Origin of the sequence: Streptomyces sp. NPDC001714 (assembly GCF_042892755.1) — a bacterium.
Classification (GTDB): Bacteria; Actinomycetota; Actinomycetes; order Streptomycetales; family Streptomycetaceae; genus Streptomyces.
Genome location: NZ_JBIAUL010000035.1, coordinates 1 through 56,380, shown reverse-complemented (window position 1 = coordinate 56,380; position 56,380 = coordinate 1). Strand labels below are relative to the sequence as shown.

Annotated in this window: 56 protein-coding genes and 5 pseudogenes; 30 read left to right on the top strand and 31 right to left on the bottom strand. The window is 68.8% G+C overall.

From position 1 onward, the window contains the following. Positions 1–393 precede the first annotated feature (393 nt). Together ACFY0P_RS48285 and ACFY0P_RS48280 are read left to right on the top strand one after the other, a co-directional pair. A pseudogene (locus ACFY0P_RS48285) lies at positions 394–747 on the top strand (transposase); the annotation flags it as partial. Between the two features lie 100 nt (positions 748–847). Next, entirely contained in the window at positions 848–976 is a 129-nt protein-coding gene (locus tag ACFY0P_RS48280; protein ID WP_388928888.1) for a hypothetical protein, read from the top strand. A 159-nt stretch (positions 977–1,135) separates the two neighbouring features. On the opposite strand, the pseudogene ACFY0P_RS48275 reads toward ACFY0P_RS48280, so the two are convergent. The 3 genes and pseudogenes from ACFY0P_RS48275 to ACFY0P_RS48265 form a co-directional block, all read right to left on the bottom strand. Then, positions 1,136–1,348: pseudogene (locus tag ACFY0P_RS48275) on the bottom strand (NAD(P)-dependent oxidoreductase); the annotation flags it as partial. Between the two features lie 39 nt (positions 1,349–1,387). Continuing rightward, complete coding sequence (locus ACFY0P_RS48270; protein WP_388928868.1) at positions 1,388–2,533, bottom strand: PP2C family protein-serine/threonine phosphatase; 1,146 nt, start codon at positions 2,531–2,533, stop codon at positions 1,388–1,390. Between the two features lie 181 nt (positions 2,534–2,714). Continuing rightward, positions 2,715–3,689, bottom strand: coding sequence for a GlxA family transcriptional regulator (locus tag ACFY0P_RS48265; protein ID WP_388928867.1), 975 nt, complete (start codon positions 3,687–3,689; stop codon positions 2,715–2,717). A gap of 137 nt (positions 3,690–3,826) precedes the next feature. On the opposite strand from ACFY0P_RS48265, the gene ACFY0P_RS48260 reads away from it, so the two are divergent. The 6 genes from ACFY0P_RS48260 to ACFY0P_RS48235 all read left to right on the top strand — a co-directional run bounded on the left by ACFY0P_RS48260 (position 3,827) and on the right by ACFY0P_RS48235 (position 8,815). Beyond that, positions 3,827–4,465, top strand: coding sequence for an HD domain-containing protein (locus ACFY0P_RS48260; RefSeq protein ID WP_388928866.1), 639 nt, complete (start codon positions 3,827–3,829; stop codon positions 4,463–4,465). 374 nt (positions 4,466–4,839) lie between these two features. After that, positions 4,840–5,571: a hypothetical protein gene (locus ACFY0P_RS48255; RefSeq protein WP_388928865.1), complete on the top strand. Its 732-nt coding sequence runs from the start codon at positions 4,840–4,842 to the stop codon at positions 5,569–5,571. Between the two features lie 188 nt (positions 5,572–5,759). After that, positions 5,760–6,650: an RNA polymerase sigma factor SigJ gene (gene sigJ, locus ACFY0P_RS48250; RefSeq protein WP_388928864.1), complete on the top strand. Its 891-nt coding sequence runs from the start codon at positions 5,760–5,762 to the stop codon at positions 6,648–6,650. Between the two features lie 180 nt (positions 6,651–6,830). Continuing rightward, entirely contained in the window at positions 6,831–7,751 is a 921-nt protein-coding gene (locus ACFY0P_RS48245) for an NADP-dependent oxidoreductase (protein ID WP_388928863.1), read from the top strand. Between the two features lie 23 nt (positions 7,752–7,774). Further along, the gene (locus tag ACFY0P_RS48240; RefSeq protein ID WP_388928887.1) at positions 7,775–8,230 is read left to right on the top strand and encodes a cupin domain-containing protein; all 456 of its coding nucleotides are present in this window, start codon (positions 7,775–7,777) and stop codon (positions 8,228–8,230) included. Positions 8,231–8,356: 126 nt separating this feature from the next. After that, positions 8,357–8,815: a carboxymuconolactone decarboxylase family protein gene (locus tag ACFY0P_RS48235; RefSeq protein WP_388928862.1), complete on the top strand. Its 459-nt coding sequence runs from the start codon at positions 8,357–8,359 to the stop codon at positions 8,813–8,815. 28 nt (positions 8,816–8,843) lie between these two features. On the opposite strand, the pseudogene ACFY0P_RS48230 reads toward ACFY0P_RS48235, so the two are convergent. Then, positions 8,844–9,274, bottom strand: a pseudogene (locus tag ACFY0P_RS48230) (transposase). A 714-nt stretch (positions 9,275–9,988) separates the two neighbouring features. On the opposite strand from ACFY0P_RS48230, the gene ACFY0P_RS48225 reads away from it, so the two are divergent. Then, a complete protein-coding gene (locus tag ACFY0P_RS48225) occupies positions 9,989–10,192 on the top strand; it encodes a cold-shock protein (RefSeq protein WP_093496951.1) in 204 nt (67 codons plus the stop codon). A gap of 270 nt (positions 10,193–10,462) precedes the next feature. Here ACFY0P_RS48225 and ACFY0P_RS48220 read toward each other — a convergent pair whose 3' ends face one another. Further along, positions 10,463–12,025 (bottom strand): hypothetical protein, encoded by a 1,563-nt coding sequence (locus ACFY0P_RS48220; protein WP_388928861.1) that lies wholly within the window; start codon positions 12,023–12,025, stop codon positions 10,463–10,465. Positions 12,026–12,220: 195 nt separating this feature from the next. Here ACFY0P_RS48220 and ACFY0P_RS48215 point away from each other — a divergent pair, with 195 nt between their 5' ends. From ACFY0P_RS48215 to ACFY0P_RS48175, 9 genes are all read left to right on the top strand, one after another. Further along, complete coding sequence (locus tag ACFY0P_RS48215; RefSeq protein WP_388928860.1) at positions 12,221–12,508, top strand: hypothetical protein; 288 nt, start codon at positions 12,221–12,223, stop codon at positions 12,506–12,508. 464 nt (positions 12,509–12,972) lie between these two features. Continuing rightward, on the top strand, positions 12,973–14,385 hold the full coding sequence (locus tag ACFY0P_RS48210; RefSeq protein WP_388928859.1) for a S8 family serine peptidase: 1,413 nt from the start codon (positions 12,973–12,975) through the stop codon (positions 14,383–14,385). Between the two features lie 62 nt (positions 14,386–14,447). Further along, entirely contained in the window at positions 14,448–14,972 is a 525-nt protein-coding gene (locus ACFY0P_RS48205) for a DUF4232 domain-containing protein (RefSeq protein ID WP_388928858.1), read from the top strand. Between the two features lie 226 nt (positions 14,973–15,198). Next, entirely contained in the window at positions 15,199–15,777 is a 579-nt protein-coding gene (locus tag ACFY0P_RS48200; RefSeq protein WP_388928857.1) for a hypothetical protein, read from the top strand. A 384-nt stretch (positions 15,778–16,161) separates the two neighbouring features. After that, complete coding sequence (locus ACFY0P_RS48195) at positions 16,162–16,686, top strand: hypothetical protein (RefSeq protein WP_388928856.1); 525 nt, start codon at positions 16,162–16,164, stop codon at positions 16,684–16,686. 218 nt (positions 16,687–16,904) lie between these two features. Beyond that, positions 16,905–17,725, top strand: a protein-coding gene (locus tag ACFY0P_RS48190) for an IS5 family transposase (RefSeq protein ID WP_388928886.1) whose coding sequence is annotated in 2 segments (ribosomal slippage) — positions 16,905–17,244 and positions 17,244–17,725 — 822 coding nt in all. Because the reading frame shifts where the segments join, the coding sequence is not laid out codon by codon here. Positions 17,726–17,778: 53 nt separating this feature from the next. Further along, on the top strand, positions 17,779–18,486 hold the full coding sequence (locus tag ACFY0P_RS48185) for an SMI1/KNR4 family protein (RefSeq protein ID WP_388928855.1): 708 nt from the start codon (positions 17,779–17,781) through the stop codon (positions 18,484–18,486). Positions 18,487–18,584: 98 nt separating this feature from the next. Beyond that, positions 18,585–19,160 carry an IS607 family transposase gene (locus ACFY0P_RS48180; protein WP_388928854.1) on the top strand — a complete coding sequence of 192 codons (576 nt, stop codon included), beginning with the start codon at positions 18,585–18,587 and terminating at the stop codon, positions 19,158–19,160. Next, on the top strand, positions 19,153–20,778 hold the full coding sequence (locus ACFY0P_RS48175) for an IS200/IS605 family accessory protein TnpB-related protein (RefSeq protein ID WP_388928853.1): 1,626 nt from the start codon (positions 19,153–19,155) through the stop codon (positions 20,776–20,778). Before ACFY0P_RS48180 ends, ACFY0P_RS48175 begins: the two co-directional genes overlap by 8 nt. Before the next feature lie 121 nt (positions 20,779–20,899). Here the strand turns inward: ACFY0P_RS48175 and ACFY0P_RS48170 are convergent. From ACFY0P_RS48170 to ACFY0P_RS48145, 6 genes and pseudogenes are all read right to left on the bottom strand, one after another. Then, positions 20,900–21,686, bottom strand: a pseudogene (locus ACFY0P_RS48170) (NAD-dependent epimerase/dehydratase family protein). 233 nt (positions 21,687–21,919) lie between these two features. Then, on the bottom strand, positions 21,920–22,861 hold the full coding sequence (locus ACFY0P_RS48165; protein WP_388928852.1) for an NADP-dependent oxidoreductase: 942 nt from the start codon (positions 22,859–22,861) through the stop codon (positions 21,920–21,922). A gap of 159 nt (positions 22,862–23,020) precedes the next feature. After that, the gene (locus ACFY0P_RS48160; RefSeq protein WP_388928851.1) at positions 23,021–23,920 is read right to left on the bottom strand and encodes an NADP-dependent oxidoreductase; all 900 of its coding nucleotides are present in this window, start codon (positions 23,918–23,920) and stop codon (positions 23,021–23,023) included. Positions 23,921–24,257: 337 nt separating this feature from the next. Beyond that, positions 24,258–24,905 (bottom strand): nitroreductase family protein, encoded by a 648-nt coding sequence (locus ACFY0P_RS48155; RefSeq protein WP_388928850.1) that lies wholly within the window; start codon positions 24,903–24,905, stop codon positions 24,258–24,260. 61 nt (positions 24,906–24,966) lie between these two features. After that, a complete protein-coding gene (locus ACFY0P_RS48150) occupies positions 24,967–25,761 on the bottom strand; it encodes an isocitrate lyase/phosphoenolpyruvate mutase family protein (protein WP_388928849.1) in 795 nt (264 codons plus the stop codon). Between the two features lie 173 nt (positions 25,762–25,934). Continuing rightward, positions 25,935–26,489: a carboxymuconolactone decarboxylase family protein gene (locus tag ACFY0P_RS48145; protein WP_388928848.1), complete on the bottom strand. Its 555-nt coding sequence runs from the start codon at positions 26,487–26,489 to the stop codon at positions 25,935–25,937. 776 nt (positions 26,490–27,265) lie between these two features. Here ACFY0P_RS48145 and ACFY0P_RS48140 point away from each other — a divergent pair. Beyond that, positions 27,266–27,883, top strand: a complete 618-nt coding sequence (locus ACFY0P_RS48140) for a TetR/AcrR family transcriptional regulator (protein ID WP_388928847.1) — start codon at positions 27,266–27,268, stop codon at positions 27,881–27,883. A 97-nt stretch (positions 27,884–27,980) separates the two neighbouring features. Here ACFY0P_RS48140 and ACFY0P_RS48135 read toward each other — a convergent pair whose 3' ends face one another. Continuing rightward, positions 27,981–29,993, bottom strand: a complete 2,013-nt coding sequence (locus ACFY0P_RS48135) for a SpoIIE family protein phosphatase (RefSeq protein ID WP_388928846.1) — start codon at positions 29,991–29,993, stop codon at positions 27,981–27,983. Positions 29,994–30,373: 380 nt separating this feature from the next. Between ACFY0P_RS48135 and ACFY0P_RS48130 the strand changes: the two genes are divergently transcribed. The 3 genes from ACFY0P_RS48130 to ACFY0P_RS48120 all read left to right on the top strand — a co-directional run bounded on the left by ACFY0P_RS48130 (position 30,374) and on the right by ACFY0P_RS48120 (position 33,539). Then, the gene (locus ACFY0P_RS48130; RefSeq protein WP_388928845.1) at positions 30,374–31,042 is read left to right on the top strand and encodes a TetR/AcrR family transcriptional regulator; all 669 of its coding nucleotides are present in this window, start codon (positions 30,374–30,376) and stop codon (positions 31,040–31,042) included. Positions 31,043–31,722: 680 nt separating this feature from the next. Continuing rightward, complete coding sequence (locus ACFY0P_RS48125; protein ID WP_388928844.1) at positions 31,723–32,106, top strand: MmcQ/YjbR family DNA-binding protein; 384 nt, start codon at positions 31,723–31,725, stop codon at positions 32,104–32,106. A 107-nt stretch (positions 32,107–32,213) separates the two neighbouring features. Then, entirely contained in the window at positions 32,214–33,539 is a 1,326-nt protein-coding gene (locus tag ACFY0P_RS48120) for a PLP-dependent aminotransferase family protein (protein ID WP_388928843.1), read from the top strand. Positions 33,540–33,571: 32 nt separating this feature from the next. On the opposite strand, the gene ACFY0P_RS48115 is transcribed toward ACFY0P_RS48120, so the two are convergent. From ACFY0P_RS48115 to ACFY0P_RS48105, 3 genes are all read right to left on the bottom strand, one after another. Beyond that, positions 33,572–33,790, bottom strand: a complete 219-nt coding sequence (locus ACFY0P_RS48115) for a hypothetical protein (RefSeq protein ID WP_388928842.1) — start codon at positions 33,788–33,790, stop codon at positions 33,572–33,574. Positions 33,791–33,878: 88 nt separating this feature from the next. Then, entirely contained in the window at positions 33,879–34,247 is a 369-nt protein-coding gene (locus ACFY0P_RS48110; RefSeq protein ID WP_388928841.1) for an MmcQ/YjbR family DNA-binding protein, read from the bottom strand. Beyond that, on the bottom strand, positions 34,244–34,639 hold the full coding sequence (locus ACFY0P_RS48105; RefSeq protein WP_388928840.1) for an MmcQ/YjbR family DNA-binding protein: 396 nt from the start codon (positions 34,637–34,639) through the stop codon (positions 34,244–34,246). The genes ACFY0P_RS48110 and ACFY0P_RS48105 overlap by 4 nt, the downstream gene beginning before the upstream one ends. A gap of 129 nt (positions 34,640–34,768) precedes the next feature. Here ACFY0P_RS48105 and ACFY0P_RS48100 point away from each other — a divergent pair, with 129 nt between their 5' ends. Further along, entirely contained in the window at positions 34,769–35,707 is a 939-nt protein-coding gene (locus ACFY0P_RS48100; protein WP_388928839.1) for a helix-turn-helix domain-containing protein, read from the top strand. Positions 35,708–35,748: 41 nt separating this feature from the next. Here ACFY0P_RS48100 and ACFY0P_RS48095 read toward each other — a convergent pair whose 3' ends face one another. From ACFY0P_RS48095 to ACFY0P_RS48075, 5 genes are all read right to left on the bottom strand, one after another. Continuing rightward, positions 35,749–36,780 (bottom strand): alcohol dehydrogenase catalytic domain-containing protein, encoded by a 1,032-nt coding sequence (locus ACFY0P_RS48095; RefSeq protein ID WP_388928838.1) that lies wholly within the window; start codon positions 36,778–36,780, stop codon positions 35,749–35,751. A 31-nt stretch (positions 36,781–36,811) separates the two neighbouring features. Then, a complete protein-coding gene (locus tag ACFY0P_RS48090; RefSeq protein WP_388928837.1) occupies positions 36,812–38,248 on the bottom strand; it encodes a carboxylesterase family protein in 1,437 nt (478 codons plus the stop codon). A 497-nt stretch (positions 38,249–38,745) separates the two neighbouring features. Beyond that, positions 38,746–39,303: an SDR family NAD(P)-dependent oxidoreductase gene (locus ACFY0P_RS48085; protein WP_388928836.1), complete on the bottom strand. Its 558-nt coding sequence runs from the start codon at positions 39,301–39,303 to the stop codon at positions 38,746–38,748. After that, positions 39,246–40,061, bottom strand: a complete 816-nt coding sequence (locus ACFY0P_RS48080) for a PaaX family transcriptional regulator C-terminal domain-containing protein (RefSeq protein WP_388928835.1) — start codon at positions 40,059–40,061, stop codon at positions 39,246–39,248. Before ACFY0P_RS48080 ends, ACFY0P_RS48085 begins: the two co-directional genes overlap by 58 nt. Before the next feature lie 92 nt (positions 40,062–40,153). Then, a complete protein-coding gene (locus tag ACFY0P_RS48075) occupies positions 40,154–41,932 on the bottom strand; it encodes a CocE/NonD family hydrolase (RefSeq protein WP_388928834.1) in 1,779 nt (592 codons plus the stop codon). Positions 41,933–42,451: 519 nt separating this feature from the next. Here ACFY0P_RS48075 and ACFY0P_RS48070 point away from each other — a divergent pair. Continuing rightward, the gene (locus ACFY0P_RS48070) at positions 42,452–42,781 is read left to right on the top strand and encodes a hypothetical protein (protein WP_388928833.1); all 330 of its coding nucleotides are present in this window, start codon (positions 42,452–42,454) and stop codon (positions 42,779–42,781) included. 186 nt (positions 42,782–42,967) lie between these two features. Here ACFY0P_RS48070 and ACFY0P_RS48065 read toward each other — a convergent pair whose 3' ends face one another. The 6 genes from ACFY0P_RS48065 to ACFY0P_RS48040 all read right to left on the bottom strand — a co-directional run bounded on the left by ACFY0P_RS48065 (position 42,968) and on the right by ACFY0P_RS48040 (position 46,716). Continuing rightward, on the bottom strand, positions 42,968–43,549 hold the full coding sequence (locus ACFY0P_RS48065) for a hypothetical protein (RefSeq protein WP_388928832.1): 582 nt from the start codon (positions 43,547–43,549) through the stop codon (positions 42,968–42,970). 12 nt (positions 43,550–43,561) lie between these two features. After that, positions 43,562–43,861, bottom strand: coding sequence for a GNAT family N-acetyltransferase (locus ACFY0P_RS48060; RefSeq protein ID WP_388928831.1), 300 nt, complete (start codon positions 43,859–43,861; stop codon positions 43,562–43,564). Between the two features lie 344 nt (positions 43,862–44,205). Further along, positions 44,206–44,499, bottom strand: a complete 294-nt coding sequence (locus ACFY0P_RS48055) for a DUF6510 family protein (protein ID WP_388928830.1) — start codon at positions 44,497–44,499, stop codon at positions 44,206–44,208. Positions 44,500–44,509: 10 nt separating this feature from the next. Then, complete coding sequence (locus ACFY0P_RS48050) at positions 44,510–45,256, bottom strand: ferredoxin reductase (protein WP_388928829.1); 747 nt, start codon at positions 45,254–45,256, stop codon at positions 44,510–44,512. Beyond that, positions 45,226–45,825 (bottom strand): molybdopterin-dependent oxidoreductase, encoded by a 600-nt coding sequence (locus tag ACFY0P_RS48045; protein WP_388928828.1) that lies wholly within the window; start codon positions 45,823–45,825, stop codon positions 45,226–45,228. The genes ACFY0P_RS48050 and ACFY0P_RS48045 overlap by 31 nt, the downstream gene beginning before the upstream one ends. Positions 45,826–46,251: 426 nt before the next feature. Further along, complete coding sequence (locus ACFY0P_RS48040) at positions 46,252–46,716, bottom strand: hypothetical protein (protein WP_388928827.1); 465 nt, start codon at positions 46,714–46,716, stop codon at positions 46,252–46,254. Positions 46,717–46,744: 28 nt separating this feature from the next. Between ACFY0P_RS48040 and ACFY0P_RS48035 the strand changes: the two genes are divergently transcribed. Continuing rightward, on the top strand, positions 46,745–46,894 hold the full coding sequence (locus ACFY0P_RS48035) for a hypothetical protein (protein ID WP_388928826.1): 150 nt from the start codon (positions 46,745–46,747) through the stop codon (positions 46,892–46,894). Between the two features lie 378 nt (positions 46,895–47,272). On the opposite strand, the gene ACFY0P_RS48030 is transcribed toward ACFY0P_RS48035, so the two are convergent. Then, the gene (locus ACFY0P_RS48030) at positions 47,273–47,560 is read right to left on the bottom strand and encodes a hypothetical protein (protein ID WP_388928825.1); all 288 of its coding nucleotides are present in this window, start codon (positions 47,558–47,560) and stop codon (positions 47,273–47,275) included. A gap of 906 nt (positions 47,561–48,466) precedes the next feature. Continuing rightward, a complete protein-coding gene (locus ACFY0P_RS48025; RefSeq protein ID WP_388928824.1) occupies positions 48,467–48,772 on the bottom strand; it encodes a DUF1330 domain-containing protein in 306 nt (101 codons plus the stop codon). 188 nt (positions 48,773–48,960) lie between these two features. Between ACFY0P_RS48025 and ACFY0P_RS48020 the strand changes: the two genes are divergently transcribed. The 3 genes from ACFY0P_RS48020 to ACFY0P_RS48010 all read left to right on the top strand — a co-directional run bounded on the left by ACFY0P_RS48020 (position 48,961) and on the right by ACFY0P_RS48010 (position 52,199). Beyond that, complete coding sequence (locus tag ACFY0P_RS48020; RefSeq protein ID WP_388928823.1) at positions 48,961–49,863, top strand: LysR family transcriptional regulator; 903 nt, start codon at positions 48,961–48,963, stop codon at positions 49,861–49,863. A gap of 268 nt (positions 49,864–50,131) precedes the next feature. Further along, on the top strand, positions 50,132–51,379 hold the full coding sequence (locus tag ACFY0P_RS48015; RefSeq protein WP_388928822.1) for an MFS transporter: 1,248 nt from the start codon (positions 50,132–50,134) through the stop codon (positions 51,377–51,379). Between the two features lie 274 nt (positions 51,380–51,653). Further along, complete coding sequence (locus tag ACFY0P_RS48010; protein WP_388928821.1) at positions 51,654–52,199, top strand: hypothetical protein; 546 nt, start codon at positions 51,654–51,656, stop codon at positions 52,197–52,199. 20 nt (positions 52,200–52,219) lie between these two features. On the opposite strand, the gene ACFY0P_RS48005 is transcribed toward ACFY0P_RS48010, so the two are convergent. Then, positions 52,220–52,555 (bottom strand): transposase, encoded by a 336-nt coding sequence (locus ACFY0P_RS48005; RefSeq protein WP_388928885.1) that lies wholly within the window; start codon positions 52,553–52,555, stop codon positions 52,220–52,222. 78 nt (positions 52,556–52,633) lie between these two features. Here ACFY0P_RS48005 and ACFY0P_RS48000 point away from each other — a divergent pair, with 78 nt between their 5' ends. After that, positions 52,634–54,229: an ISL3 family transposase gene (locus ACFY0P_RS48000; RefSeq protein WP_388928820.1), complete on the top strand. Its 1,596-nt coding sequence runs from the start codon at positions 52,634–52,636 to the stop codon at positions 54,227–54,229. Between the two features lie 99 nt (positions 54,230–54,328). Here ACFY0P_RS48000 and ACFY0P_RS47995 read toward each other — a convergent pair whose 3' ends face one another. Then, positions 54,329–55,045 (bottom strand): TetR/AcrR family transcriptional regulator, encoded by a 717-nt coding sequence (locus ACFY0P_RS47995; RefSeq protein ID WP_388928819.1) that lies wholly within the window; start codon positions 55,043–55,045, stop codon positions 54,329–54,331. 116 nt (positions 55,046–55,161) lie between these two features. Between ACFY0P_RS47995 and ACFY0P_RS47990 the strand changes: the two genes are divergently transcribed. Further along, positions 55,162–55,869: an NAD(P)-dependent oxidoreductase gene (locus tag ACFY0P_RS47990; protein WP_388928818.1), complete on the top strand. Its 708-nt coding sequence runs from the start codon at positions 55,162–55,164 to the stop codon at positions 55,867–55,869. Positions 55,870–56,065: 196 nt separating this feature from the next. Here ACFY0P_RS47990 and ACFY0P_RS47985 read toward each other — a convergent pair. Then, positions 56,066–56,380: pseudogene (locus ACFY0P_RS47985) on the bottom strand (hypothetical protein); the annotation flags it as partial.

The following is a 56,380-nucleotide window of genomic DNA, read 5'->3' as shown; positions in this document are numbered from 1 at the left end:
CTCCGGCGCGATGCACTGCACGTCGGCGGGCGCGGGTGAGCTCGGCATCTTGCGGGACGGCCGTGGGGCCCGCGCCACGTCTGCACACTCCCCCCTCGACCAGGCCGCCTAAACGATCGACGCGTTGCGCTCGGGAGAGTGTCTTTCCCTTTGGTGGGACCGATTCACGGTGACGGATGCCTTCGGCCGATGCGGCGCCCGCGGCCCCAAGCGCCGTGGCTACCGCCGTCGCGCTCGCCGAATCGTCCGGCCAATACTGGGTGGTCAACTCTCTCGGGCGTCGAATCCGGGCAACGACGAGCTCCTGCAGGAACGGCACCGCATCGGCCCGGATCCGCAAGGCCGGCCGGCGACGGCTGATCACCCTTCTACGACCGCATCAAGTGGCGGGCGATGCCGGCCGACTTCCCGCCGTGGGACCGGGTTTGCGCGTCCTTTCGCCGCTGGCGCGACCACGGCCTGGTCAAGGAGCTCCACGACCGGCTGTGCGCCAAGGCCCGCCAGATGGTGGGCCGCGAAGCGAAGCCGGGCGCGGGTCTGATCGAATCGCAGTCGGTCAAGGCGGACGCGGTGGTCGGCTCCGACAGCCGGGGCTTCGACGGCGGCAAGCTGGTCAACGGCCGCAAACGGCACGTCGTGGTCGACACGCTCGGTCTGCTGCTGGGTGTGATGGTCACCGCCGCAGACACCGGCGACCGCACCGCCGCCCGCGTGCTGCTCGGGCAGGTCGCCGACGAGCACCACCACCTCGCCCTCGTTTGGGCCGACGGCGGCTATACCGGCAGCCTCGTCGAGCACTCCCTGGCCGCGCTCTCTGGTCCTGACGTTCGTCAAGCGCAGCGACGACATGCGCGGCTTCGTGGTGCTGCCCAAGTGGTGGATCGTCGAGCGCTTCTTCGTCCACCTGATGCGCACCCGCCGCCTCGTCCGCGACTTCGAACGCCGCACCACCAGTGCCGAAGCGATGATCTACTGATCGATGACCCTGCTCATGACCCGCCGCCCGGCCCGCTCACGCCCACACCCGGCGTGAACCGGCCCGGTGCAGGCTCGGCCAGCCAGCCGCGCGCGACCAGGCGTTTGGCCTTCGGCCTCAATGCCTCCACCCGCGCCGGCACCACGTCCATACCGAACACTACGGCCACCTCCTGGCCTCGTCGTGGCCGTCGCCAAGCGTCACGGTCTCCTCGAACAAGGCGTGGCAGACGTCGAGCAGCGGTCAGGCGACCCCCGCCTTGCGGGCGACCTCGCCCATCAGCCGGTTGTTCTTCAGCACGTCCTGGGCCGCCGCCTCCACCGCCAAGTCGCGGGCGTACAGCTTCGGCGCCTTCATACGGGACACCCCGTAGTCCGGGGGGGGCCGGCCCAGCAGCGTTCTCGACTCCGCTCAGGCGGCCGCCGGTGCCTGACCGCGCTGGGCGATCACCATGGCCATGTCGTCGTCGAGTAGACCCCCCGCATAGGCCCGCAGGTCGGCGGTGATCTGCTTCAGGAGCGGCCCGGGGGCGTGGTCGACCCACCTCGCGAGGCGTTCGGCGAGCGGGTAGAAGGTGCCCGCGCCGTCGCGGGTCTCGGTGACGCCGTCGGTGTAGAGCAGGATCCGGTCCCCCTCGTGGAAGGGGAAGGTCGCCGCCGTATACGTGTCGTCGGACATGGCGCCGAGGCCGAGCGGCGGGGCGGGTTCGCTCACCTGGAGCGCGGTGACGGTCCCGGTCGCCCGGCGCAGCAGCAGGGGCGGCGGATGGCCGCAGCTGATCATGTGCACCACCGGCTCGTCGTCCGGGATGTCGAGTACCACGGCGGTCACGAAACGTTCGGCGGCGTCGGGCTCGCATTCCGAGAACTCCGCGAGGCCCCAGCGGACGGCGTCCTCGAGGTAGGCGACCAGCTCCGTCAGCGGGATCCGCCGATGGGTCGCGGCGCGGAAGGCACCCAGCACGATCGCCGTGTCGCTGATCGAGGCGAGGCCCTTGCCCCGGACGTCGCCCATGATCAGTCGGGTGGAGTCGGAGGTACGGGCCGCGGCGTAGAGGTCGCCGCCTATGTAGGTGTCGGGCTCGGCGCTGTGGTACTCCGCGGCGAGGGACACCGGCCCGGCCCGCCGGGGGAGCGGACGCATGACGACCCGCTGTGCGGTGTCGGAAACGGTGCGCGCTCTGCTCAGTTCCCGTTGGTGCCGGTCCCGCAGATGGGCGAAGGCGAACAGCAGGGCGGAGAGCACGGTGAGCGAAGCGAGTTCGACCAGCACACTCTCGGTGCCCAGGGTCCGCCGCTCAGCTCCCGCGGCGATCAGCGCGAAAATCGCGAGGCCACCGATCAGGGCCGTGGGGCGCGGGCCCGCGCCCATGGCGGTCACTGCCGTGGCGACGACCAGGAGGTGAGCGAGGTGGATGTCCGGAGGCAGAAACGCGTCGGCCGCCGGGATGGAGACGATCAGGGCCAGGGGGACGACCAGGAAGAGCGGGTGCAGCGCCGCCCGGCTCCAGACCTTGAGGACCCTGGTCACGGATGTCGTGGTGGTCGCAACGCTCATTCCTGCTCCCATCATGCCGGCCTGGTGAGTGGCCGCGGTGCGCGAGAGACGCCCTCGCGGGGAGGAGGCCGACCGGCACATCTCTCACCTTCGGGAACAGATCGGAGGTGCGCTCTATGCCGGACGTCGAACAGCCTGCCGGCGTCCCCCGCCCGCCCACAGGCCGACCTGACAGCTTCGTCTACTGCCCCTCGTCGGCTCGGCGCGCTGTGCTGAAGCGTCGCTGATAGGCGGCGGGGCTGAGTGACAACTCCCGCGCAAAAACTCGCCGCATACTCTCATAATTCGGGAATCCGGCAAGGGATGCCGTCAGCGTTGCGGTATGTCCTTGGTCGAGGAGAGCTTTCGCCATGTCGAACCGGATCATCTCCACGTACCGGGCCGGCGTCGTGGACAGCTCGTCGTGGAAGAGCCGAGTGAGATGCCGAGGGCTCACATTAAGGTGCTTGGCGAGTTCGCCGAGTGAGTGGTTTCCCCCGGGATTCGCCGTGATCAAGTCGGTGATTCTGCGGAGCGCCGGAGACCGGGGCGGCGGTCCTTGCAGTGGGGCGGAGAACTGCGACTGGCCGCCCGAACGCTGCAAATAGACCACCAGGGCGCGGGCGACGTCGCGGGTGAGATCAGGGCCGTGATCCTCCTCGACGAGCGCCAGTGCCAGGTCGATGCCGGCGGTCACGCCCGCCGAGGTGTAGGTGGTTCCGTCACGGACGTAGATCGCGTCGGGTTCGACGCGGCTGGCCCGGCAGCGGACGGCGAGCTCCTGCGCGACCTTCCAGTGCGTGGTCGCGCGCTTGCCGTCCAGGAGGCCGGCGGCGCCGAGGACGAATGCTCCGGTGCAGATGGACGCGACCCGGTCCGCCCGGCCCGCCAGCGTTCGCGTGGCCTCGATCAGATCACGGGAGACCGGTGTGCGCGGGTAGATGTCCGCGCCGGCCACCAGGAACGTGTCGGGAGCAGGCACTGTGGCCGCGGCGTCAACCGAGATCCGGATCCCGATGGACGAGGTGACATCGGCACCGGTCGGTGACACCAGAACGATCTTGTAGTCGGCACCGAGCCGGTTCGCTTCCCCGAACACCTCCGCGGGGCCCACGACGTCCAGGAGTTTGACCCCGTCGTAGACGAGGATCGCGACCCGATGCGTGGCGGAGCCCACAACCCCGCTGCCCGCCTGTCCGGATTCGGGTGACTCATGGCCGGACCGAGGGAGCGCCGGGCGCCGGGTGGTCGGCAGGGTGGAAGACGGAGGCACCGTCCATTCGTAACACACCGATACCGGAAGGAGCAGAGGTCATGAGCAAGATCATCGCGGGGGTGGAGATTCCTGAAACGGCGGCGGTAGCCGAGGCCACCCGCCTCATGCAGGAGATGACCAGCCCCCTCATCTACCACCACTCCCGGCGCGTTTTCGTCTTCGGCGCCCTGCATGCTCACAGGCTCGGCCTGGGGCCCGACCCGGAGCTTCTCTACCTGTCCGCCATGTTCCACGACACCGGCCTCTTGACGCCGTTTTCCGACGTGGAGCAGCGCTTCGAGGTCGATGGAGCCGACCACGCACGCAAGTTCATGCTCGACCACGGCTTCCCGGCCGCGGCCGCCGACGTGGTGTGGACGGCGATCGCGCTGCACACGACCCCGGGAATCCCCGGCCGGATGGGACCGGAGATCGCCATCACGTACTTCGGGGTTCTGACGGACGTGCTCGGCTTCGGTCTGGACGAGCTGGATCGCAGCCAGGTGGACGAAATCATCGCCGCCCATCCGCGGGGCGACTTCAAGAACGAGTTCCTGCAGGCCTACGTCGACGGACTCAAGCACCGCCCCGAGACCACGAACGGAACCGTGAATTCGGATGTGCTGGAGCACTTCGTTCCCGGCTTCCGTCGCACCACCACGGTCGAGCGCATGCTGGGCGCTCCCTGGCCGAGCTGATCAGGACGCCAGAAGAGGCAACGTGATGAAACGTGCGAGTCGCTCCCGCGACGGGCGTCGTCTCGGACGAGGTCCGGCTTTCGCCGTGCTGGCCTGCGCCAATGTTGTGATGATGGCCACGGGCCTGACGGTCACGATGCTGACAGTGATCTTCGCGGTGTATGTCGCGGGTCTGCTCGGGCATCGCCACGGGGACGGCCACGGGCGCTCTTGCCGCCGGACTGGTCGACCTCTCACCCGAGCGATGTCCGCAGCTGGGGCCGACGACGACAGCGGTGGGCACGAGTATCGGCATGGCCACCGGTGCCGGAGTCGTGGGGTTGCTGGTTCAGTCGACTTCACGTCCCGATGCGTATGTCTTTCCCGTCCTGACCGTGACCTTCGTCGTTCTGGCCGCAGCCGTCCTCACGATTTCTGAGACACTCGCCCCGCGCGCGATGGGCCTGGCGTCGTTGCGACCGAGCGTCCGGGTTCCTCGGGAAGCCCGGCCGGAGTTCTTCGCCTCCGTTCCCGCCCTGGTCGCGGGGTGGTCCGTCACGGGTCTGTTCCTCGCGCTCACTCCGTCCCTGGTGAGCAGTGTCCTGCAGGTGCGGTCCGGTGCCGCGGGCGGGCTCAGCCTCGCGGCGCTTTTTCTGGCCAACAGCGTGGGCGGGGTGTGGTCCGTTCGGCATACGGCACGGCTCGCCACCTTGCTGGGGGCGGTTCTCCTGACTCTGGGTGCGTCCGCACTGGCGGTGGCCATCGCTGACGCGTCGCTGGTCGTATACGTGGGCGGATCGGCCGCGGCGGGGCTGGGCGTCGGCCTGACGTTCAACGGCAACCTCCGCGCCATCAGCGCGGTCACCACCGTGAAGTCGCGGTCGGAGGTCTTCTCGGCCGTGTACGTGATCAGCTATGCGGCGGTGAGTCTTCCGGCCCTCGCGGCCGGGCTCGCGGCGCCCTCATGGGGGCTGGAGACCACGGGCTATCTGTACGTCGGCTTCGTCGGGGCGCTGTCCTTGGGTGCGGCCCTGCACGCCGGACGATCGCGTGCTCACCGGCCGATGGGAGACCCGATGCGGACGGCCGGGGAATGCGAGCCTCGCAGCGAACTGACCCGCTGCTGAGCGTGCCGCATCGAGTCCGTTCCGGGTGGGGTTGCCCCAGGGAGAGTGGCCCCACCATGAAACACCGCCGTACGCCGACAGCAGCCCCAGAGCAGCTTGATCACGACTTACGACCGCCGTGTCAGAGCGGATGTCCTGAGCTCGGCTAACTACGCTGCATCCGCAGGCTGGAGGAGGTTGCGATCCGTATGGGTGATGGGCACGGGCCCGGACGGTCTGAGCAGGAGGACCTGCTCGGAGCCGAATGGGAGAGGCACCGGCCCGCGGTCTTCGGAGTGGCCTACCGGCTGCTGGGGACCGTGGCCGATGCCGAGGATGTCACCCAGGACGTGTGGGTGCGGGCGGCCGGAGCGGACCTGCAGGACATCGGTGATCTGCGGGCCTGGCTGGTGACGGTGGCCGCGCGACGGTCGTACGACATCATCAAGAGCGCCCGCTTCCGCCGGGAGACCTACGTCGGGCCGTGGCTGCCGGAGCCGCTGCTGACGGGACCGGACGCGTCGCAGCCGGTACTCGTCGACGAGTCCGTCAGCTCGGCGATGCTCTTGATCATGGAAGAGCTGAGCCCGCCGGAGCGGGTGGCCTTCGTCCTGCACGATGTCTTCGGCCTTGAGTTCGGCCGGATCGCCGAAGTGCTGGACGTCTCCGTGCCGGGCGCCCGGCAGCTCGCCTCGCGGGCACGGCGGCGAGTGGCCAAGGCGAAGCAGTCCACGCCGCGGGCGTCGAAGGCAGAGCGCGAACGGGTCCTCCAGGTGTTCCGCGCCGCCTACGAGGCCGGGGACCTGGCCGGCCTGGTCAGGCTCCTGCATCCGGACGCGGTCTACTTCACCGACGGCGGCGGCAAGATCTCGGCGGCACGCAAGCTCATTCACGGCGGCGAGCGCGTCGCCGAGGTCATGGTGCGTACGGGGCGCCAGTGGCGACCGGACCGCATCGACTTCGCGGAGGTAGGCGGCGAGCTGGCCCTCGTGTTCCACCGGGAAGGACGGGTCTACTCCGTCGATACGGTGCAGATCACAGATGGTCTGATCACCGCGTACCGCAGGGTCATGAACCCCGACAAACTCGTGCGCGTCTGAGCTGTCACACGCGGAGGGGCTGTCTCGTCTCCCTGCTGAGAACGCAAAACGGGCGACGAAGGAATACGCGCGAGCAGGTGAGATCGAGCATGCAGAGCGGCATACATCCACCTGCAGCCGCTATGAGCCCGCGCGCGAGTGCGCTGTGCACTCGGGTCGCCCCTCCCAGTAAGGATCTGCATGCAAGCCATCACTGTGCGAGACCGTGACGCTGGTCTTGCCGGGATGTCCTTGACGGACATCCCCTACCCTCACGCGGCCGAGAACGACGTCATCGTGAGGGTGCACGCCGCCGGCTTCACCCCTGGCGAGCTGGACTGGCCCGCCACGTGGACCGATCGCGCCGGCCGCGACCGGACGCCGAGCGTGCCCGGGCACGAGCTGTCCGGTGTCGTCGTGGGGCTGGGGTACGGCACCACCGGCCTGAGCGTCGGACAGCGGGTGTTCGGCCTGGCCGACTGGACCCGCGACGGCGCCCTCGCCGAGTACACCGCGGTGGAGGCCCGCAACCTCGCCCCGCTGCCGGCGGACGTCGACCACACCGTGGCCGTCGCACTGCCCATCTCGGGGCTGACCGCCTGGCAGGGCCTGTTCGACCACGGCCGCCTCACCACAGGCCAGACCGTCCTGATCCACGGTGCCGCGGGCGGCGTCGGCTCGATCGCGGTACAGCTCGCCCGCGAGGCCGGCGCCCGCGTCATCGGCACCGGCCGCGCCTCAGGCAGGGACAGGGCACTCGCACTCGGCGTCGACACCTTCATCGACCTGCAGGCCGAGAAGCTGGAGGACGCCGGCGAGGCCGACGTCGTGTTCGACGTGATCGGCGGCGACATCCTCGACCGCTCGGCCGCCCTCGTCCGGGCCGGTGGCACGCTCGTCTCCATCGTCATGCCGCCCAAGGTCCAGCCCAAGGACGGGCGGGCGGTCTTCTTCGTCGTCGAACCCGACCGCGCCCGGCTCGCCGACCTCGCCACGCGGCTGAGGGACGGCCGGCTCAAGCCGGTCGTCGGTGCTGTGCGGCCCCTCGCCGAGGCAGCCGACGCGTTCGCCCCCGGCAAACGCACCCCCGGCAAGACGATCATCCGCGTCACGGAAGACTGACCAGGAGACCCATCGTGATCGAAATGCGAATCGCCGCCGGCCTGCTGGCTGCGGCCACGCTGACTGGGACCACGGCCTGCTCGGCCTCCGACCAGCCCGCCCACGCCAAGGCGCAGGCGACGGTCGCAGCATCGACGCGCCCCGTCGAAACCTTGACACCGCTGCTCCAGCAGGCCCTTCCGAATGTGAAGGGTAAGACGTTCACCTCAGCGATCGTCGCCTTCCCTCCCAACGCAAGCGCGCTGCCGCACCGGCACGGCCAGGCATTCGTCTACGCCTACGTCCTCGAAGGCACCCTGCGCAGCCAGCTCGACGGCAAGCCCGTGACTACCTACCACCAGGGCGAGAACTGGGTCGAGCAGCCGGGCGCCCACCATGTCCTCACCGAGAACACCAGCCGGACCAGGCCGGCAAAGCTCCTGGTCGTCTTCGTCTCCGACACCGGCGCCAAGCTCAAGGTCGACGACCCGAAGTCGTAACCCCCGGGCATGCAGCGGGGCGGCAACACTCTTCACGAGCTCCGCCCCTGCCGGAGGACGCCCCATCCACCACCAAGACGTGCCCGACAAGCGCGGCGCGGACCACACGAAGGAAGCAAAGGAACCATGACCGACCCCCAGCGCGTCAACATCGGCGAGCAGCACCCGGCCGCCTACAAGACCCTCATCGCCCTGTCGGCGGAGGTGGAGAAGGCCGCCGCCGCAGCGGGTCTCGACCCGCTCCTGGTCGAGCTGCTGAGGATCCGCACCTCCCAGATCAACGGTTGCTCGTTCTGCCTGCGCATGCACACCCGTGACGCCCTCAAGAAGGGCGAGAACCCCGACCGTATCGCGGTGCTGCCCGCCTGGGCGGAGACCGGCTACTTCTCCGACACCGACCGCGCCGCCCTCCGCCTCACCGAGGCGATCACACGAGTGCCGGACGGACACGTCAGCGACGAGGACTTCAACGCCGCCGCGGCCATACTCACCGCAGACCAGATCTCGGCAGTCGCCTGGCTGGCAACCGTGATGAACGCCTTCAACCGCGTCGCGATCACCAGCCGGTACCCTGTCGGCAGCTGACCTCGACGGCGCTACTGATTTCGGCTCGTCAAGGTGACGCTGGCTCGTCGAGGGTCAAGCGAGTGCCGGCTATGAAGCCGTCGAGGGTGTCGGGCCGGTACTGAAGGCGCTTGAGCCGGTTGCGTACGAGGGCTTCGAGCCGGTCGAGTCCGACGACGGCAAGATTGGCCAGGCTGCGTTTGACGTGTGCCCACACCCACCCGACGGGGTTCAGGTCCGGCGAGTACGCGGGCAGCAGAAACACGGTCAGCCACTCCCGCTCGGCGACGAGTTGCCGCATCTTGTGGGAGACGTGGGTGTTGAGCCGGTCCCAGACCAGCACGATCGGCGCCTTGAGGAGCTGGTGAGTGCCGTCGATCAGTGCGATGAAGTCGCGTTCGCCCATGCTGCGACGTGCGCCTTGCCGGCGGGATGGGTGCGCAGGCGGTGACACAGCCGGGTGCGGAAATCGGGCCTCATCGCGATCAGCCCAGCCACGGACAACCGTGGGCTGGGGCTGGGTGATGGTGCCACCGGAAGGCCGACAAGGTGGCGGACGATAGGCAGACCTAGGCCGGTGCCGTCGTGGTGGGAGTCGGAGGCACGCCAGAAGCGGTCGAAGGCGCGCGCGGTCAGTCGCGTTCATCCCCGGCGCGCAGTTCGGGCGACGGCGCCCGGGTTCGCCGAGTCCGTCGGCCTGCTTGCCCAGGCTGCGGTGCCCGCGCCAGCAGCTCCTCAGGCCCCTGTGGAGCCGTTGCACCAGATGCCCCCGAGGAGTGGGATGCCCACAGTCAGGCTTGCTTGGGGGGGACCGGCTGCCGAACCACAGTTGGCCGATGACGATCGGCGACCTCGTTGCGGGACAGTCCGACGGGGACGGGCGTAGCGCCGCGGGTCCGAGTGGGCCTCGTAAGTCGGGCAACCCGAGGTCGACGGCGCGTGTGCTCCCGCCGTCGCCGGCCTCGGGATTTGAGTGGAAACGAACGCAGCCTGTGAGGGCAACTCCGCGTTCCAGTGGCCGAGTCCCACCAGCCGGTGTAGCGTCGTCATCAGCAGTCGTGGTTCCGAAGTCCCGTTCGCCCGTGATCGCAGTCACGGGCGTTTTTGCTGTTCAAGGCCTCTCCGGACCAGGCGATCACCTCCGGATCCCGCACGGTGCGGGCCCGATACGAGTCCCCTCGAAGGAGACAGCACATGGCTACAGGCACTGTGAAGTGGTTCAACTCGGAAAAGGGCTTCGGCTTCATCGAGCAGGACGGCGGCGGCCCCGACGTCTTCGCCCACTACTCGAACATCGCCGCCCAGGGCTTCCGTGAGCTCCAGGAAGGCCAGAAGGTGAACTTCGACATCACGCAGGGCCAGAAGGGCCCGCAGGCGGAGAACATCACTCCCGCCTGACGACGCACGAGTAAGCCCCGGCCATTGCCCCGCCCCCAGGCCTGTGCGGTCCGGACGGTGGGGCATTGTGCGTCAAACGGCAGTGGCTGGCGGTTCCATGCCGAGTCGGACAAGCCCGCTTGGCGGCCATGCCCGAAGCCAGAGCCGGAGCCGGGGGCGGCACTGCGTGTGCGGGCCACACAGCGGGCGCGGCCCGTCTCTGGCGGCTCTCCGCCGAACTGCTCACCGGCACGGGGGCAGCCGCCTGAGGCCACCCCCGCACGCCGCCCGTCAGTCGTCGGTCACCGTGATGCGCAGTGGTCCGCCGGGCACGGGCAGACCGACGCCGTTGGGGTAGCCGTACTGGCTGTACAGGTCACCCGCGTCCGTGAGCGTGAAACCGACCGTGTACACGCCGGGCGTGAGGCCCTCGTACAGGGGCACCAGCAGCTTGAGCGGGCCGTTCGTCACGGAGCTGATGCCGCCGGACATGCCGCCGACCGGTTCCCCGGATGCGTCGTACACGGTGAGGCTGAAGCCGTTGACGCCCACGAACGACGTCACGTCCAGGGTCAGTACGGCGTTGCGCCGCAGGGTGCTGGCGGGTACAGACGTGACATCGAGCGAGGCGGAGTTCACCACCGGTGCCGCCGTGTCCGGGATCTGGGTGGCGACCAGGTCCAGCGCCGGCCCGTGGAAATCCGTGCCGTACGCCGCCGTGTTGCCGGCGCCGTCGGTGATGCCGATCCCTGTGACCGCGCACTTCCTGGTGTAGACGGGCGGCACAGTGGCCGCCACTGAGATCGAGCCGTCGTCCGCGATCTCGGGGTTCTCCGTGACCGACCCGCCGCAACCGTCCAGCAGCACCGTCACGGAGGCGATCCCGTCGCGAAAGCCGGCTGGCTTCATGGTGACCGCCAGCCGCGCGGTGCCGTTCCAGTTGTTGTACTGCCTGGGGCTGATGGCAAAGTCGGTCGCCCGCAGCGTGCCGTTCTGCGTGACGTGCACCGGGTCCTGGGAGAGGCCCCCAGAGACACTGACGGTTCCCGAGGCGTCGGTCAGCCTGAGCCGCGAGACGGACCAGGACCCGGCGGGGGCGCCGGCGGGGATGGTGACGTCGACCGTGCACCAGACGTCATGGCTGTCGTAACCGGGGTAGTCTCCGCACTGCTGTGAACCGTCGGTGTTCGGCACCAGCCGGAACGTTCCGCTCACCGTCGCGCCCTGCGGGCCGGCGAGGACGAGCCGCCCACGGAAGAACCCGGACTCGTCGTCGGTGATGTTCAGCCGGTACCGTGCGGTGACGGAGGCATCGGCGTTGTACAGGTATTCCGGCTGGTCCAGCACCTGTCCCAGCTGGTCGTAGGCCGGCCCGGTCGAGTCGACGAGGTGCGTGGCGGTGAACTCTGCCCCGTACCGGGCCAGTCTCTGCCGTCCCACGGCCAGCGTGGCGCCCCGGTCGTCCTTGACCTCGGCCCTCACCACGGCCCATCGGGCCGTGGGCTGAGCGGCGTACTGCGGTACGGGGAAGGCGTAGCTGTAGTGCGCGGACGCCATGCTGCCGTCGACCGGGTTCGCCTGGTAGGGCCACTCCGGCTGGAAAGAGAACGTCAGGGCTTGCGGCGCCCCGACGAGACGTCCGTCGGTCCCGACCTGCTGCACGGTGAGGGACCCCAACATGTCGGTGGCCGCCGTGTCACCGTCCTGGACCGTCCAGTCGATCGTGACCGTGCCGTCGCCGGAGGAGGCGTCGACGGTGCTTGACTCGACGGACAGCGCCGTCAGTTGGATCCCGGTCCGCTGCTGCCCGCTCTCCGCCTGCGCCGGTCCGGCCGCCAGCGTTCCGAGCAGCATCCCTCCCACGGTTGCGGCGAGCAGTCCGAATCTCCACGGTCTCTTCCTGACCTTCACGACGAGAGCCCCTCCCTGGACAGTGAGATCTTGCTGAGCCGAGGGATGCCAACAGCGCGGGTCTGGCGACGCCGTACGAATTTACGGTGCCCTGCGGGCATCTTGTTGGAGTCCCGGGACTTCGGGTCCGTTGAGGTCTTGCTGCGCCCTCGCTCGCCGAGCAGACAAGGCCGCCGCCTGAACGGCACCGCCCCCACCACCCCCGAATGGCTCGCCACCACCAAACTCATCGCGGCCACCCAGGCGCTCGAGGCCCACCGCGAAACTGCTCTCACCGCCGACTGGCACCAGCGCGAGGCGTTCCTGCGCGCCTGCGGAATCCCCGACCGCAACATGCATCTGTGGCACCAGGCATGGAACCGTACCGCCGGGGCGCGGGCGGACTCGGTGAGAAATCCGCGTCCGAGCCTGAGACAAGCCCGCTGACACACCCAGCGCGTTGCCTTTCGAAGGCCGCCGAACAGCAGAGGCTCTTCAACGGCCCTATGCAGCAGCTCGCGCGGCGGATGGCAGCCGACCAGGGCGCGATGTATAAGGCGATCAACGCTCCGGGCATCCGCCTCGCCCAGAAGATTGCAGCACGGAGCCGCAGTTACACCTCGATGTAGGCGACGACGACCACCGTGCGCAGGGTGGTGACGAAGTACAGGACGTGGACGGTCTCGACGTCGTCGGTGTACTGGCGCAGTTGGTCTCCGGTGCCGTCGCGCTGACGGCCGGACCGACTCCCGGCGCCCTCGACTCGTCCTGTGGGGCGCGTGCATGACGCCCTGTCAGAAAGAAAGTTGCCCGTCCGGCGAACTCTTCCGCGTCGGTGTGGATCACACGTGCATGACGCGTCGTCTCGCGTCGCACCCCATCAGGGGAACGCAGAAGGGATTCGTGGATCCGTGGATCGTAGAAGAGGAAGAACCGCCCTGCGCACGGGCGTACGCGCGATCGTCGGCGGCCGTCGGGCGACCGGCGGAGCGGCCGTGCTGATCGTGGTCTCCGCCCTGCTGGCAGGAGCGCCGTCCTCCGCGCAGGCCGTGGCCGCGGCACCCGCGGGCGGCGGCACCGTACGGACGGCCGCCACCGACGGCGGCGGCGGCGATCGGGTCGTACGGCTGCGGCAGGAGGTGCGGACCGGGTCCCTGCTGGACGCGCACGGCACGCGCAGCGTCTGCCCCCGGTGCGCGGCCCAGATCGTCACGGAGAAGAAGGGCGGCGCCACTCCGCTGCGCGCGTCCGCGCCCGCCGGTTACGGGCCGCAGGACCTCGCCAAGGCCTACGGCCTGCCCGCCAAGTCGAAGAGCACCGCGACCATCGCGATCATCGATGCGGGCGTCGACGCCACCCTGGCCTCCGACCTGGCCACCTACCGCGCCGCCTTCGGGCTGCCCGCCTGCGGCACGGCGTCCGGCTGCCTGACGCTCAAGAACTACACCGGCGGCAAGCAGCCCGCACCGCAGAAGAGCGGTCCCGGGGCGGCGCTGGAGGAGGACGTCGCCGTCGAGACCTCGCTCGACCTCGACGCCGCCTCCGCGGCCTGCCCCACCTGCCACCTCCTGGAGATCTCCGTGCCCTGGCAGGACGGCGAGGACGACAACGACGTCTCCACCGGCGACTTCGCCAAGGCGGTCGACACGGCCGTGGCCGCCGGCGCCTCGGCGATCAGCATCAGTTACGGCTACACCGCGGACGTGACCAACACCAGCGGCGCCTCTCTCAAGGCGTTCAGGCACAAGGGCGTCGCGATCACCGCCTCCACCGGCGATTCCGGCTTCAACGGCGGTATCCACCAGGCATGGCCGTCCAACCTGCCCTCGGTGACCGCCGTCGGCGGCGTCACCCTGCCCGCCGACGCCCCCGCGACGGGCTGGTGGGCCGCCGGCAGCGGCTGCGAGACGAACTTCACCGCGGCCACCGGCCAGCCCGCCGCGGTCACCGCCGCCTGCGGCCACCACCGCGCGGCCGCCGACGTCTCCGCGGACGCCGACCCGGCGACCGGCCTGGCCGTCTACGACACCTACGCGCCGAGCAGCGGCGAACCCTACGACTGGACCATCGTCGGCGGCACCAGCGCCTCCGCGCCCTACATAGCGGGTCTGTACGCGCGCGCCGGGCGCCTCTCCGCCGTCCAGGGACCCAACACCCTGTACCAGGCCCCGGCGTCCGGCTTCACCGACGTCACCGGCGGCACCAACGAGGACTACCACCAGTGCGCCGACTACCCCGGGATCCGCGCCTCGTTGTGCACCGCGGGCCCCGGCTGGGACGGGCTGACCGGAATCGGCATGCCCCACGGTCTCGGCGCGTTCTGACCCACCTCATCCGGCACCCCTGATCCGGCTTCCCCCCTACGAAAACGAGAGGACCCCTCCCCATGCGCAGAAGAACCCGGGCCACGGCCGTAGCGGCGGCCCTGTCCGTCATGCTCCTGACCGGCTCCGCGATGGCGAGCGCCAGCCCCGCCAAGCCCGCCGTACGTCCCTGCACCACCGGCAATGTCTCGTTCTACTTCGGCGGCTACTCCTACGGTCTCGGCCACCGCAGCTTCGACCTGACCTTGCTCGCGCACGACGGCATCACCTGCAGCCTCAGCGACACCCCGCTGATCACCTTGAGCTCTCCGCCGGACCAGACCGACAAGATCCCGGTGACCGTCAACGGCCGCGGCGGCACCCTCGTCCTGCGCCCGGACTCGCCGCTGCACACGACCATCGCCTACTCGGTCCCCGACGCACCCGAGAACAAGGCGCAGGTCAGCGGGCTCCAGCTGGCCATGCCCGACGGCAGCAGCCGTGCGACGAGCTTCCTCTTCCCCGGCACCACCGACATCTACAAGGGCGGGGTCTACATCACGTCCTGGACGACCGGCATCGGCCTGGGCCAGGAAGAGCAGCGCTGACCGTAGCCCGCGCGCGTCCATGACGCGCGCCCCTCGGGCGGTGTGATCCAGCGTGATCGTGTGGCCGGCGGCGGACCGCCGGCCACCAGGAGCGTCAACTTCCCCGACCGCACGTTCGAACGAGGTCGATGTCTCCTGCGGCTGGTGATCCGCACGTGGTTCGCTCCGGTCTGCTCATCCGATAAGAGCTGGCTTGCGCCCTGTCTCGTGCCTCAAAATCCTCAGCGTGGCAGACACGGGACCTACCGAAGAAGAGACGCCGGACGGGCTGTTGGGCTGGTGCCTGGTAGCCAACGTGGCGCGAGAAACCGCGCACGGCGAGAGCGGCCTCGACATCCAGCGCGGCACGAAGCACTTCCCCGTAGGTGCCCTGCTGTGGATCCCGCCTGTCCGCTGGGACCCGGGCCACTGTCGCTGGCCTGCGGTGGGCCGGCACCGAGGCAACAGCCGCCGGTACATCAACATCGTCGTACGCGCGCAGGACCTGACGAACTTCCGAGTCAAGGGTGTCTACAGCGAAGGTCTCGTCCGCAGCCTCAACGGCCACCTGCACGACCCCGCGGACCCGCGGACCCTGCAGAACCCGTGGACCCGCGAGCGGGCCCAGGAATGGGCGGACGGCTGGAACCAACCCCGGGAGACCGTCCGCATCGACGGCCGCTCTCACCCGTGGATCTCCGTTCCCAACCCTCCGCCGGCAGAGCTCCAGGTCGACGGTGAGACCCTGCACCTCGCCCACTACGGCACCAGGGGAGCCCACTACAGCCGCACACCCCCTCCCGCGGAATGGACCCCCGAGCCCTGAGCGGGACCTTCGAATGTGCAAGCGGTGAAGTTGACGCCGCTGGTGGGGAATTACGTGACGTTCCACATCCGATGACCGGCGGCGCCATCGGCCTCAACGCCACGTCGACTCCGCACGAGCGGAGGTGCCCCAGAACTCCAGACAGGCGACCTGAGCCCGCGCGAGTCGGCTCCGTGCAAGCGGAGGTGACCCGGTGTATCGGTACCCGCGGATATAGCCAGGGATGTCGACTCGGCGCGAGCGGAGGTGTCCCGTCCTTGTGGAACAGCGAGTCGAAGAGCGTGTTGCCTGCTCCGCGTGAGCGGAGGTGTCCGCTGGGTCCCCTGTGGACAGAGGACGGCCGGCGACAGGAATCATGGGACACCGGTCGCAGGAGGAGCGCGGGTGCGGCTGACGATCGACACCGAGACGGACACCTACGAGCAGGCAATAGCCGCCATCCAGGCCGCATACCGGCTGCGCCCGGGCGTCCCTGCCGTCTGGCCGGACGCGCCGCCGGCAGACCCGCGCCCCGGCCCGCGGGACCTCGCCGACGATAACCTTGTCGACGGCTGGACGGACCAGCTGCTGTTCCACATGATCGCCTCGCTGGTGCCAGGGGCCCGGGCGGTCCTGCGCCGGATCACCGAGCTGGGCGGCGCCGCCTCCTACGAGGACATACAGCACCACTTCGCCCACCACCCGACGAACCCGATCCCGCCGTCGAAAATCGGCGGCACCCTGACCAGCGTCAAGGCGGTACAGCGCCACGTCGGCCCAAACGGCGCCGGCCCGCTCCTCCAGCGAGACGAACGCGCACGGCGCTACCGCATCGACGACGTTCTCGTGGCCATCCTCCAGCGGGCCTTCGCCCTAGCCGACATCCGCCCCGACCTGCTGCGCGGCGAACCATCCGGGCCGGCCACCTGACCGGTCGCGCGGTCAGCGTCAGGACCCATCGGGGGCAACCAGCTCACTCCTGCACGCCCCGTGCAGCCGACACGGAAGGCTGCCCGCCGTCCAAGACCAAGATCTCAAAAATGTGGGGTGCGGAACTGCCGCCCATTGAGTGTGTATTACTGATCGTTTCAGAATGAGTTGAGCTGCGGGTCTTGTACTCGACGATCTTGGTCGGCAGGGTGTCCGGGGTGCGTGCTGATCTTGTCCCTGACGACCTGTGGGAGCGGGTGGCCCTGTTGCTGCCGCCTACTCCCGAACGGCGCCATCGCCACCCAGGGCGGCTGCGCGTTCCTGACCGAGTGGCCCTCGCCGGAGTGCTGTTCGTGCTGCGAACAGGTGTCGCGTGGCGTGATGTTCCCACGGAGATGGTGGGCTGTTCCGGTGTTACGGCCTGGCGGCGGCTGCGGGACTGGACCGAGGCTGGCGTGTGGCCGCGCCTGCATGCTGCCTTGCTGGCCGAGCTGCGCCGCGCCGGCCTGCTGGACCTGGACGACTGCTCCGTGGACGGCTCGCACGTCCGGGCGCTCAAAGGGGGGATCATGTCGGCCCCTCGCCCGTCGACCGCGGCCGCCCCGGATCCAAGCACCACCTGATCGTCGACCGCCACGGAAGCCCGCTCGCCGTCACGCTCACCAGCGGCAACCGGCACGACGTCACCCAACTCTTGCCACTGCTCGACGCAGTCCCGTCAATCCGCGGCCTACGAGGACGTCCCCGCCGCAAGCCCTGGCGCCTGTATGCCGACCGCGGCTACGACTTCGACAAGTACCGCCGCCTACTCTGGAAGCGCGGCATCAAGCCGATGGTTGCCCGACGCGGCACCGCCCACGGCTCCGGACTTGGCAAGGTCCGCTGGGTGGTCGAGCGCGGGTTCGCCTGGTTGCACCAGTTCAAGAGGCTCCGCATCCGCTACGAGCGACGCGCCGACCTCCACCAGGGACTGCTCGAACTAGCCTGTTCGATCATCTGCCTCCGCCACCTTCGACGCTCCGTCCGACCTCAGCGCTAGGCTCCCGACACATGGCTTCCCCTCGGCGCAGTAGCAGTCAGCCGCAGCCTGCGATGGATCACACCGAGCCTGAGGTCGACCAGGGAAATGACGACGTGCTCATCGACAAGCTGCGCGATCGTGCCTGGGATCCGGGCCTGCGGTTTGACAAGGCCCAGGTTCCGCTCGCCTGGATCGAGGAGCACTACGGCCAGGGCGGGATTGAGCGGATCCAGGGCCGGATCATCGGCCGCAGCAGTTCCGGGAAGGTCACTCTTGACGCCCGAGCAGACGAGGTCGCGAGCTACTTCGCGGACTCTCCCCGAGAGCCGTTGTTCCCACCGATCACGCCCCAGGAAGTCGACGCCGCGGAGCGGATCCTCGGACGCCCTCTGCCGGAGCTGCTTCGTCGGGTCTACACCGAGGTCGGCAACGGCGGCTTCGGGCCCGATGCAGGCATCGCTTCGTTGACCACGGGCCAGCGTGCGCCGGGACACCTGGCTGACTGGCATTCCTCGGTCCGCATGCACGAACGCAATCGCACCGAGGGGCTGCCTTCCTCATGGCTGTATCTCGTGCCGGGTGGTTGCACGATGGAGTGGCACGTCTCATTGCTCGCAGTGGACAACCCGGTGCTGCTCTTCGACGTGGACGGGTGGGAGCCCAGCTGGGGCGAAGACCCACACGATGGCCTCCGGAACGCGAGTCCGTCGCTGCGGCACTGGCTGTGGACGTGGGCCTGTGGCGGCGATGTCTGGGCTCAAGTGCACGACCGCGCTTGACGCACAGCCACGCTGCCGCGTTTCGGCTGCCGCGCTCGTCATTCTGAAACGATCAGTTAGTGTGCGTGACATGATGTTGGTTGCGTTATGATCTTCGCGTGAATCTGACTGAGTGGGCGAGAGCGCAGGGGGTGAGCCCCCATACCGCGTATCGCTGGTTCAGGAACGGGACGCTTCCCGTGCCCGCTCAGCGCGTTGGGCCCCGCACGATCCTGGTGAACATGGATGCCGCCGCGGCGCCAGAGGCGATCGGTGGGCTGGGCCTGTATACCCGTGTCTCTTCCCATGACCAGAAGACGGATTTGGAACGCCAGGTCGCACGGTTGTCGGAGTGGGCGGCCAAGGCGGGTCATCGCGTCGTCCGTGTAGAGGCGGAGATCGGTTCCGGCATGAACGGCTGCCGTTCGAAGGCGAAGCGCATGCTGGCCGACCCCGCTGTGACCACGGTCGTGGTCGAGCATAAGGACCGGCTCGGCCGGATGAACGTCGAACTCGTTGAGGCCGCCCTGTCCGCGCACGGGCGCCGCCTCGTAGTCCTGGATGACGGCGAGGTGGAAGACGACCTGGTGCGGGACGTGGTGGAGGTGCTGACCTCGTTCTGCGCCCGCCTGTACGGGCGCCGCTCCGCGAAGAACCGTGCCCGCAAGGCCCTGGAGGCCGCGGAGCATGGCTGAGAAGAAGCCGCTGCGTCAGATCGCCCGGCCGTTCGTTGCCGACGGGCCGTCCGGCGTCTCGGTACGTGACCGGCTCAAGCACCTGACACCCGAGGACGAGAAGGTGCTGCGACTGGTCGGCGAGCACATGGGGCGTCTGGCCTCCGCGGATCTGGTCCGCAGGTGCCGTGACGGTCTGGAGCACTCCACGGACACGTGGGCGTCCCGTAAGCGGGACCTGACCGCCGAGTCGTCCTCGCGGTGGGCCGGTTCGGTCACCTCGGAAACGCACGATCAGTGGGGTCTGTCCCGGCGTGCCCAGCATCAGCACCTTGTTTCGCTGGCGGCCGGTATCCGCACCATTCGGCACCGCCTGTCTCTGCCGGTCGGTGAGAAGGGCAGCCGGGGCAAGCCCGGCGGCTACCGCTCCAAACACGAGTGGTTCCACAAAACCCGCCGTCTGGCGATCCTCGAAGACCGGTACGAGCACGTACGCGCCGATCGCGAAGCCGGGAAGGTCTCCGTCGTGCGCGGCGGCCGGCGTCTGCTGAACCAACGCCACAACCTCACCGCCGCGAACAGGACCGAGGCGCAGTGGCGGCAGGAATGGGAAGTCTCCCGTTGGTTCATGACCGCTGACGGGGAGTCCGGCAAACGCCACGGGAACGAGACGATCCGTGTCGCCCCGGACGGCGAGGTCAGCATCAAACTCCCCGCCCCGCTCGCCGAGCTGGCCAACAGCGGGAACGGCCGGTACGTTCTCGCCGCGAAGGTGTCGTTCCCGCACCGGGGCGCCGAGTGGCGCGACCGCATCGAAGCGAACCGGGCCGTGGCCTACCGCGTCCATCTCAACGTGACCTCGGGCCGCTGGTACCTCGACGCTTCCTGGACCCGCAAAGACCTGCCCATCGTCCCGCTCGACACGCTCCGGGCGCACGGCGTGATCGGTGTCGACATGAACGCCGACCACCTCGCCGCATGGCTCCTGGACGAGCACGGCAACCCGGTCGCAGCGCCGCGCCGTTTCGACTACGACCTGTCCGGGACAGCCACACACCGGGACGCGCAGCTCCGTCACGCCCTCACCCGGCTCCTGTACTGGGCCAAGCAGACGGGCGTGCAGGCCGTCGCGATCGAAGACCTCGACTTCACCGACTCCACCAGCCGGGAGAAACACGGCCGCAAGAAGCGGTTCAGGCATCTCATCTCCGGCATCCCCACCGGCAAACTCCGCGCACGCCTGCTGAGCATGTGCGCCGAGGCCGGTATCGGCGTGATCGCTGTCGATCCCGCCTACACCTCCCGCTGGGGCGCCGAGCACTGGCAGAAGCCCCTCAGCACCCCGCGACGGCCCGTCACCCGCCACCAGGCGGCAGGCGTGGCCATCGGACGACGCTCCCTCGGCCACCGGATCAGGCGACGGACGACACCGCCCCCACACCACCAGAGCGATGGTGCGGGGCATCGGACCGCCCAGGCCCGACCCGGAAGCCGGAGAAGCGAGGAACACCGCCCCCGCGTACCCGGACCACGGACACGATCCGTCGGCGCCGCACGCGGCAGGAACGCGGTCGACCTGAACGCCCAAGACCGCTCGGGGCGTTCGGCTGAGCACACGCAACTCATGCTCAGTCTTTAGGAACGGTTACAAACAGTCCGGTCAGGTCGGCGGTTCACGGAAAGCCACCAGTGGCCGCCGCAGCGGCGGCGACGGCGCGACCGTCGAGATCACCTGTGCTCGACGTCGCCGCGGGGGGCTTCTAGCCCAGGGCGGGGTAGTCGCCGGCGGCAAGGTCCTCCATGAGGCTCGGGTGGATGGGCTCCCAGCCGAACTGCTTCTGGGTCAGCGCACTCGAGGACGGCATGTCGAGCGCGAACAAGCGGCCAATGGGACCGAAGCTGTCAGGGGATGCCGACTCGACCGGGACCGCGAGCACGCCGCCGACCGCCTCGGCCAGGGATCGCATGGTGTCGCCCTCGTCGGCCACCGCGTGCAGCACAGTGCCGGGCGCAGCGTCCTCGAGCGCGACGCGGAACAGCTTGGCGGCGTCGAGCCGGTTGACTGCCCACGGAGCGCGGCAGCCGTACGACAGAGGAGCGGACGCCCTGGTCGGCCAGGGTCAGCACCATCTGTGAATTGAGGCCACGGCCGCCGACGGGACCGTCGGTGGTGTCGGGGTCCTGCTCGGTGGAGATGTGGCCCGGCATCATCGGCGTGAGGCCGGCATGTACGAAGGGCTTCCCGCTGCCTGCGAGGGCGGCCGCGAGGGTCTGCAGGGCCTGTGTTTCCGCGTCGATGAACGGCCCCAAGTTGCTCCAGTCGTTCCCAAAGGCCAGGTTGATGACGCCCTCTGTCCGGGCGACGCCGGCTCGAAGGCTGTCCAGGTCGGTGAGGTCGCCGCGAAGCGGTGTCCCGCCGGCGGCGGAGATGACCGCGGCCGCGGCATCGGAACGAGCGAGGCCGAGGACCTCGTGACCGGCAGCAATGAGTTCGGGAACGACAACTGAGCCGATGCTGCCGTTGGCACCTGTGACGAACACGCGCATGGGGGGCTCCAGATGACTGCTGCGACACCGCCTCGGTGAATAAACCGTCGGCCGAGCCGCTCGGGCCGGCGACGCTCGCCACTGTGATTCCGTCACCGAGGCGACCGCGTCCTATAAATCCGGCATATCTTTTTAAATAGAACACACGTATTGTTATGCGGCGTCGCCCATTGTGCCCCCACCGCTCTGCTGAGCGGCGGAAGCAGGCGGCGCGGCGATGGCTGTCCGCGGCTTTACCGCATGCGGATGACCGTCTTTCCGTTGACCTTCCTGGCCGGGTTGAAGGCAGCGACGGCGTCGTCGAGGTTCGCGACCTGCCCGATATGCGTTCGCAGACGGCCCTTCCGTACCCGCCGGGCGATCTCACCCAGCTGGGCGCGGTCGGAGACAACCACGAAGTCCACCGTCAGGCCGTCGGCCGGCCGCACCTCCGGCGGGCCGGTGACGGTCACGAATGTTCCTCCACCTCGCACCAGGCGGGCCGATCGAGCGCCGATGTCGCCGCCGAACACGTCGAAGACGAAGTCGACTCCGCCGACGTCTTCCAGCGTGTCGTTGTCCAGGTCCACGAACTCGTGCACGCCGAAATCGAGTGCGCTCTGGCGGTGGGGGGCACGTCCGGTGCCGATCACGTACGCACCGGCCTCTCGCGCGAGCTGAGCCGCCATCGATCCGACCGCTCCCGCGGCGCCGTGCACGAGCACGCTCTGCCCCACCGAGAGGTGCCCGTGCTCGAACAGTCCCTGCCAGGCTGTCAGGCCCGTCATCGCGACGCTCGCGCCGACCGTGAAGTCGATGTCCCCGGGCAGCGGCGCGAGGTTGCGCGCCTCGACGACGACGTACTGCGCCAGGGTGCCGTCACGGGTCCAGTCCGTGAGGCCGAACACGCGCTGCCCGACCGACAGCCCTGCCGTTCCGTAGCTGAGAGAGCTGACCACGCCTGCCACCTCGTGTCCGGGGATCGAGGGCGTCCGATCCCGGCCGAGGCGATCGACCCAGGTCGAGGGCCACTCCAGTTCGTCCCCGGTGAATCCCGAGGCATGTACTTCGACGACGACGTCGCCGTAGTTCGCGCCGTCGAGGCCGGCGAGGCGGGCCGTATCCGGCCCGGGCCGTTCAGTCAGCGTCATCCCCGCGGTTCCGGCGGCGGGGTCCGTGACCACGATCGCTTTCATTTGTGTCCTCTTTCTGATCAAGCTCTGTTCGTCCCCGCCCCCGCCCCGCTGCAGGCAGTGGCGGGGAGGCGGCTCGCCTCGCTGGTCCGATGTGGTCTGGCCGCTCGTGTCCCGTGAGCACTGCGGCCCGGCACCGGGATGGGTCGGTGCCTGGGCGCGTCATGCTGGAATGAGCACGATCTTCCTGCCTCCCGCCCGTCCGGCGACCACCCGGGTGAACGCGGCCGGTCCCTCGCTGAGCGGCAGGGGTTCCGGTGCGAGTTCCAACGTTCCAGCCGCGGCTTGCTCGGCCAGCTGGGCGAGCTGCGCGGCGTTGGGCTCGATGTAGAGATCCCAACTCGTGATGCCTCGCTCCTGCGGCGGCGCGTCGGAGGTCAGGGAGCACAGCCGGCCGCCGTCGCGCACCAGGGGCAGGGCCTCGGCCGCCGTGCCGGCGGCGATGACGAGGGCAGCGTCGAACCCGCCGCGTACCTCGGTCGACCAGTACGGGTCGTGGTAGTCGACGACGAACTTCGCTCCCAGACCAAGCAGACGCTCCACAGCGGCAGGAGACGCGGTCGCGGTCACCTCGATGCCCCGGGCCGCGGCAAGCTGGACGGCCAGGGCGCCGGTGCCTCCGCCTCCGTTGGTGATCAGGAGCCGCTGTCCTCGGCCGAGGTCCAGCTTCTCCAGAGCCTGCAGTGCGGTGAGCCCGTTGACCGGCAGCGCCGCTGCGTGTGCGGCGTCCAGGCCTGGTGGGCAGGCCGCCGCGTGGTCGGCGTTGATCAGAACGCGCTCGGCCCAGAAGCCGCTCCCGCCGGGCAGCGGGGCTTCATGCGCGAGCACCCGGTCGCCTACCGCGAACTGGCTGACACCCGCGCCGACGGCCAGCACCTTGCCTGCGCCCTCCACTCCCAGCGCCGCCGGGAGGCGTAGCCCCACGTCCCAGCGAGCGTCGATTTCCAGTTCGTCCCACGGTCCGACCCCGGCGGCATCGACCGCGACCAGGATCTGGCCCGGCTCGGGGGATGACGGTTCGGGCAGTTCCAGCAGGGCGACTTCCGTCTCCGCCCTGGACACACCGCATGCCCTCATAGTGGATCGTTGTCCTTTCACTCGGTCCGGCCGACCAGGAGATGCGGGCCGGAAACCTAAATCCGGCGAAGGTGTCGAATCGTGAAATTCCGCACGCCTTCACAGTAGATCTTTGTCTTCGCGCTCAGTTCGACCGACTTGTTCCAGATCCGTGGCTGCCCCGAGGGTGGCCTGACGCGCGTCGGCGCCTACCAACAGCAGCCCCGTGCCAAGTCGTTCGACGGCCCCGCGGTGCCGGTCGCCGAATCCGTTGCCGGGTGGGCTGGGGTCCGTCGACGCTGTTGGACCATTCGGATCACAGGCCACTGGGGGCGGTGGCTGGTCAGACGAACGTGAACAGCTGGTCGGTTTCGAAGCGGGAGATCGGGCTGTTGTAGACCTTCGCGGGGTCGGGGTAGCCGAGGGCCAGCAGCACGGTTGTGGTGTGTCCGGTTTCGCGGATCTTGAACGCCTTGTCGACGCTGGTGGGGTCGAATCCTTCGAGGGGCATGGCTTCGACGCCGAGCTCAGCGGCCGCCATCATGGTCAGACCCATCGCGAGGTAGGTCTGCTTTTCCATCCAGTGGTTCAGGTCCTTGTAGCCGTAGTTGCGCAGGTTGAGGAAGTCGCGGGTCATGGATTCCCACCGCGCCTGCTTCGCTGGGTCGGGGAACCGGCCGTCGGACCGCTCCTTGTCGAACACGGACTGGAGGTGGCCTTCGGGAAGGTCGGCCCTGGTGGTGAGGATGACCGTGTGTGAGGCGTTCAGGATCTTCTCGCTGTTGTCCTGGAATCGTTCGCCGAGGTTGGCCGCCAGCCGCTCCTTGCCTTCGGGCGTGGCGAGGACGTAGAAGTGGTTGGGCTGCACGTTCGTCGAGGACGGCGTCGAGCGCAGGAACCCGAGCAGTTCCTGGAGTGTCTCCTCGGGGATGGTCTTGCTGGGGTCGAAGTACCTGGTGAGGTGCTTGTTCATGAGCTTGCCGAGGTCCATGTCATCCTGCCTTGTGTTGTGTGATCACGAGATGAAGCGTCTGCGATTCGTGCTGATCGGGTTAGTTCTTGCTGCGGGCGAGCAGTTCGCTGACGCGGGCGAAGTTCATGCCTGTCGTCGCCGAGGCGAGGTCGCCCGCGAGGAGGGCCTTCGTGGCTTCCTCGGCGGCCCCCATCGCGTGGGCGTAGAGCAGCGGCCCCAAGCTGATGCGCTTGGCCCCCGCCTGCTGCAGTTCAGCGACGGTGAGCACCTTGTCCGACGGAGACACCAGGACGTTGACCGGTGTCGGGGCGACCGCGGTGACGATCGCGACGAGTGCGTCGAGGTCGGGTGGGAACGGCGCGTAGACCACATCTGCGCCGACCTCGGCGAAGGCCGTCAGGCGCCGGATGGTGTCGTCGAGATCGGGTCGTCCCTGGATGAAGTTGTCGGTGCGGCCGGTAACGACGATGCGTCCCTTCGACGCGGCGACGGCGCTGCGAACCCGGCGGACCGCTTCGTCGAAGTCACGGATGGGCATGGCGGGATCGCCCGAGGTGTCCTCCACTCCGATGCCGGCCAGGCCCGACTCCACGGCGGCCTCGACGGTCATGGCGACGTCTTCGGGTGTGTCGCCGTATCCGTCCTCGAAGTCTCCGTTGACGGGCAGTCCTGTGAGACTGCCGAGCAGCCGCGCATGCTCAAGGTGCTCATCGCGGGTGACTTCGTGCCGCCCGTCGAGGCGGCCGAGCGTGGCGGCGATCGCGGCGGACGAGGTCGCGATCGCCTCGAACCCGGCATCGGCCAGTATCAGCGCCGAGAGGCCGTCCCAGGCATTGGGCATGACGAGGCCACCGTCGCGGGTGTGCAGCGCCATGAACTTCTCGTAGAGTTCGGAGCCCGGCATGTCGAGCCTTCCTGAATGATCGTTGACTCAGTGGGGTTGCCGGCGGACGCACGGCCCTTCCTGACGCCGCGCCGGCCTCAACAGGCGAGATGTAGCGGGCCATGGACGATTTCCGCGCAGGGCCGGCGGCTCAGGGCGCGGGTTCACTGGCGCACGGTCGTACCGGCCGAGTCGGCGGCGGGGATGTCGAGGTCTGTCTGGTTGACGTTGTTGATGAAGTTGGTGAGCAGGAACTGCACCGCCACCGCGACGATGGCCAGGATCTGAGCGTCGGTGTATCCGGCGCCCCGTACCTCCGCGAGGTCGGTGTCGCTGACCTGTCCACGGCTCTCGACCACCTGCTGAGCGAAGCGGGCGGCCGCGGCACGCTTGGGATCGACCGAGCTTCCGACGCGACCGAGCTCGATGTCGTCGCCGGACATGCCGCCGAATTCGGTGGCGACGTAGGTGTGCATCGCAAGGCAGTAGCTGCAGTAGTTGGCCTGTGAAACGGCCAGGGCGATGCTGTGCCGCGTCCTCGCGTCGAGCGCCCGGCTCAAAGTGCCCTGCAGAGTCGTGACGACCTCGAGAACCGCCGGGTTCGACGAGAGGGTCTTGAACATGTTCGGGACGAAGCCCAGCTGCGCACCAATGTTGCCGAGTATCTGCTGCGCGCCGGCAGACACATCCTCTGAAGCGGGAACGTTCAGTCGTGACACGGCGAATCGAGCTCCGATCGGGTGTGAACAGTCGTCGAGCCCAAGCCGGGCTCGCTGTGTTTGGGAGCTCAACCGCAGGCTCTTCCTGCGCCCGCCGCGACCTCGACGGTCGCGTCGGTCGCGCCCGGTGGCCTCCATTGAGGGCGGTGACTCCTCCGGTGCCGAGTTCCGGATCTCTCCATCACCTCGGGCACCTCACAGAAAGGACTATACAGACCAGAATCTGCTGTGCAACCCATCCCTGGGAGGGGAAGCGTCCGCCAGGTCGCCTCCGCGCGGGTCGAGCTAGGGACCGACCTCTTAAATGTGCAGGTCAAACCCGCAGGTGAAGCCACATGGCGAGCGACCTCGCTGGTCGAACTGCGAGGGATCGGACAGCCTCACACCAGCCTCACCCAGGCCCTATCGATTCCTTGAGTGGACTATTTAGTCCATCATTGTGTTAAGACTCAGTAGGAACGACGACAAGGCCTGCCGACTCCGCATGCACACCCCGGTGCCCGCATCCGTCCACGAGGAGATACGGCCCCGGGCACCGGGGTGCCGCAGCGGGCGGACACGGACCTGGGCGATGCCGGCCAGGTCCGGCCCTTGCTCACAGGCCGCGACGCGATCGCAACGCGCGTGAAGAATCACAAGGGCGTCATCTCCAACCGGTCGACCCTTATGGTCGTTTGGGTGTCACAACTGATCCACCTGGAGAACGGGGGCGCCACGCTTGACATGCACCGAACGGCCGAGCAGTACGAGTGAGTAGCGTGCCTGAGGGAGACACCGTGTCCGCAACCAGCGATATTCGCCGCACGCCACGCGGCCTGGAGACCCGCTCACGCATCGTTGATTCGGCAGCCAGGCTGTTCTACGTCAGGGGCGTCACCGCCACCACGCTCGATGACGTCCGGCTGGCGAGCGGAACGAGCAAGTCTCAGCTGTACAACCACTTCGAGGACAAACGCGCGCTGATCCACGCCGTGATCGACGTGCAGTCGAAGTTCGTCCTCGCCCGCGAGGAGCAGCACCTGCGCGGCGTGAGGACCCTTGCCGGTCTGCGCCGCTGGCGTGACGCACTGGTCCACTCCAACTCGTTGCAGGACGGCTCGTACGGGTGCGCGCTGGGTGCGATGTCGATCGAGCTGTCGGACAACGACGAGCAGTCCCGGCAAGCGCTCAACACATCATTCGACGCCTGGCAGCGGATGCTCGTCGAGACACTGACCCGGCTCCGCGCCCTCGGCGTACTCTCCGAGAACGCGGACCCACAGCGCTTGGGCACCGGTCTGCTCGCCGCCCTGCAGGGGGGTTACGTGCTTGCGCAGAACGCTCACAGCTCCGAGCCGATGGCCGTCGCGCTGGACATGGCACTGGACCACATCGCGGCCTTCGCTCGCACCTGAACCCACCTGCGCGGTTCGAGGAGCGCGTTCGGCTCCGCCGCCACCTGTCTGGAGCAGCTAACTGTAGGACCTTGCCCGCGCACGGACGCATCGAGCCTCATGCGCGCCGGATGACCAGCACAGCCACGTCGTCCAGGTGGTCCACCGCGACAGCAGCGTCGAGGACGCGGTCGGCGGTCTCCTCGGCATTCAGCCCGTCGTGGAGGGCCGCGCCGGCCAGTGTTCCGGCGCGTTCCAGCCCGGCCTCCAATGTGAGGCCCGGCCCCTCGACCACGCCGTCGGTGACCATGACCAGCGCGCTGTCCTCGTGCAATGCGAAGGTCTCCTCGCCGTACTCGGTGCCGAGCACGACTCCTAGCACCGGGCCTCCCGGCAACTCGTGGATGCTGTGGCTGCCGTCGTCGCGTGCGTACAGCAACGGCACATGGCCGGCGCTCGCACCGGTGACCCGTCCGTCGCCTGGGTCGATGCGCAGCATGGTGCAGCTGGCGAATCGTGCTGCGCCCATCGTGACGAGCAGCTCGTTGGTGCGAGCCAGCACGGTTGCGGGACCCGGTTCGTGGGCGGCGATCGCGCGCATGGATGCGCGCACCTGTCCCATGAAGGCGGCGGCGTCCACGTCGTGCCCTTGGGCGTCGCCGATCTCCAGGGCGACGGCACCGTCGGGCATGACGAAGGCGTCGTACCAGTCTCCGCCAATATCGAGCCCGTCGCGGCTTGGTCGGTATCGGGCGGCGACCTCCAGGCCGGGGAGGTGCTCGGGCAACGTGGGGAGCATGGTCTGTTGGAGCGCCGTGGCCAGCTCGACTCGTGCCTCTTGCAAGCTAACGCGTTTCAGTGCCTGGCCTGCAAGATCGGCAAGAGTACCCATGAGGGCGCGCTCATCCGGGGACGAGTGGTGTTCGCTGGCGTAGGTCACCAACCAGGCCCCGAGCGGCTGATCGCCGATCGGGCTGAGGGAGGTGATCGAGATGGCGAAACCGGTGTCGAGCTGGTCGAAGTACGGCGCCATGGCCCCGTGCGGCCAGCGGCGGATGTAGTCCTCCTGGTTGGGAATGAACTGCGGCTCGCCGGTGCGGATCACATGGGGCAGCGCGCTGGGGGCGTCTAGCGGCAGGCCTTGCAGGGCGGCCACCGGCATCGGGATCCCGGCATCGGAGGAAACGCGTAGGCGGCCTTGCGTGATGAACGCCAGCGCGGCGCCGGTACCACCGAATGTCGCGGCGAGCCGGGTCAGGACGACCTGCCGTACTTCTTGCTCCGTGACTGCAGTCATCACGGCGGAAGAGAAGGCCGCGATCTCGTCGGCGCGCTGACGCTCAGCACTCAGCGCCTCCTTCGCTCTGCGTCTGCGCGCTTCCCTCTTGGTGTCATCGCGGATCACGCCGAAGACCCGCTCAGGGCCGCCAAACCCCAGAATGAGCCGACGGGCCCGGCAGACCAGAAGGTGCCAGCCATCGCGCTCGGTGAGGAACCGAAACCTGATCCAGGGGGACCGGGCGGCCGTAGAACCCACGAGCCGCCGCAGCGCCCCGCGGTCATCGAGGTGGACTCGCCGAACCACCTCGGACAACGACATGGAGGCCTCCGGGAACAGCGCCGCCAAGGCGGGTGCGCCGCCCAGCCACTCCAGCTCGCGCTCCTGGGGTGAATACATGCACAGACCGAGGTTGGCGGCCTTGGCTGCCAGACGGAACGGAATCAGCAGGGCGCCCAAGTCGTTTCCCGCGTTCAATGAGTGCACCCACACCAGCGACCCGCCACCTACGGGATCATTCACTGGTCGTGCCTCGACAAGGCAGACGACAGATGCTGTACCTGGCCCGGGGAACTCCAGCACCCGCATCGCAACCGTCTTCGTCGTGGCGGCATGGGCCACGAGACACTTGACCGCAGTCAGCTGGCTTGCGGGCAACAGATCACCGAAGCCACGACCCACGCACTGCTCCACGGACCTGCCCAGTGTCCTGGCCATTGCCGCGTTGAGGCTGCGGATCGCTCCGTCCAGGGTCAAAAGAGCCGACGGTGCAGCCATCTGAAGAAGTTCGTCCGAGGCGTCCATTTGCCGCTCACCCTCATCGTCGAGCGATATGACCTCGTCGTCCTTCATCAACTATCTGCCGCAGAGCAGGCCTCGTCCACGCGGCCGGTCACTCTGGGGCGGCACCGGCCGACTGTGTGTGTCGACGAACGCCGACGATCGCCCTCCCGGTGATCCGCTCGGTCGGATCGAAGGCGTCATCGCGGGTCGGGACGTTGCCGATGCCACGTGCGCCTGGCCAATGGGGAGGGGACAAACAGAGGGGCGGGGACCGCTTCGGCCTCAGAGGCTGCGCCAGGGGCCAGATCGTCCCGTGGTAGTGCCGGCCCGGAACCCAGGCGCACTCGGCCGGGTGCGCCTCCCGGCCGGTCCCACCCAGGAGGCGCAGAAAAAGGACCTTGAGGTCCCTTTTCAATCCTGCTAGCGTACGCAGCGGTAATCTGGCCCATGTGGCGGAACAGACGCGCGACAGACACGACTCCCGGCTGACTGAGCGCGGGCGGGCAACCCGGGAGCGCATTCTGAGGGCTGCCGCCGACATGATGTACGTCAGGGGCGTGTCTGCCACGACCCTCGACGAGGTCAGGGCAGCCAGCGGAACGAGCAAATCCCAGCTCTACCGCCACTACCCCGACAAGGATGCACTGGTGCGGGACGTTGTCGCATTGCAGGCCACTGAACTGCTCAAACGCCAGCACCAGCTACTCCAGCGGCTCAACTCCCTCCGCGGACTGGAGCGCTGGCGGGACGCAATGATCGAACACAACGCTCTCCGAAACGGGGCGTACGGCTGCCCGCTCGGATCCCTTGCCAGCGAGTTGGCCGATCAGGACGAAGAGGCACGCGACGCGCTCGCCCGGCACTTCGACACCTGGGAGGGACTACTCGAGGCCGGGCTCGAGCGAATGAAGGACTCTGGAGTCCTCAGGGCCGACGCAGATGCCGAAGAGCTGGCCACCGGCCTCATGGCCGCCCTGCAGGGGGGCTACCTCCTCGCCCAGACGGCCCAGGACGTCAAGCCCATGCGGATCGCCCTGGACATGGCGATCGGCCACGTCAAGGCTTACGCCATGCCCGCCGAGGGCGCTTCGCCGGCCAAAGACCCATCGGGGCGCTAAGCCGTCTACGACAGGTGCGGCACCCAGAAATCCTGGTGCCGCACCACAGGCGGTCGCGTCGGCATCTCCAGCGCCAGCACCGCCTCCCGACGGCCGCAGGCTGTCCGGAGGTGGTTCGGCAGCGGGAGGAGGTGTCCGTCCGCACGCACCGACGTAGTCCCTCCTGCGCCGGTGCGCAGCCCCGTCTTCAGTCAGAAGCGGAGGGCCACTCCACAAGACAGGACTATTTAGTCCTTAAAAACGGCCGACTTGCGGTACGTTTGGAGAGGGCGGCCTCCTGCGGACAGCCGGGAGTCAGGCTCCCCGAAGATCTCTAGGACGGTAAGGACCATGCACATGGACGTCCAGTTCTCATTGGCCGGTCCCGTCCGACTACGCCGACCGGGGGCCGGCGCCCGCCAGCCGAGCACACACCGTCTCGGCTGCGCTGTTGCTCAGGTCAGCCAAACCGCCGAGCGCCACGAAACCGGCAGGGCGCGTGCCGGGCGGCGACGTTCCGCCTACGGCGGCCGGTTACGTCCAGACCTACTACGTCGACTGGCTGCGTGAACGGAGCGGCTGCTCTGTGAACCTGGCCGGCGGGAACTGCCTGCGGCGGAGCCAACGGGACGTTCTGGACCAGACACCACCTTGGCCCCGGCCGGTCGGTCGGGGACTCGACGAATGAGGAGTTGACCACCATGGACGGACAGGAGCTGCAGAAGATCGCGGGCGCCAGCACCGCGGAACTGCCCGGCGCCGACCTGGAGCACCGCATCGGCCCCGACTGGGACCTCTACAAGGTCGGCGGCAAGGTATTCATGCTCATGACCGACATGCCCGGGCACCCTGTCGTGATCCTGAAGGCTGACCCGGACGACGGCGCAGCCCTGCGGGAGCGGCACAAGGACATCACCCCCGGCTATCACATGAACAAGAGGCACTGGATCACGGTGGAGGGCGGGGGCACCGTGGACGAGGAGCTGGTGAAGGAACTCGTGATCGACTCCTACCGTCTCGTGGTCCGCGGCCTCCCCAAGTCCGAGCAACCCGTGGATCCGCAGACCTTCGGCCGCCGGGGCTGACCGTCGTCATGCCCGTCGAGTCTCCTGATGCCCGCAGTACCGCCGACCCAGCGCGGCTGCGACAGGCCATCGAGAGTGAAGTGATCCGAGCTGAGGGGGGTGTGCGCGTGCGCCGCGCGCTGGCCGCCGCCGTGCGCGAAGCTGTCCGCAGCGGCTGCCTGGCGCCCGGGATGCGGCTGCCCTCCTCCCGTCGGCTCGCCGCCGACCTGGGTGTTGCCCGCAACACCGTGGCCGACGCCTATGGTGACCTCGTCGCCGAGGGATGGCTCACCGCCCGCGGAGGCTCGGGCACACTCGTGACAGACTCGATGATCACTCGGCCGGTCCCGGACCGATCAGTTGCCGAACCGTCCGGTGAAACGTGCTACGACCTGATCCCGGGCAGCCCCGACCTCACCGCGTTTCCTCGTGCAGCCTGGCTGAAGGCCACACGCCGGGCCCTGGCCGCGGCTCCCGACGACGCGTTCGGCTACGGCGACCCCCGCGGCCGGCCGGAGCTACGGGCCGCACTCGCTGATCATCTCGCCGGAGCCCGGGGCGTGTACACGAGTCCGGAACACATACTGATCTGCGCTGGTGTCTCGCACGGTCTGCAGATCCTGAGCGAGGTCCTGGCCGGCCGACGGGCACGGAGTGTCGCCATCGAGTCCTACGGGCCAGACAGGCACCGCGGCCTGCTGGCAGCTGCGAGGCTGGAGACCCTCCCGCTTCCCTTCGACCCGCACGGAACCGACCCGGTCCCACCTCAGGGCACCGATGCGGTCCTGCTCACGCCGGCTCACCAGTTCCCTCTGGGCACGACACTGCAGCGCGATCGCCGGACGGCTGTCGTGGACTGGGCCAGACGGACAGGCGGCCTGGTCCTGGACGATGACTACGACGGTGAGTTCCAGTTCGACCACCGGTCCGTCGGAGCGCTCCAGGCACTCGCTCCAGACTCCGTGGTCTATCTGGGTACCGCCAGCAAAACTCTTGTGCCTGGCCTGCGGCTGGCCTGGATGGCGCTGCCTCCCGCGCTCGCTGAGGAGGCTGTGGCGGCCAAGGGACAGATCGACTCGTGCGAGGTGCTGAGCCAGCTGACGATGGCGGAATTCATCACCTCCGGCGCGTACGGCCGTCACGTACGTGCTGCCCGCCGGCGCTACCGCGATCGGCGAGAGGCTCTGGTCGCAGCCCTGGCCCAGCACGCTCCCCATGTGCACGTCACAGGAACAGCGGCCGGCCTGCATACGGTTCTCAGTCTGCCGCCCGGGACCGAGCAGCACGTCGTTCAATCGGCGACCCGGCAAGGGCTGAAAGTGGCCGGCCTGTCCCGATACCGCCACGCGCAGTCCCAGCACGTCATGGGCGACGCCCTCGTCGGCGGCTACGGAACGCCCTGCGACGCTGCGTGGCCTCAGGCACTCTCCGCGCTCATGGGGATCCTTCCCTGACGCGCCCCCAAGCGGAGAGACGGTCGCGCGCCTCATCCCCAGGCGCCGATCGACCGGCCCGCGACCAGCAGGTGGATCGAGAGATTGTCCGCCACCTGATCGCACTCCAGACCGGGCTCGGCAGGCACGAACAAGATGGGCGGCGGGTCCTGCCCGACGACGTCGTCCAGCCGGGTGGGGCGCAGGCGGTCGGCGAGTGGCCGGGTGGGCTCCTCGTCGAAGAGCGGCAGGGGCGCTTCGGTCGGTTCCATCGGTCTCTCGGGTCGGCGGCGGACGTATGGTGACGCGGCAGGCCAGGCGCGGGGCACGGACACGTGAGGGCTCAGCCGGTCGCGGCGTTCATCGAGCACCGGGGCGGTCGCGGCGCGGCAGCCGCTCGACGACCAGGTCGTAGGAGCTCTCGACCGCGTCGGTGATCAGTCGCTCGGTGATGCCGGGGCCGGGGCCGAGCGAGATCCAGTGCCGTTTGTCGAGGTAGCGGCCCGGAGTGATCGTGGGGTAGCCGCGCTCTTGTGCGCGGGCGTGTTCGGGTGCGCACTTGACCGTGATGATCTGCTCGTCCGCGTCGTCGGTGACGATCAGGAATACCTTGCCCGCGACCTTGTACACGTCGAGTGCGGGGGTGAAGGGACGTCCGTGGCTGACGTCGGGGAGGGCCAGGGCCACCTGGCGGGCAGTGCTCTGAAGCCGGTCGCCGGCCGCGCTCACCGGGCCGACCGCGTGCCGTTGCCGTAGGTGCGTGGGTCGACGGGCTGCTCGGCCTTGGGCAGGTGGGCGACGACGAGCAGGTAGGAGTCGGTGACGAGTTCCCTGACGAGTTCCTTGCCGACGCCGTCCCCGCCCTCCAGCGTGATCCAGTGCTTCTTGTTCATGTGATAGCCGGGAGTGATGTGGCTGTTGTGTTCCCGCAAGGCGAGGGCCTCGCCGGGGTCCGCCTTGAGGATCACGACAGGCCGGCCGGGGACCTCGGTCATCAGCATGAACACCTTGCCGCGTACTTTGAAGACCTCCCAGCCGGAGCCGAAGGGGTGCTCCGGCTGGGCTCCGGGGAGTTCTTCCGCGCAGTCGGCGGCGGTCTGCTGCAGGGTTGGTCCGTCCATGGGCGGTTGGGCCTCCTCGGCTGGTGTCGGAATGTGGCGTCAAAGGACGCGGAGGCACGCCACGCGGTCGCGGCGGCACGTCCCATCCTTCCCTCGGAGCCGACGCAAAGGGCAGTAGGCTGCGGACACGTGATGGTCGACAAGCGACACCCCAGCCCGGGCGGACAGGGCGCATCGGCCGCAATTCCGCTGTACGGTTTCCAGCCCCCGGACGGCACTCCGTACGGCCTTGAGGTCAGTACCGTCGAGGACTTCTTCGCGCAGCACGACGACTGGCCGTGGAACCCGCCCCGTCCGGGGCGTGCCACCTTCCACTACCTGATCCTGGTCACCGAGGGCGAGTTGCGGCACGACGTCGATCACGTCACGCGGACCGTCTCCCCCGGCCAGTGGCTGTGGGTGCGTCCCGGGCACGCGCAATGCTGGCATCCGCCCGGCGCCGCCCGCGGCCCGTTCATCCTGTTCGAGCCAGGCGTGCTGACGGCCGGCACCGCCCGTCTCCTGGCCCCGCTCACCTCGCACGAGGCCCCTGCCGTGCTGAGTCCGCACCCCGACGACGCCGTCTGGCTCCGGCAGACGGCACTCCAGCTCCTGGACGAACACCGCGCACTGGGGCGCCGCCCACTCGACGTCCACCACGCCCTGCGGCGCAGCCTGCTCGAATCGCTCCTGCTGCGTCTCGCCAACTCCCCCGGCATCGCCCCCGCCGACCTCACGGCCGGTACGGGCCGTGGTGAAACCTACGGACGGTTCGTGGACGCCCTGGAGCTGCACTTCCGCGAACTGCACCGGGCCGCGGACTACGCCGAGCTGCTCGGCTGCTCGGTCCGCACCCTCAGCCGCGCCGCCCGGGACGCCACCGGCAAAGGGGTCCGGGAGCTCATCGACGAGCGGCGGCTGCTCGAAGCCCGGCGCCTGCTAGGAGGTGCTCGGTGGGACGCCCGGGCTGTGGCCGCGCACCTCGGCTTCACCGATCCCGCGAACTTCGGCCGCTTCTTCCGTGAGCGCACCGGTCTGACTCCGGCCGCGTTCGCGGCCCGCGAGGCCACCAACGGCCGTGAGCGATAGGCGGCGGCCGGCGTCGGGGAGCCGGCCTTTCCCTCTTCGGCTCAGTCGCCGAGCAGCACCACATGCTTGCCCGGCGTCGTGCCGGACTCGACGTCGGCCTGGGCGTCGCGCACCTGATCCAGACCCCGGTAGGTCTTGGCGACCGGGGCCTTGAGCCGGCCGTCGGCAATCGCCTGGAGCTGCTGCTGGAACACCTGGGCGGGCAGGTCGGTGGCCTCGCCCGCGTAGCTGGTCAGCCGCACCCCACTCGGGATCATGAAGGGGCTGAAGTCCGGGATGGACCACCCGCCGCCCAGAGCGCCGGTGAAGCAGACGGCGCCGTGCACCCGCACACATCCGAAGGTGTCCGGCAGGACCGTGCAGCCCACCAGCTCCAGCGCCGCGTCGACGCCCTGTGGAACCAGGTCGCGGACCTTCTCGGCGAGGTGCCCGTCGTCCACGACCGGGTGGTCGACCCCCATCGCCCGCAGCTCGGCGCCGCGTTCGGCGTTGCGGGTGGTGGAGATGACGGTGGCGCCGATCTCCTTGGCCATCGTCGCCGCGCTCAGCCCCACCGTGGAGGTGCCGCCGCGGATCAGCAGCGTCTGCCCGGACTTCAGGTCCAGGCCGCGGGTCAACGAGCCGTACGCGGTCTGGAACATCTCCGGCAGGGCACCGACCACGTCCCACGGCAGGCCGGTCTCGAACGGGATGACCTGCCCGGCGGGGACGGTCACGTACTGGGCGTAGGCGCCGTCGTAGGAGCGGCCCATGCCGCCCATCATGGTCGCGACCTGCTGTCCCGGGTGCAGCCCGCTGTCCTCGTCGGCCTCGTCGGCCTCGTCGACCACGCCGACGCCCTCGATCCCAGGGACGCGCGGGTAGGTGACCTCCGCGTCCGACTCCCCCTTTCGGGTCATGACCTCGGACTCGTTGACGCCGAACGCCCTCACCTCGACCCGCACCCAACCGGGCTTGCGTGCGGGCACCGGCACGTCCTTGACCTCCAGTGCGTCGAGGCCGCCCGGGTGAGTGATGACGACGGCCCGCATCGTCGCGGGTGTGGCGCCGTCGGCTGCCGTGGGGTGGCTCATGCCAAGCTCCTTGTCCGTCGACCTGCGGCTGTCACGGGCGGTCGATGCCCTCGTACAGGTCGAGAGCCGCCTGGTAATGCGCGGCGGCCTCGAAGGGCATCGCGCCGACGCTCCCGGAGGTGGGCCGGTCGACCACGGCGGGCCACAGACGGTTGTACTCGCCGGTGGCGAAGTCCAGCACGATGTCGCGGATGCGGGTGTCGCGCTCGGCCTGCTCAGCGCTGCGCCCCGGCTGTTCCTGGCCGACCAGGGCGTGCATTTCGCTGCCGTGGACGGCGGCAACGCCCTCGGCGGGGCCGATCGCCATGAGGTGGGCGTTGCCGCCCGCGGCGGCGTGGGCCAGGGCAGCGCGCGCGGCGGGGAGCCCGTAGATGTAGTCCGTCAGGAGCGCGGAGCGGACCTCGGCCGGAGTGCGGCCGCCCCGGTCGTAAGCGTCGACGATCTGCTGCGCGCGGGAGCGGGGAATGCGCCACCCGGCGACTTCGTCGGTGATGGCCTCGACGGTGTGCGGGTCGAAGCGGTCGAAGTCGTTCGCCACCCACCAGCCCAGCTCGTCGGTGGCCGCGCTCAGCAGGATGTCGATGTCGCGGTGTGTGCCCGAGACGAGTACGTCCATGGGGTGGGCGCGGAGCACCGCTCCGGGCTGTCCGGTGTCCAGGACGACTCCCATGGCCTTGGAGTCCACTCCGGCGCGGACGCCGAGGTCCGTCGGGAGGACCTTGTGCAGGGCGGGAACCAGGGCTGACGCGTCCAGGCTGAGCAGCTTCTCCGGGTTGTCCGCGACGCCGAGTTCGGTGACGAACCGGTGCGCGAGCTCTTCGGCCCACCAGGCCGGCTGGACGCGCGAGGCGGCGCCGGAGAATCCGGCCAGACGCCGGTACAGGCCGTTGGCGGACGGGGCGCCGAGCAGCCCGAAGGCGGAGAAGCCGCCGGCGCTGTGGCCGTAGACGGTGACGTTGTCGGGGTCGCCGCCGAACTGGGCGATGTTCTGCTTGATCCAGGTCAGCGCGGCGATGACGTCCTGCAGGCAGAGGTTGCTGGCCTCGGCGAGAGCGCCGCCGTACTGCGACAGCGAGACCGCGCCCAGGGCGCCGAGCCGGTAGTTGATCGACACGCCCACCACGCGCCCCGTCGCAGCGAGACCGGAGGCGTTCGAGGTGATCTGCGTGTTGGCGCCGTACTCGAATCCGCCACCGTGGATGTACACGGCCACCGGGAGCGCCGTCCCGGCCGGGAGCTCGGGCGCCCACACGTTCAGGTTCAGGCAGTCCTCGCCGATCCCGCTGTCCGCCTCCAGCCAGTCGCCGCTGTCGGGCTGGACGGAGACGACGCCCTTGCGGTCGTAGGGGCGGTCCGGATCGAAGTCCGCGAGCACGGGGCGGCGGTATCGCTCGGCGGTGGCGTACGGGATTCCCCACCAGGACCGCACCCCTGGTGCAGTCGGGGCCTTAGGTGCGTTGGCGGTCATTGGATGTCCTTCCGAAGCGGTGCGGGAGTTTCACGAGGTGTGTCGGCGGCGGGTTGCTCGCTCTGAAATCGTCACCTGGGATTCGCCTAAGGGCCCGGCAGGCAGCGGTCACCTGGTGGTCGCCAGGTGACACTTCTCCACTCCTTTCTCACGTAGCCCGGGTCGCCGCGCGCAGGCGGGAGTTCGTGGCGGCTCGCTGCTGGCCGAACCCCCTCCTGGCCACGGCATACGACCTGAAGGTCTTGTCCTCAGTGGTGTCCAAGGAGCCGGTCGGCCGGTGTCGTCACCGCGGAACTCTTCGCGTTGACCGCCGCGCAGAGGAAGCCACGGCGAGACCCGACGGTCGTCCGGCTCGAAGACGGTGAAGCCGGGCTCTCGGCACGGACCATCAAGCGCCGGCTCACCTGTATCTCGGGCCTGTTCTGACCATTGACCGCAACCTGGTGCCGACCGGACTGGCCAAACACCGCCGCGACGGGGAGGCCGCAGGAGGGCCTTCACGCTGCGCCATGCGGGGGAAGTGGGGCGGTCAGGTCGCGGTGTAACCGCCGTCCACGGCCAGGACAGCTCCGGTGATGTAGGCGGCGGCAGGCGAGGAAGGCGTAGGGGGCGGCGATCTCCTCGACGGTGGCCCGGCGGCCGAGCGGGGTGATGATGTTGATGCGTCGGTCGGAGGCTGGGTCGTCGTGGGCGGTGACGCTGTCCATGATGTTGGCGACGTGGCCGGGGGCGACCGCGTTGACCCGGATGTGGTGTTCTGCCCATTCCGCTGCGAGGGTGCGCACGAGCTGGTTGATGCCGCCCTTGCCGGCCGCGTACGGGGCCAGGGTGGGGATGCCGACCGCACCGGCGATGGATGACGTCATGGTGACCGACCCGCCGCTGCCCTGGGCGATCCACTGGCGGGCGGCTGCCTGGGCGGGCTGGAAGGTGCCGCGCAGGTTGACCACCAGGATCCGATCCCACTCCTCGGGGGTGTACTCGACGGCGGGCGCCTTCAGCCTTGTGTCCGCCGGGGATGCAGCCTGGCCAGCTCGTCGCGTGCTCCGTGCCACAAGGCGTCTCGCAGTCGGTGGAACTCGCGAGCGGATCTGGTCGCCGGCCAGTCGGGCGGGAGGTGTTCGGTGGGGAGTCCGGGGTCGGCGCGCAGCAGGTCGCCCCAGGTGTCGAAGAGTTCGACCAGTTGGGGCAGTTGGTTGTCGGTGGTCGGCTGTACTGCTTCCCAGCGGCCCAGGAAGGTCTCGTGGGCCTGCCGCAGGGCGGCCATGTCCCAGACGCGTTCGATGAGCGAGGAGACGTCGGTGGGGGTGATGGCGACGGCTTCGAAGGCGGCCGGTTGTCCTTCGGCGGGGTCGGCGTAGTCGAGGATGGCGGATGCGTCGACGCGGCCGGGTGTGATCCACACGTTGGACATCAGGCGCCCGAAGCCGGCCCATTCGAGTCGGGTGCCGAGCGCGTAGCGGTCGTTGCGCAGCGCAGGCGGGGTGGGGAAGGCCAGGAGTGTCCACTCGTCGGCCGAGTGGCCGAGTGCCGCCGGGTCGAACATCCGGGTTCCGGCCTGGCGGACGAGCGCGCTGCCGGAGGCGGAGAGGTCGTACTCGACCGACCGTCCGACGCGGTGGTCCTGGAGCAGGCCGCGCTCCGCGGAGCGGCGCAGCGCGGCGCGCATCGCGGGTTCGTTGATGCCGAGGGCGAGGCCGACGTGCACGAAGAGGCCAGCCGACAGCGGTCCCGGAAACCCGAGGTCGGCGCGCAGCCCGAACGTCGTCATGACGATGCTGAGCGGCGGACGACGCGGGGTCTTTGCTGGCACGAGATGATGTTAGGTCAGGGTGCTGAGGCGGCGAGGGCCGCTCTGCCGCCGCGGCCACCGGGATTGCGGGCCGGGGCGGCAGAGCGGGCCGGTCACGGTGTGAACGGCAGGAGGAGACAGGAGGCGAGACTGCCGCCGGTGCGGACGGTGTGGGTTCCCATGTTGCGGGAGTGGACGTCCTCCGCGTCAGGGTCGACAGGCTGCGTCCGCGGCGGGGTGGTGGGGCCTGCCGGGCGGCCGGCGATCTCGAGCACGAGTGTCTCGCCGGGGTGCAGGAGCATCCCGGTGGGCCACAGAGCGAGGTCCAGCTTGACGACCTGGCCCAAGCTGACGTGTTCCTCCCGCGCATGGGTCAGGTACGGCTCCAGTTCCGTGGACCGCTCGGGATCGAGGGCACGGTGCGAGGCCCGGATGCGGCCGAGGGGTCCGGCGTAGGCCACTGCGGAGGGCAGCTTCCCGTCCTGTGCGAGTACGTCCGTGAAGGCGTCTGCTCCCAGACCGGGGAAGGGGAAGTGGTACAGCACGTTGCCGTCGGCGTCGGTCTTGTACACCGCCGCGTACACGTCGAGATCGTCGCCCTCAGACGTCTCGATCCACAGCTGGAGGCTGAGCGGACCAAGCAGTTCGGCCTCCCGCTCCACAGCGAAACGGAAAACGGCTGCGGCCTTCTTGTCGGTTGATTCGTAGGAGACGGAAGCCTCGTTCGCCGGCGGCTCGGCTGTGAGCCGGCCCGTTGCCCCGTCCAGGTACAGGGGCGTCGGCGTCACGTGCTCGGGGGGCCAGGTCTCCTCCACACGGTCGACGATGTCCTCGCCGCCTGGGTCGAGGACGGAGAGCCGGATGTGGGGGGTGTCCTCCCACCCGTTGTCGTGGCCGTGCAGGTACCGGTCGAAGAATCGGCGCAGATCCTCGACCCGCTCCGGCGTGGCGATGTCGACCCACTCCTGAACGTTGTGGATGCGCAGCCACTTGCGCTCGCTGCCCAGCTGCCGGAACGCCTGAAGGGTGCCGCGCGTGTGGATCGGGTTCGACCAGCTCGCCACCACATAGGCCGGCACGTCCACGGAGGCAAGATCCGGACGCTTGTCCGCCCAGTATGCGTTGTCGGTCGGATACCGCCGGATCATTTCGGCGAGGTCCTCGAACCGTCCGGTGCCGTAGAGGAAGGCGATGATGTCCTGGTCGTGGAAGTCCGTGTACGGGATACCGCCCCGGACGTTCACATCGCGATAGATGTCGTTCATCCCCTCCCAGGGGGCGATGGCCGCCAGGTGCGGCGGGCGCACGGCCGCGGTGGCCCACTGCACCATGCTGAGCTGCGAGTTGCCGGCCATTCCGATCTTGCCGGTGCACCAGTCCTGCGCGGCTGTCCACTCGATCGTGTCATACACGTCGTGGCCCTCGGCGGTGCCGAAGAACAGCATGTCGCCCCCGGAGTGGCCAGTTCCGCGCGCGTCGACCACGATCAGGGCGTAGTCGTTCGCGCACCAGTACGCGGGGTCGAGCGCCTCGAACGCCTGGAACCCGGAGACGTCCTTCGGCGGCACCCCGAAGCGGGTCGCCGCCATGTTCGTGTTCCACCAGCCGCCGCGCTTGCCGTACGGGGTGTAGATGAGGATCGCGGGGAGCGGGCCGGCGGCCGGGGTGGGCCGGTACACGTCGCCATAGAGGCTCACTCCGTCGCGCAGCGGGATCACCACATCCTGGAGGACCTCGATATCGATGGGCGTGGGGTGGGCTCCTTCGCCCTGCGTGCTCCCTGCGGGGATGATCCGCGTCCCGGGTTCGGGGCCCGGGATGGGCGGGTCGGACCGGTCGAGCGGGTTGGCGGGGCGAAACGCCAGGTCGAAGTCTGCCGATGCTGCATCCATGTCGATGCTCCTTGTCTCTCCCGGGCGCCAGGTGCGGGCACAGGATCAACTCCATCGTGTAACAGATTCTAGCCAGGGTCGAGAATCTGTTACATATTCTCGCGTGAAGGACAGGCGCGGCACCGCTTGATGTCGCGATGGGAGGTGATCTCTACGCAGCCCGTCGGGGTCGGCGGTCGATGGTCCGCGGCACGTTCCTGTCTGGCTGCGAGCGCCGGCATCGGGGCCCGCACCATGCCGTCACTGGGCAGGCCGTGAAACGACAGCCTTAAGGGCTGGACGCGACCCCGGGCTGCTGCCCTCATCAGGCGGGGGAGCCCGTGGACGCCGCGGCCTGCGCGCACCTGCGCGAGCAGATCCATCCCCAGGCCGCCTTCTACGCGGACGCCCCGCGCCGGGCCGGATACCCGCCGAGCCTGTTCTTCTCCCGCGCCTTTCACCATCGACACCTTCCAGATCGTCAACCAGGGCCGCGCCCAGCACCTGTTCCGGGGGCTCACTGAAAACAACGGCGAGCCGATGACCCCGCGCGAGGAACGCGGCTTCGGACAGGCCAGCCTGTCCACCGTCCGCGGCCCGATCTGGCGGATCACCCCCCTGCCCCTCACCCCCGCCGGCCGCCTGCCGATCGCCGTCGCTGTCGCCGTCGCCGGGAAGAAGAACCCGACCACCACCACGCCGAGCCTGCTGGTCGAGGAAATGGACCCCTGCCCCCTCTCCCCCATCGTGCGGGCCACCGGCTGCCACCTGCGCCACCACACGCTCACCCTGCCGGACGGTTGGATCGAGCACACCACCATGACGGACGGCCGGACAGCACACGCCCTGCCCGGCCTGCCCGCCGCCTGAACCCCTCCTACAGCTCCCGTGGCCGGGGCGGGGGAACTGCCTCACCAGCGTCGTACGAGCCATGGCACCCTGGCGCCGCGACCCCAGAGTCGCCGCCCTCTCCCACCGCGCCCACCAGGCCCTCGGCACAGCCAGGGCCTTCTGACCATGTCCTCTGCTGACGGGGCACCTTCGAGCCACCCTCGGCTACGGAGTCGGCTCTTGATGGCACGAGCAGGGGCATTCGCTTCCTTGGCAGTCTCCTGTGCGGTACCTCCAGTCGATGATGCCGTCGTCCTGCAAAGCGCGTAGCAGCCGTTGGAAACCGGCGGCTGACTCGCCGTCTGAGATCTCTGTGTCCGCTGCTTCGGCGAGCTTCCTGCGCGCGACGGCGAAGCCGTATTCGGCGACGTGCCATGCCACCAGCCCGTCCAGGTACCTGACGGCGTCCGCACTCCGTGGAACGCTGCGGACACCACCGCGCAGCAGCGCGGTACGACCGCCTTCGATCCGCTCAAAGCACCAGAGCAAGGTGAAACACGCGGTGAGGGTTGCAGCCCAGTCGTTCCTCCTGGCGGGCGAACCGAAGTCCCCGTAGCGGAGGCTTCCTACGAGCCGGCGGGCCAAGGCGACTTCCCCGGTCGTCAGGTCCTGGTGCAGCGCCCGGGCGGTCTCGAACCATGCCCGCCGGTGCTCGGCCCTGAACGCGACGAGGGCGACCACGACCGCTGCCAGAGCCAGCGCTGTGGGCGACACCCCCGCCAAGGCCGACCAGTCGTCTGCGGTCAACTCCCTGCCCCCTCACCTGTCCTGCGGCTGCCACCGGTGGAAGAAGGTCAGGCCCGGTCCGGCACCGAGATGAAGCGGGCTACCGGCGAGCAGGGTGCCGACGTCGATGCCCTGCCCGGGCCGCAGCACGGTGAAGCCCTGCCGCCTGTAGTACGGCCCCAGGGCACGCTCGGTGTCGAACTCGCCGAACAGCAGCGTGTACTCCAGCCGTCCGTACAGCTGGACGCACCGGGCGAGCAGCGCGGCCCCGATCCCCCGCCTGCGGGCGTCCTCGGCGACGGCGACCGCTTTGATCTTCGCGTACGTGAGCATCGACGCCAGGACATACCGGCTGCCGCCCGGGAGCCGGGAGAGTGCGGAGACGACGTGCCCGAGGGGACACCCAGCAGCGCGCCGACGACCCGGCCGTCACCGTCCCGCGCGACCAACAGCAAGGACAGCTCACCCGCCGCCCGCTGAAGCTCCCCGGCCGCCCACACGGTGGCGGGATCGACCAGTGTCATTTTCGAGTTCACTCAATTCTTGGACACTGGACGCGGGCGTCAGCGAGGCGACCGGGCTGCCTGTCACTCCGGCAACGGCGTCCTTCGCGGGTGCCGGCATCTTCCGATGGCATCACTATCGAGCATCGACTCGTCGTCACGGCCGGTGGGCGTTCAGTCGGCGGCCGGAATGGACAGGACGGCGACGCCGCTCATGTCGAGCCAGCTGGTGCCCGCCCCGGACACCAGGCGGATCATGACCTGCTCGCAGCCAGGGCATCGGGCGACCAGCCCTGGGGCGTGCCCGTACACCTGCAGAGAGGCGACCGGACCCGTGCGGCCGCAGTGCGCGCACCGGCCCGTCGCGACGGTCAGGTCCACGGCGAAGATCTCCGAGAGAGGGCCCGCCAGAGCGTTGCCGTCCAGGTAAGACGTGCCTTCGTCGTGCACGGTATCCTCCGATCTCATGTCGGCCTCCTCAGCCGCCGAAGCGCTCGGTCCGCACTTGCTCGGGCTTGTGTCCGAGCAGCACCAGGTAGGCGGCCGCCTTCTCCACGAAGGCGGTGGGGCCGCATACGTAGCACACCGGCTCGAAGTCCGGCGGCCATCCGTGCTGTGCCAGATCCTCCGGGGTGATCCGGCCCGGAGGGCGCACAGACTCCTGCGGGGCCTGCCGTGTGTAGAGGCGCGTCACATCCAGCCCGGGCGCGCCCTCGCGCATCTCCGCGCCGTAGAGCTGCTCTTGCGGTGAGCGCAGGGAATAGAGCAGTCGGAAGGGGATTCGGCTGTCGGCCGCGCGTCGGGCCCGGATCATGCACATCAACGGAACGAGCCCAGACCCGCCGGCCACCAGCAGCACCGGTTCTCGCTGCTCGGGCCGCCAGACGAACCAACCGCCGACCGGGCCCCTGACCTCGATCCGGTCACCAGGGACAAGTTCGTCGACCAGATACGGCGAGACCTCGCCTCCTGGAATCCGCTGCACTGTCAGCTCCACCCGCCCGCCATTCTCGGCCGAGGCGATGGAGTAGCTGCGCTGTGTGCTGTACCCGTCCTCCGCGGTCAGGCGGACGTCCACGTGCTGACCGGCGAGATGGCCCGGCCACTCTGGCACCTCCAACGTGATGGTGACGGCTGTCGCTGACTCGACGCGCCGTGCCACCACCTCGGCGGCCCTCCAGCGCAGCCGGTCGCCTAGTCTCCCCAGTACCGTTGCTCTTGCCACGGGTCTCCGTAGTTGTGATAGCCGGCGCTCTCCCAGAACCCCGGGGTGTCGTCTTCTCGCAGTTCGATGCCGCGAACCCACTTGGCGGACTTCCACAGATAGAGATGCGGGACCAGCAGCCTCGCCGGGCCCCCGTGCTCCGGGGTGAGGTCGTGGCCGTCGTACCCGTACACGATCCACGCCTTGCCGTCGAGCAGGTCCGCCAGCGGCAAGTTTGTCGTATATCCGCCATACGAGGAGATCAGCGCGTACTCCGCCGCAGTCTCGACGTCAGCCAGGAGGACGTCGAGTGACACGCCCTGCCACCGGGTGCCGAACTTGGACCACTTGGTCACACAGTGGAGGTCCACAGTCGGAGTGTCGGCGGGCAGCGCCGTGAGGGCGGACCAGTCCCAGGCATGACGACGGCCCACTTCCGTGGTGACGGTCAGCTCCCACCTGTCCTTGGGCACGTGCGGTGTCGGACCGGCTGACAGGACCGGGAAGCCTGTGGCCTCGTACTGGCCCGGAGGGAGTTTCTTGCCGGGCTCAGGTCGGCGCCCGTGAAAGCCGCGCGAAATGATGGGCATATCTGACGTCCTAGTGATGTGGCCGTAGGCTTGTTGATTCTCTCCTGGAATCGGCGTCGCAGGCGGCGCGTCTCCTACCCGCCGTGTCGTGGGGCCCGCCCCCGAGCCCCGGCATGGCCCATGCTGGCTCACATCTTCGCGCTCGGGCAACCGAACTCGCGCTCTCCCGCGCGTCCCGGAAATCGTCTCATGGGGAGCACGGACGTTCCTACGGGATGCCAGTGTGGACGCCTGGAGTGTGGTGCCGCCAACAACATTCTCGTCCCAAGGCCCCGCACAGGCCAGCCCGCGCCCGTTCTCCGCCCGGCAGTGGCCAGCTTCCCCGTGGGAATCGGGAGGCAGCCGAATCAGACGTGCCTCTTGCTCCCGGCCCAAAACGCCCCGGGCTGGAGAGACCGCATCCTGCGCCGCCATCCCGGCAGCACGCTAACCGTTGCAGGCCCAGTGACCGGTGATGTGAAACAGCGGCTTCTCCTGGTCGTTTTCCTGCTCCCAGGGTGCAAGCCAGGCGTCGAGGGTGCCGGAGGTCAGTCCGCGGTCGATCATGACCATCGCCCTGCCCTTGTTATGGTCGTCCGGGAGGTAGTAGACGTACTGGAACTTGCCAAGCCCGTTGCCGACCACGGTGCCGCTCGGAGCCTTGTCCGACGCGATGTCGAAGGTCAGCGCATCGGCTTCGCCACCTGTGTCGGCGTCGTATACCGCAACGTGCCTGCCCGGCTTCGGAGACCCGAAGGAGGCATCGTTCCCGATCGAGATCTCCCAGTCGATGCCGTCCACACGCACCGTGAACTGCGCCTCCCAGGCGCCGTCATCAGCAGGCATCACACACTGCGTGGCGCCGTCGGGCACGGTGTAGTCGTAGTCGGCTCCGGTCTTACTCTGGAGCACCTTCAGCGCCCCGTGCGCTGTTCCCTTGATGTCTCCGCTGAAGCGCAAGTTGGTTCTGGCGGGCGGGGTGCTCGACGACCTGCTCGCCTTCGGTCTCGCCTTTACCACCCTGTGTTCACTCGCGACAGGACTCCTGCTGCCGACGGGATGGGTGCTGCCGGCAGGGGCGGTCCCCTGAGCCGTGCAGGCGCCGACAGCTCCCAGAGCCATCACAGTGCCAACGATCCTCCTCGCAGCGGCCATGCGTTGCAACGTCGTCCTCATCGCCACGCTCTCCCCTCCCGGCACGCTGGTGCCCCGCTCTCGTAGTCTTCGACCGGCCAGGTCGGAGCGCTGCACATCGTATTCCGGGCCCTCCCGAGGGCATCCACGGCCATACGGCCCTCGGCGTCCGTGCCCGTCGCACGGCAAAGACGGCGAGTGTGATGGCCAGAACGGCTACGGATGGCAGCCGCGGTGAGCAGAGCGATCCTTCCCGAACCCGTCCCCGGACTCCCCGGCCGGCTCTCTCCCCACAGCCACGCGCCGGGTGTGAGCTCGCACCGCAGGCCTCAGCTCACAACACTGACTGCGAAGAAGCAGGCAGCGCATCCTCCGGATTCTCCTTCCGCTCACGACCTTGTTGTTGGTGACGGACTCCCCGATCTTGGTCGCGGACGAACAACCCGACGTGCGTCCCACCTGCCGGCAACGGATCGACCGCCTCGCCTTCACGCAGCGCCAGGGATTCCGCCAGCCCGCGCGCGTAGGCGTCCAGGGACCGCGGCGCGCGCCCGAGAACTTCCCACGCTTGCAGCCAGGTGGTCGCGTGATCGTTTCGTGCCAGTACCGGCCACTTGGCCACGAGTACCGATGTACTGCTCAAGCCGTTCCCCAGGATCGTGGATGAACCCGAGCCACATGATCACCCAGGCAGATTCCACGTAACTTCTAGCGTCTGGAGCCGGTCCGGGTTGTCCGGAAGATCCCACGAGTTATCGAATACATTTTTCATTCTAGGCACGCGTGTGATGGAGCAGGACAGTTTACGAGTGGTGCGCGACGGTTTGCGAGCGCATTGCCGGTGACTCTCGGTAGGTGTCACCGGCGCCAGTACGGCGAGCTGTCATCATGCCGAGATGGCCCACGACATAGTGTTCTTCCTCGCTCCCGACGATGAGACTGCCGCTGCGACGCGCCTGCGGGGACCTAGTCGGGCCTTTGAGTCTGTGACCTGCCGTTTCATTGAGCCAGACAGTGCCATCGCCGAGTGGGACATGTACTTCGAAGAGCCCTCGGCTGAGGTACCGCCGCTTGAGCAGCTCCTTGGGTGGTCGTGGCCGGAGTGGGTCACCGCCCCTTTGAACGGTGGCGTTGAGGTGTTCGCTCTGCCGCAGCGGTTGACCCGGGCGTTGGCCAGCGCCAGCTCCGCCGAACTGGAGGAGCATCGCCGACCTTGAGGCCCGCCTCGTCGATCCGGAATCCGCGACGTGATACCGCCCTGCTGACCGGCTTACGGCCCGTCCACCGCCACGATTATCTAGGGCGAATCGCCGCTGCGGCAGGTCAGAGCTTGATCGCCGTGTCAGGCAAGTCAGGCAAGTTGCTCGACGTCGGGTAGCGCGGCGAGCCGCCGACAGGGATCAGGCCGTCGAGGACGTCGACGACGAACTGGGACGCGGGGCATCGCTTCGAAGTCGTCTCGTGAGTCGTCGTTCGGCACCGTGTGCGTTTCAGGTGACGGATGCTCGGCGATGGCTGGGCCCGCCGGTCAGTCGATGCTGTCGATGATGCGGAAGTCGCGCTCGTAGCCGTCGGGGAGGGCCACCAGGGCCTTCTGGTATGCCTCGCTCTCGTATGCCGCGACGGCCTGTTCGAAGCTGTCGAACTCGATCAGAACGACGCGCTGCGTGATTCCGGCCTCGTGGGCGACGACTCGACCGCCACGGGACGGGAGGAGGGACAGGAGGCGCCCGCCCCCAGCCTGGACAGCCGGACGGGCCAGCTTGTCGTAGGCAGTCAGCCTCTCAGGGTCGGAAATGGCGGGGTAGACACTGACCCAGTAGCCCTTAGCCACGGAAACCTCCTGTGTTCGGCCGGACACGTCCGACTTCGAATTGACACTCAGATCGATCGATCCCGGCGACGGGTACTGCGATCAGTTGAATCGCCGTATGCGCAGGTTAGGGCTCGATGTGGGGCCGAGGGAAAGACCGGTACGGGATAGACTCAGAACGGATCGTTATCAATCGGCAGGGAGGGCACGTGGCGCCGGATACGGTGAGCCTGCGGTACTTCCTGGTGCTGGCGCAGGAGTTGAACTTCACCCGCGCGGCCGCACGGATCGGTATCGCACAGCCCGCACTCAGCGCCCGGATGCGCCGATTGGAGGCGGAACTCGGTACGGCCCTGCTGGTCCGCAACACGCGTAGCGTCGTATTGACCACGGCCGGTGCGGCTTTGGCGGAGTCCGCGCCGCCCGCGCTGGCGGCGCTGGACCGGGCATGGGACACCGCCCGGAGCGCGGCGGCCGGTGAACTAGGCACGCTGCGCATCGGATACAGCCTCAGCGCCGGGGCCGGGACGGCACCGGCCCTGGTGGACAGGCTGATTCGCGGCAACAGCGGACTCGAGGTCGGCGCGGTCCCGATGGCGACACCGGAGATCTCCCCCGCGGTTGCCGACGGCCGCATCGATGTCGGGATCACCCGCGGTGAACAACCGGGCCGCGGCGTGCGCCGGTTCCTGCTGCGGCGTGCGCGCCTCGGGGTCCAGCTGGCGGAGCACCATCCGCTGGCCGAACACCCGGAGATCGAGATCGCCGACGCGGCCGCGTATCCGCTGCGACTCCCGGACCGTGCGGCCAACCCCGTGATCCACGATCAGCTGTCCGCACTGTTCCGAGACACCCGACCACACCCCCGATTCCACACGCCCGCAGTCTCTTTCGACATGTCTCAGCGCGACCTGCGCGACGGGGTCACCCTCGCCCCGGCTGGAGAAGCCGCGGCCACGACACAACCGGCCGGTCTCACCTGGCGACCGCTGCGGGGCGCGCCCAGCCTGACGTTCCACCTGGTCCTCCCACGCGAGCAGTCGCCACTACACCGCCGCGTCCGTGCCGTCGCCAAAACCCTGGCGCACGAGCTGCACTGGCTGCCGGACTGACACGCAAGAGGTCGAGCGAGACGGACGCCTGTGGTGGCGAGGCCGAAGACCTTGCGCCCGGCGGACTTCGCGGTGATGACGACGGCGGTCTTGCTGAATGTCCGACACGACCTCGCTACGCCGGCGGATCAGTATCCGAAAGCCTGAGCACCACGGTGGACGGGCCTTCCCACGAGACCACTCGGACGAGCTACAACAACCCGCTGGGCCCGGTGCCAGTCCTATAACCCGTTGACGGGCGCGCCGCTCAGTCCCGACGATCAGGCGCATGTCTGCCGCCCTGGCGCCTCTGCGCCACCGCCCGTTCCGTCACCTCTTCGTCGGTACGACGGCCAACCTGCTCGGCAACGGGGTGGCGCCGATCGCCCTCGCCTTCGCCGTGCTCGACGCCACTGGCTCGGTCGGCTCGCTTGGGTTGGTGGTCGGCGCCCACTCCCTCACCGGCATCGTCTTCCTGCTGTACGGCGGGGTGTTGGCGGACCGACTGCCGCGCGGCCCGCTGCTGGTCGGCAGCAGCGCGGTCAGCGCCGCGAGCCAGGCGGTGGTCGCCGCCCTGGTCCTCACCCACCACGCCGCCATCCCCTTACTCATGATGCTCGCCGCAGTCAACGGGGCGTCAAGTTCCTGCTACCAGCCCGCCGCCCAGGCCCTGCTGCCCCAGACCGTGCCGGTCGAGTCCCGCCGCGCCGCCCTCGCGCTCTCCCGGATCGCGGGCAGCAGCGCGGCGATCGTCGGCGCCTCGCTGGGAGGCGTACTGGTCGCCGCGATCGGCCCCGGCTGGGGCCTGGCCGCCGACGCGCTCAGCTTCGCGCTCGCCGCCGCATCCTTCACGCTGGTCCGCGTCCAGGTCGCGCCGCCCGCGCCCAGCCCCGGCCTGGTGCACGAACTGCGCGTCGGCTGGCGCGAGTTCACCTCCCGGACCTGGGTGTGGGTGATCGTTGTGGCCTTCTGCTTCCTCAACGCCGGCCTCACCGCCTCGTTCACCGTCCTCGGCCCGGCCGTCGCCGACACCACCGCAATCGGCCGCACCGGCTGGGGCCTGGCCGTCGCCGCGTCCTCCCTCGGCGCGGTCGCCGGCGGCATACTGTCGCTGCGCTGGCAGCTCCGACGCGCAATCCTGGTCGGCTGCGCACTGATGGGCCTGACAGCGATGACCCCGCTGCTGCTCGCCCTCGCCCCGCATACCGGGCTGCTGGTCATCGCCAACTTCGTGGCGGGCGTGGGCGTCGAGCAAGCCGGCGTCGCCTGGTACTCGACCCTCAACGAACAGATCCCCGAGGACCGCCTCGCCCGCGTCTACGCCTACGACGATCTCGGCTCCTACCTCGCGCTCCCGCTCGCCCAGTTCGCCGCCGGACCCGCCGTACTCCTCCTCGGCCTCCATGCCACCCTCTACGCGGCCGCCGCGCTCATCCTCCTCGCCACCCTCACTATGCTTGCCACCCCCTCCATCCGCGCCCTGGCCCCGAGGACCCCAGAACCGCTGCCCGCCTCCGAAGATCCGGTGGCGGGCTGAGCTCGACTCTGACCGTAAATAACCGCAGGTGGATGGTATTTCGGGCCGAACCGCCACTGCCAACAGACGAAGTCGGCTCGTCGTCACCCCTCCTGTCTAGAGATCTTTAAGGGTGCGGGTTACGTCGGCTGGATGTGACCGCGCGTGATCGAGTGGCGACGTGAGCCAGCGACGGAGCACTGCGTTCCGACGGCGCGGGACGGCCGGAGGGTCTTGGCGTTGATTGGCGACTCTGGGGGCTGCTGTGTCAGTGGCGCCGGTTACGTTGCTGGGCATGACAAGTTGGATCGACTGCGGCGTCATGGCGTGGGTGGACGAAGAGCGATACCGGGAAGACGAAACCGTCCTGGTCTACTTCAAGGGGACCAGCCTGGCCGCCATGGCCGAAGGCCTGTCCGCGCAGCAGCGGCCGCCGTTCGCCTACGGCAACGACACAGAACCCGGCGACTGGGGCGTGATCGTGCACCACATGTTCAACCGCGACGACTATGACGAGATCGACTACCGCGAGCTGTGCCCTTCGGGCGCTGAGCTGATGGTGTTCGTTCCCAATCCGTGCGTTGCCAAGGCCCACGGGCCCAAGGCGTACCACTACAAGGACGGCCAGGTATCGTCCTGCATCGACTACGAGGATCCCGACTACGTCGGAGAGTACTGGCCCAACAAGATGGCCCCTCTCATCACGGCGGCCGGCCTGGACCGTCAGAGCGGGACCTACGAGGAGCAGCTGACCCAGCTGATCTGTGACCACATGGGGCTGCCCGCACTCGATCGCGACACCATCACGGTGGACCGCGACCTGGTGGCCTCCTACTACTAGGAGGTCTGTGATCTCCGGGGTTACGGCGGTTGGATGTTGAGTCCGGTCTTGGCGATGAGTCCCTCGATGAGGCGGGGCCGGTACTGCATTCGTTTCAGCCGCGTCTTCACCAACGTGGTGAGTTGGTCGAGGCTGTGTTTGGTGAGGTTGGCCAACGACTTCTTCAGGTGCGACCACACCCCCTCGACGGGGTTGAACTCGGGAGCGTACGGCGGCAGCTGGTAGACGGTCAGCCATAATCGGGCGGCGATCAGACCGTGCATGGTGCGGCTGACGTGCGTGTTCAGATTGTCCCAAACCAAAACGATCGGCCCGCCGAGCTGCTGGTGCGCGGCATCTGTTGGGGATCTCTGAATTCGGCTCTGTCCGCAGTTACGTGAATCCCCAGGTCAGCAGCTGGAACGAGGGATCGTTTCAGCAGGGTGTTTCCTGCCGTGGCGAGCAACACGGTCGAGGATGTGCTGTTTCCCGGGATCGATGTGCGGGTGGAGCGGGTGAACGACTTCTCCAGCTTCCTGGTGGTGGAGGTGGTGTCGACGGCTCCCCCGGGCCGGTGCCCGGACTGTCGGAAGCAGGCGAGGCGCGTACACAGTACGTACCAACGCACCCTGGACGAGCGGCCGTTGGGCCCTCGCCAGGTCATCGTCCGGCTGCGGGTACGCCGGTACTTCTGCGATCGGAAGAACTGTTCCCGTAAGACGTTCGTCGAGCAGGTTCCGGGCCTGTCCGAGCGGCGCCGCCGCTCCAGCACCGGGCTGACGAGCTCGCTGCGGTCGATCGCGATCGAGCTCGGCGGCCGTCCGGCCGCCCGACTGTGCCGGCGTCTGCGGATGACCGCGGGCCGGACCCGGCTGCTCAGGCTGCTCAAGGCGCCGGCGGTACCGGACCGCGCCCCGCGAGTGCTGGGGGTGGACGAGTTCGCCTTCCGCAAGGGCTGCATCTACGGCACCGTGCTCGTCGACGTTGAGGCCGGCCGGGTCGTGGACGTGCTGCCCGACCGCACCTCCGACACGTTCGCGGCCTGGCTGGCCGAACATCCCGGAGCCGAGATCATCTGCCGGGACCGGGCCAGCGCCTACACCAAGGCGGTCAAGGCGGCCGCCCCGGACGCTCTGGAGGTCGCGGACAGGTGGCATTTGCTTCAAAACCTGGCGGCCGCAGTGGAGAAGACCTGCCACCAGCATCGCGACTGCCTGCGCAAACGTGCCGAGGAGGAGACGGCGACCGAAGTGTCCGAGGTGGCCCCGAAGCTGTTACCGCCCGCCGAACTGCCCCGCACCCAGATCATCGAGCGGACCCGTCACCGTTACGAGGACATCCACCGCCTGCTGGAGAAACGCTGGACGATCAGCGCCATCGCTCGCCGACTAAATCTCGACCGCCAGACCGTGCGCCGCTTCCGCGACACCGACCTCGACCAGCTGCTGGCCTCCGCCCGCGAGCGCCGCCCCAACGGTGTCCTGGAGCCGTTCAAGGTCTACCTCAATGCCCGCTTCACCGAAGCCCAAGGCCAGGTCAGCGGCACCCGCCTGTTCCTGGAGATCCAAGACCGCGGCTACCGGGGCAGCCGCCAGGTCGTCCGCAAACACCTCGCCGCCCTCCGCGAGGGCACCGCCGAACCGGTCCGGGCCGACATCCCGAGCCCCCGCAAAATCACCTCGTGGATCCTGCGTCCCCGTGAGACGCTCACCGACAGCCAAAACGAGCGACTCCTCCAAGTCCGGCTCGCTTGCCCGGACATCACCCGGGCCTGCGACCTCGCCCGGGCCTTCGCCGATCTGGTCCGCCACCAGCGTGGTTACCTGCTGTTGGAGTGGATCCGGCAGGCGGAGCAGGACGCGCCGAAGCCCGTGAGGGGCTTCGCTGGCTTTCTCCGTCAGGACCTCGACGCCATCACTGCGGGACTGCCCCTGCCGTGGAGTTCCGGGGTGGTCGAAGGACACGTGAATCGGGTGAAAACTCTCAAGAGGGCGATGTATGGCCGGGCCTCGTTCGAACTTCTGCGGACCCGTATCCTCACCCAGCACTGACCATCACGGAACTGCGGACAGCTCCTCGGACCTCTCTATCCTCGCACTTCGGGCATGCCCGATTCCGCAGTTCACAGAGCACGTCGGAGCTTGGGCCGCTCAGCGCCGACGCGGCATGCCCAGTGTCTGTATGAGCTGGGCGAGTTCCTCCCGGAAGAGCTTCTCCGGGCTCGTGGTCTGGGTGCCCATGTGGCCGTAGACCTCCAGTGACACCAGTCCATGCAGGTGCCCCCAGATGCGCAGGGCGAGGGCGACGGCTGCGGGCGGCAGGTCGGGGAAGGCGGGACGCACCTTCTCGAGGAGCCCAGGGTCGAAGTCGGACCAGTGGAAGGCACTGTCCTGGTAGAGGGGCCGGGCGTGGGGCCAGGCGGCTGCCGCGAGGGCGGTGAGCCCGGTGCAGACCCGGCGTGCGGCATCCGGGGCGGGGCCTCCCTCGGGGGCCTGGTAGCCGGGCACGGGGTCGCCGTAGATGAGGCGGAACCCCTGGGGGTTGACCAGGGCCCAGGTCCGGAAGGCGTTGGCCCATGCCTCGATCCGGACGGCAGGCTCGGCGGAGGGCGTGGCTTCCCAGGCCGTGTCCACAGCGTCGGCCAAGGCGGTGTACACGTCGTTAATCAGCGTGGTGACCAGGTCGTCCCTGGTCGGGAAGTATCCGTAGATGGCGTTGGCGGTCATGCCCATGCCGCGGGCGATGGCCCGCAGGGTGATGGCATCCGGCCCGCCCGCGGCCATCAAGGCCAGTGCCACCCTCTTGATTTCGGCTGCGGTCTCGGCCCGTAGCCGCTCGCGCCTTCCCCCGGTTCCCGTGACTGTCACAACAGGCACTCTACAGCGTCGACTTACTTAGTCTCGTATAAAAACTTCACGGCGTATAGTTTCTGCACGACGTCACTGGTAGTGGCGTCTCACTTCTGCATGCACAGGGGAGAACCATGCACATCGGAGTCATCGGAGCCACGGGCACCATCGGCAGCCGGGTCGTCGCCGAGGCCCTCGACCGCGGGCACAGCGTCAAGGCGTTCAGCCGGGACGCCGACCAGGCGCAGCGCGAGGAGCGCCGGGACAACATCACCTGGACGAGCGTCGACGTCCTGGACCCGAAGAGCATCGCTGGCATCCTGCCCGGACTCGACGTCCTGATCAGCGCATTCCAGCCGGGCAACGCCGCCAAGGACTTCGCGGACACCGTCCGGCGCTCGATCGCCGACCCGACCGTCTATGCGACGGCGGCGCGGGCCCTGCTGAAGGCGCTGGAGAGCCGCCCACGGACCCGGCTCATCGTGATCGGCGGCGCCGGCAGCCTCGAAATCGAACCGGGAGTGGTGCGAGCAGACTCCGACGAACTGCTGCACGCCGCCCTCGACAAGCTCGGGCTGCCCCGCGAATACGCCGCAGCGGTACGCGGTCACCGCGACGCCCTGACCGTCCTGCGGACATCGAACCGGCTGTGGACCTACTTCAGCCCCGCGGAGGAGATCGGCCCCGGCGAGCGCACCGGCCGCTTCCGGATCGGCGGCGACCAGCCCGTCCTGGACGCCGACGGCCGCAGCCGCATCTCGGTGGAGGACGCGGCCATCGCCCTGATCGATGAGGCGGAACTGCCGCGCTTCGTGCAGCGCCGCTTCACCATCGGCTACTGACAGCCACAGCCCACGACCCCGTGGGGGATCTCATGAACTCCCTCACGGGCCAGGGCGACGCCCGTCTGAGCCAACCCTGCTGGCCTTCCAGTGTGGGAAGCCCAGACATGACTCCACAGAGAGGTGTTGCCAGTCCAGCTGCGCGGCAGATCCGCACTTGGCCGTAGGCATCACGCAACCGCGGCCAGAGCCGCTTTCAACGAGCGCCATCAGCATCCAGCAGGCGGGCGTAGTCGGTCTCGGTGAAGCCCTTACGACGGCCCTTGGCAGGGCCGCGGTCGAGGTGGATGCGGTAGATCAACCGGGGTTGGTGGCCGGCTTTGGTGCAGATCAGCGCCGCCATGGAGACACGTTTGGTGCCCTGGGCGGTGACCCGCACGACCGGGGTGCGGCCCCGCTGGCCCCAGGTGCGGCCCTTGGGTGGCCTCAGGCCCTGACCTGCCTCGTCGCTGAGTAGGCCCGGGGCGCGGTGTCGGGATTGCTCCCGGTCCGTTTCCCCGGACCTCTCGCC

Coding starts and splice junctions, on each gene's coding strand:
- ACFY0P_RS48280 (WP_388928888.1), top strand. CDS start 848: ATGCGCGGCTTCGTGGTGCTGCCCAAGTGGTGGATCGTCGAGCGCTTC.
- ACFY0P_RS48270 (WP_388928868.1), bottom strand. CDS start 2,533: ATGAGCGTTGCGACCACCACGACATCCGTGACCAGGGTCCTCAAGGTC.
- ACFY0P_RS48260 (WP_388928866.1), top strand. CDS start 3,827: ATGAGCAAGATCATCGCGGGGGTGGAGATTCCTGAAACGGCGGCGGTA.
- sigJ (WP_388928864.1), top strand. CDS start 5,760: ATGGGTGATGGGCACGGGCCCGGACGGTCTGAGCAGGAGGACCTGCTC.
- ACFY0P_RS48245 (WP_388928863.1), top strand. CDS start 6,831: ATGCAAGCCATCACTGTGCGAGACCGTGACGCTGGTCTTGCCGGGATG.
- ACFY0P_RS48240 (WP_388928887.1), top strand. CDS start 7,775: ATGCGAATCGCCGCCGGCCTGCTGGCTGCGGCCACGCTGACTGGGACC.
- ACFY0P_RS48235 (WP_388928862.1), top strand. CDS start 8,357: ATGACCGACCCCCAGCGCGTCAACATCGGCGAGCAGCACCCGGCCGCC.
- ACFY0P_RS48225 (WP_093496951.1), top strand. CDS start 9,989: ATGGCTACAGGCACTGTGAAGTGGTTCAACTCGGAAAAGGGCTTCGGC.
- ACFY0P_RS48220 (WP_388928861.1), bottom strand. CDS start 12,025: ATGCTGCTCGGAACGCTGGCGGCCGGACCGGCGCAGGCGGAGAGCGGG.
- ACFY0P_RS48205 (WP_388928858.1), top strand. CDS start 14,448: ATGCGCAGAAGAACCCGGGCCACGGCCGTAGCGGCGGCCCTGTCCGTC.
- ACFY0P_RS48185 (WP_388928855.1), top strand. CDS start 17,779: ATGGATCACACCGAGCCTGAGGTCGACCAGGGAAATGACGACGTGCTC.
- ACFY0P_RS48175 (WP_388928853.1), top strand. CDS start 19,153: ATGGCTGAGAAGAAGCCGCTGCGTCAGATCGCCCGGCCGTTCGTTGCC.
- ACFY0P_RS48165 (WP_388928852.1), bottom strand. CDS start 22,861: ATGAAAGCGATCGTGGTCACGGACCCCGCCGCCGGAACCGCGGGGATG.
- ACFY0P_RS48155 (WP_388928850.1), bottom strand. CDS start 24,905: ATGGACCTCGGCAAGCTCATGAACAAGCACCTCACCAGGTACTTCGAC.
- ACFY0P_RS48150 (WP_388928849.1), bottom strand. CDS start 25,761: ATGGCGCTGCACACCCGCGACGGTGGCCTCGTCATGCCCAATGCCTGG.
- ACFY0P_RS48135 (WP_388928846.1), bottom strand. CDS start 29,993: ATGAAGGACGACGAGGTCATATCGCTCGACGATGAGGGTGAGCGGCAA.
- ACFY0P_RS48125 (WP_388928844.1), top strand. CDS start 31,723: ATGGACGGACAGGAGCTGCAGAAGATCGCGGGCGCCAGCACCGCGGAA.
- ACFY0P_RS48115 (WP_388928842.1), bottom strand. CDS start 33,790: ATGGAACCGACCGAAGCGCCCCTGCCGCTCTTCGACGAGGAGCCCACC.
- ACFY0P_RS48105 (WP_388928840.1), bottom strand. CDS start 34,639: ATGGACGGACCAACCCTGCAGCAGACCGCCGCCGACTGCGCGGAAGAA.
- ACFY0P_RS48095 (WP_388928838.1), bottom strand. CDS start 36,780: ATGAGCCACCCCACGGCAGCCGACGGCGCCACACCCGCGACGATGCGG.
- ACFY0P_RS48090 (WP_388928837.1), bottom strand. CDS start 38,248: ATGACCGCCAACGCACCTAAGGCCCCGACTGCACCAGGGGTGCGGTCC.
- ACFY0P_RS48075 (WP_388928834.1), bottom strand. CDS start 41,932: ATGGATGCAGCATCGGCAGACTTCGACCTGGCGTTTCGCCCCGCCAAC.
- ACFY0P_RS48070 (WP_388928833.1), top strand. CDS start 42,452: ATGACCCCGCGCGAGGAACGCGGCTTCGGACAGGCCAGCCTGTCCACC.
- ACFY0P_RS48060 (WP_388928831.1), bottom strand. CDS start 43,861: ATGCTCACGTACGCGAAGATCAAAGCGGTCGCCGTCGCCGAGGACGCC.
- ACFY0P_RS48055 (WP_388928830.1), bottom strand. CDS start 44,499: ATGAGATCGGAGGATACCGTGCACGACGAAGGCACGTCTTACCTGGAC.
- ACFY0P_RS48045 (WP_388928828.1), bottom strand. CDS start 45,825: ATGCCCATCATTTCGCGCGGCTTTCACGGGCGCCGACCTGAGCCCGGC.
- ACFY0P_RS48035 (WP_388928826.1), top strand. CDS start 46,745: ATGTCTCCGCTGAAGCGCAAGTTGGTTCTGGCGGGCGGGGTGCTCGAC.
- ACFY0P_RS48015 (WP_388928822.1), top strand. CDS start 50,132: ATGTCTGCCGCCCTGGCGCCTCTGCGCCACCGCCCGTTCCGTCACCTC.
- ACFY0P_RS48010 (WP_388928821.1), top strand. CDS start 51,654: ATGACAAGTTGGATCGACTGCGGCGTCATGGCGTGGGTGGACGAAGAG.
- ACFY0P_RS47990 (WP_388928818.1), top strand. CDS start 55,162: ATGCACATCGGAGTCATCGGAGCCACGGGCACCATCGGCAGCCGGGTC.